At 42.1% G+C, this 57,671-nt stretch carries 57 protein-coding genes (2 of these 57 cut by a window edge); all 57 read left to right on the top strand.

Annotation, left to right across the window (positions count from 1 at the left end):
* Positions 1-71: the end of a flagellar type III secretion system pore protein FliP gene (gene fliP / locus K1I43_RS00565; RefSeq protein WP_019418427.1), read on the top strand. The gene continues 595 nt to the left of window position 1, outside the view; only the last 71 of its 666 coding nucleotides appear in the window; its start codon lies beyond the left edge, outside the window; it ends in the stop codon at positions 69-71.
* 14 nt (positions 72-85) lie between these two features.
* Positions 86-355: a flagellar biosynthesis protein FliQ gene (gene fliQ / locus K1I43_RS00560; protein WP_026011817.1), complete on the top strand. Its 270-nt coding sequence runs from the start codon at positions 86-88 to the stop codon at positions 353-355.
* On the top strand, positions 352-1,131 hold the full coding sequence (gene fliR / locus K1I43_RS00555) for a flagellar biosynthetic protein FliR (RefSeq protein ID WP_019418429.1): 780 nt from the start codon (positions 352-354) through the stop codon (positions 1,129-1,131). Before fliQ ends, fliR begins: the two co-directional genes overlap by 4 nt.
* Before the next feature lies 1 nt (position 1,132).
* Positions 1,133-2,215, top strand: coding sequence for a flagellar biosynthesis protein FlhB (gene flhB / locus K1I43_RS00550; RefSeq protein ID WP_019418430.1), 1,083 nt, complete (start codon positions 1,133-1,135; stop codon positions 2,213-2,215).
* 30 nt (positions 2,216-2,245) lie between these two features.
* Positions 2,246-4,282: a flagellar biosynthesis protein FlhA gene (flhA, locus tag K1I43_RS00545; protein ID WP_019418431.1), complete on the top strand. Its 2,037-nt coding sequence runs from the start codon at positions 2,246-2,248 to the stop codon at positions 4,280-4,282.
* The gene (locus K1I43_RS00540; protein ID WP_019418432.1) at positions 4,279-5,385 is read left to right on the top strand and encodes a flagellar biosynthesis protein FlhF; all 1,107 of its coding nucleotides are present in this window, start codon (positions 4,279-4,281) and stop codon (positions 5,383-5,385) included. The genes flhA and K1I43_RS00540 overlap by 4 nt, the downstream gene beginning before the upstream one ends.
* Positions 5,382-6,251, top strand: coding sequence for a MinD/ParA family protein (locus K1I43_RS00535; RefSeq protein ID WP_019418433.1), 870 nt, complete (start codon positions 5,382-5,384; stop codon positions 6,249-6,251). The genes K1I43_RS00540 and K1I43_RS00535 overlap by 4 nt, the downstream gene beginning before the upstream one ends.
* A 12-nt stretch (positions 6,252-6,263) precedes the next feature.
* Positions 6,264-7,334, top strand: coding sequence for a protein-glutamate methylesterase/protein-glutamine glutaminase (locus tag K1I43_RS00530; protein ID WP_019418434.1), 1,071 nt, complete (start codon positions 6,264-6,266; stop codon positions 7,332-7,334).
* Between the two features lie 14 nt (positions 7,335-7,348).
* A complete protein-coding gene (locus tag K1I43_RS00525; protein ID WP_026011818.1) occupies positions 7,349-9,343 on the top strand; it encodes a chemotaxis protein CheA in 1,995 nt (664 codons plus the stop codon).
* A gap of 44 nt (positions 9,344-9,387) precedes the next feature.
* Entirely contained in the window at positions 9,388-9,819 is a 432-nt protein-coding gene (locus tag K1I43_RS00520; RefSeq protein WP_019418436.1) for a chemotaxis protein CheW, read from the top strand.
* Positions 9,820-9,826: 7 nt separating this feature from the next.
* Positions 9,827-10,462 (top strand): chemotaxis protein CheC, encoded by a 636-nt coding sequence (locus K1I43_RS00515; RefSeq protein WP_019418437.1) that lies wholly within the window; start codon positions 9,827-9,829, stop codon positions 10,460-10,462.
* Complete coding sequence (locus tag K1I43_RS00510) at positions 10,455-10,955, top strand: chemotaxis protein CheD (RefSeq protein WP_026011819.1); 501 nt, start codon at positions 10,455-10,457, stop codon at positions 10,953-10,955. The genes K1I43_RS00515 and K1I43_RS00510 overlap by 8 nt, the downstream gene beginning before the upstream one ends.
* Positions 10,955-11,293 (top strand): hypothetical protein, encoded by a 339-nt coding sequence (locus K1I43_RS00505; protein WP_019418439.1) that lies wholly within the window; start codon positions 10,955-10,957, stop codon positions 11,291-11,293. The genes K1I43_RS00510 and K1I43_RS00505 overlap by 1 nt, the downstream gene beginning before the upstream one ends.
* A gap of 28 nt (positions 11,294-11,321) precedes the next feature.
* Positions 11,322-12,062, top strand: a complete 741-nt coding sequence (locus K1I43_RS00500) for a FliA/WhiG family RNA polymerase sigma factor (protein WP_019418440.1) — start codon at positions 11,322-11,324, stop codon at positions 12,060-12,062.
* 33 nt (positions 12,063-12,095) lie between these two features.
* Complete coding sequence (locus tag K1I43_RS00495; protein ID WP_009732913.1) at positions 12,096-12,353, top strand: hypothetical protein; 258 nt, start codon at positions 12,096-12,098, stop codon at positions 12,351-12,353.
* Positions 12,354-12,363: 10 nt separating this feature from the next.
* Positions 12,364-12,819 (top strand): hypothetical protein, encoded by a 456-nt coding sequence (locus K1I43_RS00490; RefSeq protein WP_019418441.1) that lies wholly within the window; start codon positions 12,364-12,366, stop codon positions 12,817-12,819.
* 139 nt (positions 12,820-12,958) lie between these two features.
* Complete coding sequence (gene rpsB, locus K1I43_RS00485; RefSeq protein WP_009732915.1) at positions 12,959-13,666, top strand: 30S ribosomal protein S2; 708 nt, start codon at positions 12,959-12,961, stop codon at positions 13,664-13,666.
* A 131-nt stretch (positions 13,667-13,797) separates the two neighbouring features.
* Entirely contained in the window at positions 13,798-14,679 is an 882-nt protein-coding gene (gene tsf / locus K1I43_RS00480) for a translation elongation factor Ts (RefSeq protein ID WP_009732916.1), read from the top strand.
* Between the two features lie 62 nt (positions 14,680-14,741).
* The gene (gene pyrH / locus K1I43_RS00475; RefSeq protein WP_009732917.1) at positions 14,742-15,464 is read left to right on the top strand and encodes a UMP kinase; all 723 of its coding nucleotides are present in this window, start codon (positions 14,742-14,744) and stop codon (positions 15,462-15,464) included.
* A gap of 1 nt (position 15,465) precedes the next feature.
* On the top strand, positions 15,466-16,017 hold the full coding sequence (gene frr / locus K1I43_RS00470; RefSeq protein WP_009732918.1) for a ribosome recycling factor: 552 nt from the start codon (positions 15,466-15,468) through the stop codon (positions 16,015-16,017).
* 93 nt (positions 16,018-16,110) lie between these two features.
* On the top strand, positions 16,111-16,875 hold the full coding sequence (locus tag K1I43_RS00465; RefSeq protein ID WP_019418443.1) for an undecaprenyl pyrophosphate synthase: 765 nt from the start codon (positions 16,111-16,113) through the stop codon (positions 16,873-16,875).
* A 6-nt stretch (positions 16,876-16,881) separates the two neighbouring features.
* A complete protein-coding gene (locus K1I43_RS00460; protein ID WP_019418444.1) occupies positions 16,882-17,649 on the top strand; it encodes a phosphatidate cytidylyltransferase in 768 nt (255 codons plus the stop codon).
* A 6-nt stretch (positions 17,650-17,655) separates the two neighbouring features.
* Entirely contained in the window at positions 17,656-18,810 is a 1,155-nt protein-coding gene (gene dxr / locus K1I43_RS00455; RefSeq protein ID WP_019418445.1) for a 1-deoxy-D-xylulose-5-phosphate reductoisomerase, read from the top strand.
* A 15-nt stretch (positions 18,811-18,825) separates the two neighbouring features.
* Positions 18,826-20,082: an RIP metalloprotease RseP gene (rseP, locus tag K1I43_RS00450; RefSeq protein WP_026011821.1), complete on the top strand. Its 1,257-nt coding sequence runs from the start codon at positions 18,826-18,828 to the stop codon at positions 20,080-20,082.
* A gap of 27 nt (positions 20,083-20,109) precedes the next feature.
* Positions 20,110-21,804, top strand: a complete 1,695-nt coding sequence (locus K1I43_RS00445) for a proline--tRNA ligase (protein ID WP_009732923.1) — start codon at positions 20,110-20,112, stop codon at positions 21,802-21,804.
* Positions 21,805-21,904: 100 nt separating this feature from the next.
* Entirely contained in the window at positions 21,905-26,194 is a 4,290-nt protein-coding gene (locus tag K1I43_RS00440; protein ID WP_019418448.1) for a PolC-type DNA polymerase III, read from the top strand.
* A gap of 149 nt (positions 26,195-26,343) precedes the next feature.
* On the top strand, positions 26,344-26,814 hold the full coding sequence (gene rimP / locus K1I43_RS00435; RefSeq protein WP_026011822.1) for a ribosome maturation factor RimP: 471 nt from the start codon (positions 26,344-26,346) through the stop codon (positions 26,812-26,814).
* Positions 26,815-26,841: 27 nt separating this feature from the next.
* A complete protein-coding gene (nusA, locus tag K1I43_RS00430) occupies positions 26,842-27,945 on the top strand; it encodes a transcription termination factor NusA (RefSeq protein WP_006322329.1) in 1,104 nt (367 codons plus the stop codon).
* Position 27,946: 1 nt separating this feature from the next.
* Positions 27,947-28,231 (top strand): RNase P modulator RnpM, encoded by a 285-nt coding sequence (gene rnpM, locus K1I43_RS00425; protein ID WP_009732926.1) that lies wholly within the window; start codon positions 27,947-27,949, stop codon positions 28,229-28,231.
* Positions 28,221-28,520 carry a YlxQ family RNA-binding protein gene (locus K1I43_RS00420; RefSeq protein WP_020424598.1) on the top strand — a complete coding sequence of 100 codons (300 nt, stop codon included), beginning with the start codon at positions 28,221-28,223 and terminating at the stop codon, positions 28,518-28,520. The genes rnpM and K1I43_RS00420 overlap by 11 nt, the downstream gene beginning before the upstream one ends.
* An 18-nt stretch (positions 28,521-28,538) precedes the next feature.
* Positions 28,539-30,722, top strand: a complete 2,184-nt coding sequence (gene infB, locus K1I43_RS00415) for a translation initiation factor IF-2 (protein ID WP_019418450.1) — start codon at positions 28,539-28,541, stop codon at positions 30,720-30,722.
* Positions 30,719-30,997 carry a DUF503 domain-containing protein gene (locus K1I43_RS00410; protein WP_009732929.1) on the top strand — a complete coding sequence of 93 codons (279 nt, stop codon included), beginning with the start codon at positions 30,719-30,721 and terminating at the stop codon, positions 30,995-30,997. Before infB ends, K1I43_RS00410 begins: the two co-directional genes overlap by 4 nt.
* 14 nt (positions 30,998-31,011) lie before the next feature.
* Entirely contained in the window at positions 31,012-31,371 is a 360-nt protein-coding gene (rbfA, locus tag K1I43_RS00405) for a 30S ribosome-binding factor RbfA (protein ID WP_003394813.1), read from the top strand.
* A 47-nt stretch (positions 31,372-31,418) separates the two neighbouring features.
* Positions 31,419-32,315, top strand: coding sequence for a tRNA pseudouridine(55) synthase TruB (truB, locus tag K1I43_RS00400; RefSeq protein ID WP_026011823.1), 897 nt, complete (start codon positions 31,419-31,421; stop codon positions 32,313-32,315).
* Positions 32,316-32,324: 9 nt separating this feature from the next.
* A complete protein-coding gene (gene ribF, locus K1I43_RS00395; RefSeq protein WP_026011824.1) occupies positions 32,325-33,296 on the top strand; it encodes a bifunctional riboflavin kinase/FAD synthetase in 972 nt (323 codons plus the stop codon).
* 82 nt (positions 33,297-33,378) lie between these two features.
* Positions 33,379-33,648: a 30S ribosomal protein S15 gene (gene rpsO, locus K1I43_RS00390; RefSeq protein WP_003394805.1), complete on the top strand. Its 270-nt coding sequence runs from the start codon at positions 33,379-33,381 to the stop codon at positions 33,646-33,648.
* A gap of 109 nt (positions 33,649-33,757) precedes the next feature.
* Entirely contained in the window at positions 33,758-35,866 is a 2,109-nt protein-coding gene (gene pnp, locus K1I43_RS00385) for a polyribonucleotide nucleotidyltransferase (protein ID WP_019418454.1), read from the top strand.
* Positions 35,867-36,022: 156 nt separating this feature from the next.
* On the top strand, positions 36,023-36,949 hold the full coding sequence (locus K1I43_RS00380) for a polysaccharide deacetylase family protein (protein WP_081957725.1): 927 nt from the start codon (positions 36,023-36,025) through the stop codon (positions 36,947-36,949).
* Positions 36,942-38,183, top strand: a complete 1,242-nt coding sequence (locus K1I43_RS00375; RefSeq protein ID WP_019418455.1) for a M16 family metallopeptidase — start codon at positions 36,942-36,944, stop codon at positions 38,181-38,183. Before K1I43_RS00380 ends, K1I43_RS00375 begins: the two co-directional genes overlap by 8 nt.
* 59 nt (positions 38,184-38,242) lie before the next feature.
* Entirely contained in the window at positions 38,243-38,479 is a 237-nt protein-coding gene (locus tag K1I43_RS00370) for a YlmC/YmxH family sporulation protein (RefSeq protein WP_003394797.1), read from the top strand.
* A 117-nt stretch (positions 38,480-38,596) separates the two neighbouring features.
* On the top strand, positions 38,597-39,499 hold the full coding sequence (dpaA, locus tag K1I43_RS00365; protein ID WP_021094168.1) for a dipicolinic acid synthetase subunit A: 903 nt from the start codon (positions 38,597-38,599) through the stop codon (positions 39,497-39,499).
* Positions 39,496-40,089 carry a dipicolinate synthase subunit B gene (gene dpaB, locus K1I43_RS00360; protein WP_009362530.1) on the top strand — a complete coding sequence of 198 codons (594 nt, stop codon included), beginning with the start codon at positions 39,496-39,498 and terminating at the stop codon, positions 40,087-40,089. Before dpaA ends, dpaB begins: the two co-directional genes overlap by 4 nt.
* A gap of 105 nt (positions 40,090-40,194) precedes the next feature.
* A complete protein-coding gene (asd, locus tag K1I43_RS00355) occupies positions 40,195-41,244 on the top strand; it encodes an aspartate-semialdehyde dehydrogenase (RefSeq protein ID WP_026011826.1) in 1,050 nt (349 codons plus the stop codon).
* 22 nt (positions 41,245-41,266) lie between these two features.
* A complete protein-coding gene (gene dapG, locus K1I43_RS00350) occupies positions 41,267-42,496 on the top strand; it encodes an aspartate kinase (RefSeq protein ID WP_009362532.1) in 1,230 nt (409 codons plus the stop codon).
* A 12-nt stretch (positions 42,497-42,508) separates the two neighbouring features.
* Positions 42,509-43,378 carry a 4-hydroxy-tetrahydrodipicolinate synthase gene (dapA, locus tag K1I43_RS00345; RefSeq protein WP_019418459.1) on the top strand — a complete coding sequence of 290 codons (870 nt, stop codon included), beginning with the start codon at positions 42,509-42,511 and terminating at the stop codon, positions 43,376-43,378.
* Between the two features lie 103 nt (positions 43,379-43,481).
* Entirely contained in the window at positions 43,482-45,143 is a 1,662-nt protein-coding gene (locus tag K1I43_RS00340) for a ribonuclease J (RefSeq protein ID WP_026011827.1), read from the top strand.
* A gap of 110 nt (positions 45,144-45,253) precedes the next feature.
* The gene (locus K1I43_RS00335) at positions 45,254-45,967 is read left to right on the top strand and encodes a ClpP family protease (RefSeq protein WP_019418460.1); all 714 of its coding nucleotides are present in this window, start codon (positions 45,254-45,256) and stop codon (positions 45,965-45,967) included.
* Complete coding sequence (locus K1I43_RS00330; protein ID WP_009362536.1) at positions 45,964-46,188, top strand: YlzJ-like family protein; 225 nt, start codon at positions 45,964-45,966, stop codon at positions 46,186-46,188. The genes K1I43_RS00335 and K1I43_RS00330 overlap by 4 nt, the downstream gene beginning before the upstream one ends.
* A gap of 64 nt (positions 46,189-46,252) precedes the next feature.
* Complete coding sequence (locus K1I43_RS00325; protein WP_026011828.1) at positions 46,253-48,493, top strand: DNA translocase FtsK; 2,241 nt, start codon at positions 46,253-46,255, stop codon at positions 48,491-48,493.
* Positions 48,494-48,695: 202 nt separating this feature from the next.
* Positions 48,696-49,421, top strand: coding sequence for a GntR family transcriptional regulator (locus tag K1I43_RS00320; RefSeq protein ID WP_009362538.1), 726 nt, complete (start codon positions 48,696-48,698; stop codon positions 49,419-49,421).
* Positions 49,422-49,536: 115 nt separating this feature from the next.
* Positions 49,537-50,610 (top strand): BMP family lipoprotein, encoded by a 1,074-nt coding sequence (locus tag K1I43_RS00315; RefSeq protein WP_019418462.1) that lies wholly within the window; start codon positions 49,537-49,539, stop codon positions 50,608-50,610.
* 119 nt (positions 50,611-50,729) lie between these two features.
* Positions 50,730-52,259, top strand: coding sequence for an ABC transporter ATP-binding protein (locus K1I43_RS00310; protein WP_019418463.1), 1,530 nt, complete (start codon positions 50,730-50,732; stop codon positions 52,257-52,259).
* Positions 52,256-53,302 (top strand): ABC transporter permease, encoded by a 1,047-nt coding sequence (locus K1I43_RS00305; protein ID WP_220382587.1) that lies wholly within the window; start codon positions 52,256-52,258, stop codon positions 53,300-53,302. The genes K1I43_RS00310 and K1I43_RS00305 overlap by 4 nt, the downstream gene beginning before the upstream one ends.
* Positions 53,303-54,256: an ABC transporter permease gene (locus tag K1I43_RS00300; protein ID WP_019418464.1), complete on the top strand. Its 954-nt coding sequence runs from the start codon at positions 53,303-53,305 to the stop codon at positions 54,254-54,256. It begins immediately after the preceding gene.
* Positions 54,257-54,337: 81 nt separating this feature from the next.
* Entirely contained in the window at positions 54,338-55,540 is a 1,203-nt protein-coding gene (locus K1I43_RS00295; protein ID WP_035065797.1) for a PucR family transcriptional regulator, read from the top strand.
* Between the two features lie 98 nt (positions 55,541-55,638).
* Complete coding sequence (gene pruA / locus K1I43_RS00290) at positions 55,639-57,186, top strand: L-glutamate gamma-semialdehyde dehydrogenase (protein ID WP_128713016.1); 1,548 nt, start codon at positions 55,639-55,641, stop codon at positions 57,184-57,186.
* Positions 57,187-57,200: 14 nt separating this feature from the next.
* Positions 57,201-57,671 carry the 5' portion of a proline dehydrogenase family protein gene (locus K1I43_RS00285; RefSeq protein WP_009362545.1) on the top strand. 444 nt of this gene lie beyond the right edge of the window, so the window shows 471 of its 915 coding nt (coding positions 1-471); it begins with the start codon at positions 57,201-57,203; its stop codon lies off the right edge, out of view.

The raw sequence follows: 57,671 nt of genomic DNA, 5'->3' as shown, positions 1-57,671 counted from the left end.
TTAAAATTTTATTATTTGTTCTTGTAGACGGTTGGTATTTAGTTGTGAAATCATTATTAGAAAGCTTTTAAAGTAGGTGGGAAAAATGAGTCCCGATTTTGTCATTCAAGTTGCAGAACGCGGCGTGTATATGGTGCTCATCATATGTGGTCCGCTCATGTTACTTGCGCTTGCGGTCGGATTGTTTGTCAGCATTTTGCAAGCAACAACGCAAATTCAAGAACAGACGCTAGCGTTTGTTCCAAAAATTGTTGCCGTTCTCATCGGTCTCGTTTTTTTTGGACCGTGGATGCTTTCGCGCATGATTTCGTATGCATACAATATTTTTAGTAACTTAAGTAAATTTGTAGGATGAAGAGTATGGAGTTATATACGTATGTACCAACGTTTTTGCTTATTTTTGCGCGCGTCGCTTCGTTTTTTGCGACAATGCCACTCTTCTCTTATCGAAACGTGCCAAACGTTCATAAAATCGGTTTTGCCTTTTTCATTAGTTGGATCATGTTTTTTTCACTTGATCCAAAACCAATTGATATTGACGGAACGTATATGATATTGCTAATAAAAGAAGTGCTTGTCGGGCTGTTGATTGGGCTTGTTGCGTTTATTGTTATGTCAGCGATTCAAATTGCAGGTGGATTCATTGATTTTCAAATGGGATTTGCAATTGCAAACGTCATCGATCCGCAAACAGGAGCACAAAGCCCATTAATGGGACAATATTTATATACGATTGTTTTGTTTTTTTTACTCTCCGTCAATGGACATCATTTGTTGTTAGACGGTATTTTTTATAGTTATCAGTTCATTCCACTCGAGCGCCTGATTTCTTTCGGAAATGGACAAATCGCAGAACAAGTCGTTCGTTTATTTCAAGCGATGTTTGTCATTGCGTTACAAATGGCTATTCCTATTGTCGGCTGTTTATTTTTAGTGGATGTAGCGCTTGGTATTGTCGCGCGCACAGTTCCGCAAATGAACATTTTTGTTATTGGATTACCCGTAAAAATCATCGTTAGTTTTGTTTTGTTTGTCATTGTATTTTCAAGCATGTTTGTCGTGACAAAACAATTGTTTGAATTCACTTTTACGTCGATGCGCGGCATGATGAAGCTGTTGGGGGGCGCGTAGCGTGAGTTGGTTGTCCGTTGATTTACAGTTTTTTGCTGGAGAAAAAACAGAAAAAGCAACGCCGAGAAAACGGCAAGAAGTGCGAAAAAAAGGACAAGTAGCGAAAAGTGCTGATGCGACTGCAGCTTTTTTAATGCTCGTCGTTTTTCTTACTCTCTCGTTTTCTTCAGGGATGTGGGGAGATGTGATTGTACGAATGTTTCGTCAATCTTTCCAACATTATTTTTTCATGGATGTAACGATTGATTCTGTGCAGCTTATTTTCGTTGACCTTCTTCGCCAGCTTGCGATGCTCGTTGGACCTATTTTTTTGGCCGCGATTGCCGCAGCGCTATTTGCAAATTTTGTGCAAGTTGGCTTTTTATTTACGACGGAACCGCTGCAAATGAAACTAAGTAAACTCGATCCGATTCAAGGGTTAAAGCGCATCTTTTCGCTCCGCTCACTTGTAGAATTGTTAAAGTCGATTTTAAAAGTGCTGTTTGTTGGCGTTGTGACCTTTTCAGTTTTATGGTTGCACATGGGTGATATTTTATCGCTATCCCATAAATCGATTGGTGCTAGCGCGATCACGCTTGGACGTTTAACGATTCAAATGGGACTCGTTGCTTCTGTTGCTCTACTATTTCTTTCGATGTTCGATTATTTGTATCAACGGTACGATTTTGAAAAAAATATTCGTATGTCAAAGCAAGATATTAAAGATGAATATAAAAAGACAGAAGGAGACCCGCTCATTAAATCGCGCATTAAGCAAAGACAGCGGGAAATGGCGATGCGTCGCATGATGCAAGAAGTGCCGAAAGCGGATGTTGTCATTACAAACCCAACGCATTTTGCTGTTGCGTTAAAGTATGATGAACAACAAGCGGATGCTCCGATCGTTGTTGCCAAAGGGGCGGACTATATGGCGCAAAAAATAAAAGATATTGCTAAAAAAAATGATGTGATGATTGTTGAAAATCGTCCGCTTGCGCGCGCACTATACGGTCAAACAGATATCGGCATGATCATTCCGGAAGCTTTTTTCAAAGCGGTAGCAGAAATTTTAGCGTACGTTTATAAAACGAAAAATAAACTTTAATTTTATGTATGTGAACAGGAGAGAACGTTTATGTCGGCAAGGGACTTATCTGTATTACTTATGGTTGTACTCATTGTAGCGATGCTCATCATTCCCCTACCATCATGGTTGCTTAGTGTCCTCATTATTATGAATATTTCTCTTGCGTTGCTCGTTCTCTTAACATCAATGAATATGCGCGAACCGCTCCAATTTTCGATCTTCCCTTCGCTTCTCCTTTTGCTCACATTATTTCGCCTTGGTTTGAACGTTTCAACGACTCGCTCGATTTTGAGCAGAGGAGAAGCAGGAGGAGTAGTTGAAACGTTTGGAACGTTCGTTATAGGCGGAAACGTTGTTGTTGGCTTTGTTGTCTTTTTAATTTTAATTATTATTCAATTTGTCGTCATTACAAAAGGAGCAGAGCGCGTATCAGAAGTTGCGGCACGCTTTACGCTCGATGCGATGCCGGGAAAACAAATGAGCATTGACGCTGATTTAAATGCCGGCATCATTTCTGAACAACAAGCGAGAGAACGACGTGAAAAAATTGCGCAAGAAGCAGATTTTTACGGTGCCATGGATGGAGCGAGTAAGTTCGTGAAAGGTGACGCGATCGCGGGAATTATTATTGTATTAATTAACATGTTATTTGGAATCGTCATCGGCATGGTGCAACAAGGGATGGACATTGGGGAAGCGGCAAGAAGATATACGCTATTAACCGTTGGGGACGGAATTGTTAGCCAAATTCCGGCGTTATTAATTTCAACGGCCACTGGTATTGTCGTTACTCGTGCGGCTTCTGATGATAATTTAGGTGCCGACATTATGCGACAGCTGTTTGCGTATCCGAAAATGTTATATGTCACAGCGGGGACCATTTTTTTACTCGGTTTGTTTACGCCAATTAATGATTTGTTAACGATTCCGGTTGCTTCTTTGCTTGCCTTCGGGGCATATCAATTAACAAAACAAGCTCATGTGTCAGAAATAACAACAGAAGAGACAGAAGAAGAAATTGAAGTGGACCAAATGAAAAGTCCAGAAAGTGTTGTTAGTTTATTAAGTGTCGATCCGATTGAATTTGAGTTTGGGTACGGACTTATTCCACTCGCTGACGCCAATCAAGGCGGAGATTTATTAGATCGCATCGTGATGATTCGTCGCCAACTTGCTTTAGAGCTCGGCATCGTCATTCCTGTTGTTCGCATTCGTGATAACATTCAACTGCAGCCGAATGAATATCGACTAAAAATTAAAGGAAATGAAGTCGCGCGTGGCGAGTTGTTGCTTGATCATTATTTAGCGATGAGCCCTGGCGTTGATGATGATTCCATTGAAGGAATCGATACGATTGAACCGGCATTCGGTTTGCCAGCAAAATGGATTTCTGAAGAAATGAAAGAGCGAGCCGAAATGTTTGGATATACAGTCGTTGATCCACCATCTGTCGTATCGACGCACATCACCGAACTGTTAAAAGCACATGCGCATGAGTTGCTCGGTCGTCAAGAAACGAAGCAGTTAATCGATCATGTCAAAGAATCGTATCCAATTTTAGTTGAAGAGGTGACGCCAAATCCGTTATCAGTCGGCGATATTCAAAAAGTGCTTGCGAACTTATTGCGTGAAAAAGTATCCATCCGCAATTTGCCGGTTATTTTTGAGACGCTTGCTGATTTTGGACGAATGACAACAGATCCGGATCTTTTAACAGAATATGTTCGTCAAGCGCTCGCACGTCAAATTACAAGCCAATATGTTATCGAAGGGCAGCCATTGCGTGTCATTACATTATCAGGAAAAGTTGAAAAAATGCTTGCTGAAGGTGTGCAACAAACGGAACATGGTAATTATTTAGCGCTTGATCCTGTTGTTTCACAAGCGATTATTGAAGCAATAGCCATGCAAATTGAACAATTTCCGTTTCAAGATCAATCGCCAATTTTACTGTGCTCTCCGGCTGTGCGCATGTATGTTAGACAATTAACCGAACGATATTTCCGTCATGTTCCGGTCTTGTCGTATAATGAACTTGAAGCAAATGTGGAAGTTCAAAGTGTTGGGGTGGTGAATGTGGAATGAAAGTAAAAAAGTTTGTTGCTTCGTCTATGCCAGAAGCGATGAAAATGATTCGCGCGGAACTTGGAAATGATGCCGTTATTTTAAACTCGAAAGTCGTACAAAAAAAAGGCTTTCTCGGTCTATTTTCCCGAAAAAATATTGAAGTGATTGCTGCCATTGATCCGAAGCCAACCACTCCGCCTGTTCAAAAAATGAAAGAAAAACGGAAAGAGCGCACAGAACCATTGCGTGATGAACAGCTATTAAAAGAAATTCATGAGTTAAAAGCGACGATCCGTCAGTTGTCACAAGGAGGGGGTGTTGAGCATTACCCTGCTCCGTTAAAAGCAATAGATGCTCATTTAATTGACCAAGAAATAAGCGATGATGTGCGAGCGATACTCATGTCTACTTTGTTACAACGATGGTATACATCAGGGGCGAACGGATCGCATGACGAAGTAAAGAAATGGTTTTATGAGGAAATTGTAAACACATTATCCCCTTTCTCGTTCGGTGGTATTTCTTTCCAAAAAAAATTCGTTAACGTTGTTGGACCAACGGGGGTTGGGAAAACGACGACACTGGCGAAAATGGCAGCCGATTGCGTCATTAAACATAGAAAAAAAGTGGCGTTTATTACGACGGATACGTATCGCATTGCGGCGATTGATCAGCTAAAAACATATGCAAAAATTTTAAATGTACCAATTGAAGTATGTTACAATCTTGAAGATTTTCGCCAAGCAAAAGAGAAGCTTACATCGTACGATATTGTTTTTATTGATACGGCCGGAAGAAATTTTCGCAACGTCCAATATGTGAATGATTTAAAAGAAATGATCGATTTTAATGAAGAAATGGAAACATTTCTCGTATTATCGTTAACAGCGAAATGGAGAGATATGAAAGAAATTTATACGCAGTTTTCGCTCATTCCGATTCATAAATTTATTTTCACGAAAATGGACGAAACGAGTCGGCATGGGGCGATGTTAAATATGATGGTTCAATGCGGTATCGGTACAGCGTATATGACGAACGGGCAAAACGTGCCTGACGATATCGTTGAAGCTACTCCACAACTTGTGGCAAATATGATTACTGGGGTCGAGCAACAATGATGAGAGATCAAGCGGAAAGCTTACGTTTACGTGTGAAAAAAATGCAACACGGTTCAGAAACGAAAGCGATTGCTGTGTTAAGTGGAAAAGGTGGCGTTGGAAAGTCGAACGTTTCGCTAAACTTTTCATTAGCGCTACGTCAACGAGGTAAACATGTATTGTTGTTTGATATGGATATTGGAATGGGGAATATTGACATTTTACTTGGACAAACGTCATCATATACGATTATCGATATTTTTCGTCCAAACGTGACTATTCATGATATTATAAAGACAGGACCGAATGAGTTGGCGTTTATTCCAGGGGGAACAGGATTCACAGAAATTTTTCATATGGACAAACAGCAAGTGGAATATTTTATTGAACAATTGCAATTCGTTTCTGAACAATATGATTACATCATTTTTGATATGGGAGCCGGGATGTCTGAAGATCGTCTTCAACTGTTAAAGGCAGTTGATGATATTTTCATCGTGACGACGCCTGAACCAACAGCTTTAACTGATGCATACGCGACGATGAAATACATTCATTTAGCGAGCCCACAACTTCCGATTTATGTGTTAGTGAATCGTGTTCGTTCGGACAAAGAAGGCATGGAAACGTTACAACGTTTAAAACAAGTAGTGAAACGTTTTTTAGGAAAAGAGCTACATGCCTTAGGATATGTGCCAGAAGATCGGACAGTAAGCACAGCCGTTATTCGCCAAACACCTTTTCTTTTGTTTGATCCGAGTGCTAAGGCAAGCAAGGCGCTCGTACAAATGACAGATCGCTATTTAGCAGATGAAGAGCATGAGGAGAAGGGGAAACGTCCGTTTCACTTTTTTGTCAAGCTCCGTCAATACTTTTTAGAAAGGTAGGTTATCATCGCCGTGAATAAAGCGAAAGTGCTTGTCGTTGATGACTCTGCTTTCATGCGAAAATTAATTAGCGACTTTTTGTCAGAACATCCGCGCTTGCACGTTGTCGGGACAGCACGTGACGGGCAAGAAGCGCTACAAAAAATTGAGCAATTACAACCGGATGTTGTTACTTTAGATGTTGAGATGCCTGTCATGAACGGGCTTGAAACGCTAAAGCATATTATGCAGAAACGACCGCTTCCTGTTGTTATGATTTCAAGCACGACGAAAGAAGGAGCGGAAAATACAATTTTAGCGTTGCAATACGGTGCCGTTGATTTTATTGCTAAACCATCAGGTGCCATCTCGCTAGATTTACATAAAATTAAAGATAAAATAATCGAAAAAGTGCTTTTAGCGAGCGAAGCAAATTTGCGAACGGTAAAGATAAAGAAAAAAATGTCTATGTTGCCACAAAAGCAATATAGTAAAATAGAGGTAAGCGAACGACAAAACGTGAGCGGGAAGAAAAAAATCATCGCGATCGGCACATCGACGGGTGGTCCGCGTGCGCTTCAGCACGTGTTAACGAAATTTCCAGCGATGATTGATGCACCTATTTTAGTTGTACAACATATGCCAAAAGGATTTACAAAATCGTTAGCGAACCGCCTCGATTCGTTATGCGATATTCGAGTGAAAGAAGCGGAAGACGGTGAAATCATTCAAAAAGGAACAGCATATATCGCACCAGGTGGAAAACATTTATATGTCAAACGTGTCGGCACATCGCTTGCCATTCATCTCGATGAAGCAGCACCGCGCAACGGACATCGGCCTTCTGTTGACGTCATGTTTGAGTCGTTAAGTGCTCTAACAGATTACGAAAAAATTGCGATCGTGATGACGGGAATGGGTTCAGACGGCACAGCAGGATTAAAACAGTTGAAAATGTCCGGCAAAACGTTTGTTATTGCAGAATCTGCTGAATCTTCAGTTGTATTCGGTATGCCAAAATCTGCGATTGCTGCCAATGTCGTTGATGAGATTGTTCATGTTGATGATATTGCTGAAGTGGTAATGAAGCACGTACAAGTTTGAGGGGGATAGGTACAATGGACATGAGTCAATACCTCGAAGTATTTATTGATGAAAGCAGAGAGCATTTGCAAACGATTAACGAACAATTGTTAGAGCTTGAAAAAAATCCAAATAACGTGTCGATCGTCAATGAAATTTTTCGTTCTGCCCATACGTTAAAAGGAATGTCAGCGACAATGGGGTTTGAGGACTTAGCCAATTTAACTCACCAAATGGAAAATGTACTCGATGCGATTCGCAACGGAAAAATTCCTGTGACAACTGAGTTGCTTGATGTCATTTTCCGTGCCGTTGACGATTTAGAAGCGATGGTTGTTTCCATTGCAGAAGGTGGAGATGGAAAGCGTGACGTTACAGAAGTTGTTGCGCAGTTAAAACAAATCGAAAAAGGGGAGGTTGTTACACTACAAAAAAGCGCCCCGATCCAAGAGCAAACATACGATGAATTTGAATACACTATTTTAAAACAGTCAGTTGAGCAAGGATTTCATAGCTATGAAGTGAACGTAAAATTGCATTCTGACTGCTTATTAAAGGCAGCTCGTGTATTTATGATTTTTGAAGTCATTGAACAAATCGGTGAAGTGATCAAATCTGTTCCTTCGGTAGAAATGCTTGAAGCAGAACAATTTGACGATCAATTCGTCGTGACGGTTGTGACAAAAGTATCGCAAGACGAGTTACAAAAGCGCATTATGAAAGTATCCGAGGTAGAAAAAGTAATTATTCAACCTGTTGACTTGCATAGATCTGTTGCAATGGAAAAAACGATAGAGCAAAAACAAGAGACAAAAACGGTTGAACAAACAGTCGAGAAAAAACAAGAAGTACAAGAAGAAAAGCAAAATGGAAAGCAAGTGAGCAATAAAACGATTCGCGTAAATATTGAGCGGCTTGATATATTAATGAATTTGTTCGAAGAGCTCGTCATTGATCGCGGTCGATTAGAACAAATTTCGCGTGAGTTAAACAACCCAGAATTACATGAAACGGTTGAACGCATGTCACGCATTTCAGGAGATTTGCAAAATATCATTTTAAATATGCGCATGGTGCCTGTTGAAACGGTATTTAACCGCTTCCCGCGCATGGTTCGCCAATTAGCTCGCGATTTAGGAAAGAAAATTAACCTTGAAATTATCGGAGCAGAAACGGAGCTTGACCGTACAGTGATTGATGAAATCGGTGATCCACTCGTTCACTTATTACGCAATGCGATTGACCATGGTATTGAAACGCCAGATGTGCGCCGTGCGAAAGGAAAGCCGGAAGAAGGGACAGTCAAGTTAAAAGCGTATCATAGCGGCAACCATGTATTTATTGAAATTGAAGATGACGGTGCAGGCATTAGCCGTGAAAAAGTGTTGAAAAAGGCGATTAGTAAAGGCATTATCTCCGAACAAAATGCGGCGAATTTAACGGATAAGCAAGTATATGAGCTTATTTTTGCTTCGGGCTTTTCGACAGCAGATAAAGTATCTGATATTTCTGGACGTGGCGTCGGGTTAGATGTTGTCAAAAGTACGATCGAATCGCTTGGTGGTTCGGTATCGATTGATTCAGAGGAAGGAGTCGGCTCCGTCTTTTCGATCCAACTACCGCTTACTCTATCTATTATTTCTGTCATGTTAGTTGAAATTCAAAAGGAAAAATACGCGATTCCATTATCATCTATTATCGAAACGGCTATTGTGAAGAAAGAAGATATTTTACATGCTCATAACCAAAAAGTCATTGATTTCCGTGGAAAAGTTGTTCCACTCTTATTCTTAAAAGATATTTTTGAAGTGCCAGTCATCAAGGAAGAAGACGATTTCTTATCGGTTGTCATGGTGCGGAAAGGTGAAAAAATAGCAGGACTTGTCGTTGATTCGTTTATTGGTCAACAAGAAGTGGTGTTAAAATCGCTTGGCAACTACTTAACGTCCGTGTTTGCGATTTCTGGAGCCACGATTTTAGGTGACGGACAAGTGGCACTCATTATTGACTGCAATGCTCTAATTAAGTAGGAACAAGCGAGTTAAGTAGGGACAAGCGAGAGGGGGAATATAATGTGGCTGAGCTGAAAGTGATTGTGTTTCAATTAAAAGACGAAGAATATGCCATTCCAGTTCAACAAGTGCGCTCAATTGAAAAAATTCAACATATTACGCGTGTTCCTCGTGTTCCGAAATATGTAAAAGGTGTCATCAATTTACGCGGTGTTGTGACACCGATTATAGACTTGCGCATGCGTTTCGGTTTAGAGGAAGCTGAGTTTTCTGATCATACACGCGTCATTATCGTTGCACTCGATGATATGGAAGTTGGTTTAATTGTTGATGCGGCAAACGATGTCATTGATATTTCAACAGAAGCGATTGAACCTCCACCAGAGATAGTGGATACAACAACAGCCGAATATATTAATGGTGTTATAAAAATTGGAAATCGCCTATTCATTTTATTAAACTTAGAAAAAGTATTAAAAACAGAGAAAGGATAAATTGTCCATGTCATATTTCGAACGGATGGATGCCGTCCATATGGACATACTAAAGGAGATTGGGAATATTGGTGCAGGGCACGCAGCAACAGCGTTATCAAAGCTGTTAAACAAAAAAATTGAAATGACGATTCCAGATGTGCGCATCATTTCATTTGATGAAATGATGGATATTGTTGGAGGAGCTGAAAATGTCGTCGCCGCTGTTTTCTTGCGCATTGAAGGAGATGCACCGGGCAATATGTTTTTCGTATTATCTATTGAACAAGCGGAACGATTTATTCAACAAATGATTGGCGATGAGCAGTTTAAACTAGAACAACATTGTTCGGAATTGTCGCTATCTGCGTTGCAAGAGCTAGGCAACATTTTAGCCGGTTCGTATTTATCGTCTTTATCAGATTTCACCCATTTGAATTTATATCCATCTGTTCCGGCGCTCAGCATTGATATGATCGGTGCGATTTTAAGCTATGGTTTAATTGAAATGTCGCGCGTCGGTGATCATGTCATTGTCGTTGATACAGCCATTCATGAAGAACATCAGCCTGATGATCGTGTAAATGGCCACTTTTTCCTACTTCCTGACCCTGAATCATTTCACATTATTTTTCGGGCTTTAGGTGTGGACAATGGTGAGTGAAATTGTTCAAGTCGTCAAAGTAGGAATTGCTGACATGAATGTAGTAAAGGCACCACATGTCATTCGTACGTGTGGACTTGGCTCTTGCGTCGGTGTCGTTGTGTACGATTTAGCAAAAGAAGTGGCAGGGATGGCGCATGTAATGCTACCTGATTCATCGTTAGCAAAATCCGAAAACATGAATATAGCGAAATATGCCGACACTGCGATTGAAGAGTTAATACGACAGGTCATTAGTTTAGGGGGAAGGAATGGTCATTTGAAAGCAAAAATGGCTGGCGGTGCGCAAATGTTTCAATTTCGTACAGGTACGACAGATATGATGCGCATCGGACCGCGCAACGTCGAAGCTGTTCGTGAGCAGCTTCAACGTTTTCGCATCCCAATCGTTGCTGAAGACGTCGGAGGGAATAGTGGACGGACGATAGAATTTCATCCGAAAACAGGCATATTGCTCATTCGCACAGTAAATCAAGGGGCACGGGAAATGTAATGGTTAGCACATGGAAATTTAATGTAATTTTTGCCTTATTTGGCTGTATCGTCGCTTTTTTTTCTTCATTATTGCAAAATAGTGTATCGACATCGATCATACGTGCGCTGATCGCATTTGTTATTTTCTTTGTTTTTGCATTTATCATTCGTTGGATGATGGCTTTTATCCAAAAAGATGTATCAACACAAAACATGAAAGATGTATCAACACAAAACATGTCGTTTACATCATCGGATGAAATCGAAGTGGAACAGATGGTTGAAAATTTAAACGAAGAAGAGCAACACAAAGTCGCAGAGTATATTCGACAACTATTGAATCAGGAAGAAAAGTAACTGAACGTTAACATTTAGGGGGGATGATATGATTGAGCAATGCTGGCAAAAGTGGATTGATGCTCGCGATCGCGAGGCTTGCGATCAACTGATTGAAAAATATATGCCACTTGTCGATTATCATGTGCAACGTATTGCTTCATCCCTTCCGAAAAGCGTGAAAAGAGAAGATTTAAAAAGTTTAGCGCTACTTGGCTTATATGATGCGCTAGAAAAGTTCGATCCTTCACGTGATTTAAAATTTGATACGTATGCTTCCTTTCGCATTCGTGGCGCGATTTTAGACGGATTGCGCAAAGAAGATTGGCTCCCACGCAGCGTGCGAGAGAAAGCAAAAAAAATTGAAACGACAATCGAGCAGTTGCAACAAACATATATGCGTGACGTTAGCGCCAAAGAAGTGGCGGAAGCATTAAACATTTCAGAAGATGAAGTGTATGCGGTCATGAGCGAACAGTTTTTCGCCCATGTTTTATCACTCGATGAGCGGCCGTTTGACGAGGAAGATGACCAACCAACGTTTACGATTCGTGATGACCGATCTCCGTCACCAGAAGAACATATGTTGCGTGAAGAACAAATTGCGCAACTAGCGAATATCATTCAACAGCTAAATGAAAAAGAACAGCTAGTCATTAGTTTGTTTTATAAAGAGGAATTGACGTTTACAGAAATCGGGCATATTATGGGACTGTCTACGTCACGAATTTCCCAAATTCATGCAAAAGCTTTGTTTAAAATGCGCAAACTGATTGAGCAAGCGATATGACAGTTCTTCATCACTTTTGAAGGAAGTGAGAACATGAGTTTAAAATTAGTCGAGTTACAAGTGGCGTTGCCGAAAACGCATGAACTCGGAAAATGGCAAGAACATTTGCAACAGTACGGACAGCTTGCTCAGCAACAGCTTGCAACAGAAATGAAAAAACAAGATGAGCGCATTCGGCAACAAGTGACGAAAGCGGAACAAAGCGAACGCACGAAATGGAAAAAAGAGTCTGAGAAAAAAGAAAAAAGTAAACATCCTTACAAAGGAACACACATTGATTTTATCGGATAAGAGGGATCATATGACGACGTTTTTATGGTTGATCAGCTTCGTTTTGCATGGTGTTTCGCTGTTTCTCATTATTCTTTTATCGTTAAAATGGGCGAAAATTAAAGAGACGGAAAGAGAGCAAGCGGAGCTGATTCGCGAAATGGAAACGATGATGACGACATATTTAATGCAGTTTAAAGAGGAAAACGAACGATTTGTTAAACAAATGACATCATCGACCGTTCGTCAAAAGAAAAAAGAATCCCCCCCTTTGCTTCGAGACGAACAAGTGCGACTTCCAGTTGAAGACGTTGTTGACCGAATAGAGCTATCGTCAACGACGCCGCAGGAAGAGCTCGCCCTTGAGTCGCTCATTTCAGAAGCGTTAAAGCTTCAACAACAAGGAAAAACAATAGATGAAATCGCGAAGGTGTTAAAGCGGGGGAAGACAGAAATAGAGCTTTTGCTTAAATTTCACCAAAAGTAGTTGAATGTGTTTTTTAATTATGATATAGTTCTATTTGGTGTGAATACACACGCTCATTGATTTAAGCAAAGGTGCTGCTTTGCAGTCTTGCTTAAAAATGACGTGAGCGGAGGAAAAAAACCATCTAGGAGGATGAAAGATGTCTGTTATTTCAATGAAACAGTTGCTTGAAGCAGGGGTTCACTTCGGGCATCAAACACGTCGTTGGAACCCAAAAATGAAAAAATACATTTTCACTGAGCGCAATGGAATTTACATCATTGACTTGCAAAAAACAGTGAAAAAAGTAGAAGAAGCGTACAACTTCGTTAAAGAACTTGCAGAAAACGGCGGCAAAATTTTATTCGTTGGTACGAAAAAACAAGCGCAAGATTCTGTGAAAGAAGAAGCAGAACGTTCTGGCATGTTCTATGTCAACCAACGTTGGTTAGGTGGAACGTTAACAAACTTCGCAACGATCCAAAAACGTATTAAACGTTTAAAAGAGATCGAAAGAATGGCTGAAGACGGCACATTTGATGTATTGCCTAAAAAAGAAGTGGTAAAACTAAAGAAAGAATTAGAGCGTCTTGAAAAGTTTTTAGGCGGTATTAAAGAAATGAAAGAATTGCCAGATGCGTTATTTGTTATCGACCCACGCAAAGAGCGCATTGCCGTTGCAGAAGCTCGTAAATTAAACATTCCGATCATCGGAATCGTGGATACAAACTGCGATCCAGACGAAATCGACTACGTCATTCCTGCGAACGACGATGCGATTCGCGCTGTGAAACTTCTTACAGCTAAAATTGCGGATGCGATTTTAGAAGCAAAACAAGGCGAAGAGGCCGTTGTCACAGCTGAGTAAACATGTGAAAGGTGATAAGAGGGGGAAGCCTTTTATCACCTTTTTTTAAGAAAAATCGGGCATACTAAGCATACAAACCGTTTTGGTTTGTGTACATACGATTTTGCACATAAAAAAGGAGGATGTTTCATATGGCAATTACTGCTCAAATGGTAAAAGAATTGCGCGAAAAAACAGGCGCAGGAATGATGGACTGCAAAAAGGCATTAACAGAAACAAACGGTGATATGGAAAAAGCGATCGACTGGCTTCGTGAAAAAGGAATGGCGAAAGCAGCGAAAAAAGCGGATCGTATCGCAGCGGAAGGAACAACGTTAATTGAAGTAGATGGAAATACAGCAGTGATTTTAGAAGTAAACTCTGAAACAGACTTCGTTGCGAAAAACGAAGGATTTAAAACATTAGTAAAAGAATTAGCTGACCATTTATTAAAGCATAAACCTGCAACAGTCGAAGAAGCATTACAACAAAAAATGGATAACGGTGCGACAGTAGAAGAACATATCAATGCAGCGATCGCTAAAATTGGTGAAAAAATTACGTTACGTCGCTTTGCGGTTGTTGAAAAAGGAGACAACGCTGTATTCGGTGCATATTTACACATGGGCGGCCGCATCGGCGTATTAACTGTATTAGAAGGTACAACAAATAGTGACATTGCAAAAGATGTAGCGATGCACATTGCTGCAATTAATCCAAAATACGTGTCTCGCGATGAAGTATCTGCAGATGAAATCGCTCGTGAGCGCGAAGTATTAAAACAACAAGCATTAAATGAAGGAAAACCTGAAAACATCGTTGAAAAAATGGTTGAAGGCCGTTTAGGTAAATTCTTTGAAGACATTTGCTTACTTGAGCAAAGTTTCGTGAAAAACCCAGATGTGAAAGTACGTCAATTTGTAGAGTCTAATGGCGCGACTGTGAAAAGCTTCATCCGTTACGAAGTAGGCGAAGGTATTGAAAAACGTCAAGATAACTTCGCTGAAGAAGTTATGAGCCAAGTTCGTAAGTAATGAAGACAAATAGGGAACACATATGTGTTCCCTATTTTTAAAGAACGGTATGGAGGTTTGCAATGGAAAGCCCAAAATATAAACGTGTCGTTTTAAAATTAAGCGGTGAAGCGTTAGCTGGAGATCAAGGATTTGGAATTAATCCGTCTGTCATTAAATCGATCGCTCAACAAGTAAAAGAAGTAGCTGAACTAGGAGTTGAAGTAGCGGTTGTTGTTGGAGGCGGAAACATTTGGCGCGGAAAAATTGGTAGCGAAATGGGAATGGATCGCGCCACAGCGGATTACATGGGGATGTTAGCAACGGTGATGAACTCGCTCGCGCTACAAGATAGCTTAGAGCAGCTCGGTGTACAAACGCGTGTGCAAACGTCGATTGAAATGCGCCAAGTAGCTGAACCGTACATTCGAAGAAGAGCCATTCGTCATTTAGAGAAAAAACGCGTCGTCATTTTTGCGGCAGGAACAGGAAACCCATATTTCTCAACAGATACGACAGCCGCGCTTCGTGCAGCAGAAATTGAAGCGGACGTCATTTTAATGGCGAAAAACAATGTAGACGGTGTATATAGCGCCGATCCGAAAGTGGACAAAAACGCAGTCAAATATGATGAACTATCTTATTTAGACGTCATTAAACAAGGATTAGGTGTGATGGATTCCACAGCTTCGTCGTTATGTATGGATAACGATATTCCGCTCATTGTTTTCTCCATTATGGAAGAAGGAAATATTAAACGTGCTGTATTAGGTGAAAATATTGGAACAATCGTAAGGGGGAAATAACATGCAAGTATTAACAAACGCAAAAGAAAAGATGGATAAAGCCGTTCAAGCTTTTTCACGTGAACTTGCAACGATTCGTGCAGGTCGTGCGAACCCTGCATTATTAGAAAAAATTACAGTCGATTATTACGGCATGCCAACGCCAATTATTCAATTAGCGGGCATTCAAGTGCCAGAGGCGCGCCTTCTTGTCATTCAACCATATGACAAGTCCGTATTGAAAGAAATTGAAAAGGCGATTTTAGCATCAGATTTAGGTTTAACGCCTTCAAACGACGGTTCAGTGATTCGCATCGCCATTCCGCCGCTTACTGAAGAGCGTCGTCGCGAACTCGTTAAGCTTGTGAAAAAATATGCGGAAGAAGCAAAAGTGGCTGTGCGCAACATTCGTCGCGACGCAAACGACGAGTTGAAAAAGCTAGAGAAAAATGGCGAAATTACTGAAGATGAATTGCGCGGTTACACAGAAGATATCCAAAAGCTAACAGACGATCATATCGCAAAAATCGATGCGATTACGAAAGAAAAAGAGAAAGAAGTAATGGAAGTATAAGTCCCTCTATGTTTATAGAGGGTTTTTTGCTATAATTACGAAATAGGGCGCACAGCCTAATTACGATCGATCGAAGCTGGAGGACATGCGCTTATGTTTGAAAAGATGAAAAGATGGAAAAACAAAGAAGAAGTATATTCAAAAGAAACCGTTTCACAAGGACCGGTTCCTGCGCATGTGGCGATCATTATGGACGGAAACGGACGATGGGCGAAAAAACGGGCATTGCCACGGATGGCTGGGCATTATGAAGGCATGCAAACGGTTCGGAAAATTACGCGCTTTGCCAACGAACTCGGTGTGAAAGTGTTAACGTTATATGCGTTTTCAACAGAAAATTGGAAACGGCCGAAAACAGAAGTCGATTATTTAATGCAGCTTCCTGAACAGTTTTTAACGACGTTTTTGCCTGAGTTAATCGCAGAAAATGTGCAAGTGCGCGTCATGGGACATAAAGATCAACTACCTTTACATACGTTACGTGCAGTCGATCAGGCGATCGAACAGACGAAACAAAATACCGGTTTAATTTTAAACTTCGCCTTAAACTACGGAGGTCGCGCAGAAATTGTACATGCGGTTCAAAAGCTTGTTAATGATGTACAAAACGGAACGATTGAAGCAAACGATGTCGATGAACAGCTGTTTCATTCCTATTTAATGACAAATGATTTACCTGATCCTGATTTGCTGATTCGCACGAGCGGAGAAATTCGTTTAAGTAACTTTATGCTTTGGCAATTAGCGTATACAGAATTTTGGTTTACGGATGTATTATGGCCAGACTTCACAGAACAACATTTTTTACAGGCGGTACATGAATTTCAACAACGTAGCCGCCGATTTGGAGGCGTATAATTTCATATGAAACAAAGAATTGTGACGGCAATTATTGCAGCTTCAGTCTTTTTACCGATCGTCATATATGGCCGATGGCCATTTTTAGTCTTAACGTATATACTCGCTACGGTTGGTTTATTTGAACTTATTCGCATGAAAAAAATGTCGCTTTTTTCGTTTCCGAGCATCGTTAGTTTTCTTGGATTATGGCTCTTTTTATATCCGTATGAACATATGATAAACATATGGATTCTCATCATCGGGCTCTTTTTGTTGCTCATTTATACGGTCATATCGAAAAACGCGTTTACGTTTGATGATGTAGGATTTATGATTGCTTCTTTGCTTTACGTAGGCGTTGGGTTTTATTCGTTCTTTCAAGTGCGTGAAGCAGGATTGTCATACATTTTTTATGCGCTCTTTTTAATTTGGGCAACGGATAGCGGAGCGTACTTTATTGGCCGAGCGTTCGGAAAGCGAAAATTATGGGAGCATATTAGCCCGAATAAAACGGTTGAAGGGGCTATTGGAGGCATTTTATGTGCGCTTCTTGTCGTCAGTGTTTATGAGTGGCTATCGCCATTTGCTCCATCTTTTCCAATGTTACTCATTGCAACAGTCATTTTATCCGTTTTCGGCCAGCTCGGTGACTTAGTGGAATCCGCGTTCAAACGTCATTATGGAGTAAAAGATTCAGGCGCTATTTTGCCGGGACATGGCGGCATTTTAGATCGCTTTGACAGTTTGCTATTTATTTTACCAATTTTACATTTGTTTTACCTTATTGCTTAAAAAGGAGTGGACAGTTTGCGAGCAATTAGTTTATTAGGAGCGACGGGCTCGATCGGGAGGCAAACATTAGACGTCATTCGTGCTCATCGCGATGCGTTCCGTCTCGTTGCTTTTTCAGCTGGACGAAATATCGAACAGGCACGGATCATTATTGAACAATTTTCACCGAAAGTGGTATGTGTTGCGCAAAATGAAGATGCAGACACGTTACAAAGCGAATATATTGGACGAGTGCGCATCGTTTCAGGTGAAGATGGGCTCATTGAAGTAGCGACAATGCAAGAAGCCGACATTGTCGTCAATGCGGTAGTAGGAAGCGTTGGATTAGTGCCGACGTTGAAAGCGATTGAGGCAAAAAAAACAATTGCGTTGGCGAATAAAGAAACGTTAGTTACCGCAGGCCATCTTGTTATGACGCACGCGGCCGATTACGGTGTACCGATTTTGCCTGTGGATAGTGAACATTCCGCTATTTTTCAATGTTTACAAGGAGAGCAACAAAAAAATATCGAATGCATTATTTTGACGGCATCCGGCGGTAGTTTTCGCGATCGTACGCGCGAGCAGTTAGAACATGTCACGGTGGAAGAAGCGCTAAAACATCCGAATTGGTCTATGGGAGCAAAAATTACGATCGACTCCGCAACGATGATGAATAAAGGGCTTGAAGTGATCGAAGCACATTGGTTGTTCCATCTACCGTACGAACAAATTGACGTCCTTTTACATAAAGAAAGCATCATTCATTCCATGGTGCAATTTCATGACGGAAGCATCATTGCTCAGCTCGGAACGCCAGATATGCGCGTACCGATTCAATATGCGCTAACGTATCCTGATCGTTTTCCGCTACATATCGAACGACTGAACTTGGCTCAAGTAGCCACGTTGCATTTTCAAAAAGTGGACATGAACCGGTTCCGTTGTTTACAATTTGCTTATGAGGCAGGAAACATAGGTGGAACGATGCCGACCGTATTAAATGCAGCAAATGAAGAAGCGGTTGCAGCCTTTTTAAATGGGCAAATATCGTTTTTAGCGATTGAACAATGCATTGAACAAGCGATGGAACGGCACGTGCCGATTGCCCATCCAGATCTTGAGACGATTCGTGCAGTCGATCGTGAAACGAGACAATATGTAAAATCACTACACATGTAAAAGGTGGTTGAAACGTTGGAAACGGTTATTGCTTTTATTGTCATTTTTGGTGCGCTTGTGTTTTTTCATGAATTAGGGCACTTCATTTTCGCGAAACGGGCAGGCATTTTATGTCGAGAATTTGCGATTGGATTCGGTCCGAAAGTATTTTCAATGAAAAAAGGAGAAACGACATATACGATTCGTTTGCTCCCGCTTGGCGGTTTTGTGCGCATGGCCGGCGAAGATCCAGAAATGATTGACGTGAAGCGTGGTCAAGTTGTCGGCTTATTGTTTCATTCAGACGGGAAAGTGAAAAAAGTGATCGTCAATCATAAAGACGAATATCCCGATGCGAAAATCATTGAAGTGGAACGCGCTGATTTTGAACATGAGTTATATATTGAAGGATATGAAGGCGATGATGAGCGTTTGCAACGCTTTGAATTAAGCGATCCAGCTTATATCGTCATCGATCGAGAAAAAGTGCAAATTGCGCCGTACGATCGTCAATTTGGTTCGAAAACGCTCGGACAGCGCGCGATGGCTATTTTTGCTGGTCCGTTAATGAATTTTATTTTAGCGCTTGTCATTTTCATTCTTATTGGACTGCTGCAAGGTTATCCAGTGGATAAACCAGTCATTGGTGAATTGACTGAGGATGGCGCTGCACGTCAAGCTGGGTTACAACAAGGGGATATTGTCATTTCCATTGATGGCCAGACGATGTCTTCTTGGACGGATGTTGTGACGGTGATTCGAAAAAGCCCAGAAAAACCGCTCCAATTTCAAGTGAATCGCAACGGTCAAATGATTGATCTCACCGTCACACCAGAAAAGAAAACGATCGAAGGCGAGACGATCGGTTTGATCGGTGTATATGGACCGATGGAAAAGTCGTTTGTCGGAGCGATCAAACAAGGAGCGTTAGAAACGTACTATTGGACAAAAGAAATTATCGTTGGATTAGGACATTTATTAACAGGAAAATTTTCATTTGATATGTTATCTGGACCTGTTGGCATTGCCGTTTCGACTCATAAAGTTGCCCAATCCGGCGTGTATTACTTAATGAAATGGGGAGCGATTTTAAGCATTAACTTAGGGATTATTAACTTGCTTCCACTTCCGGCGCTCGATGGGGGACGGTTAACGTTTTTTGCGATTGAAGCGTTGCGCGGAAAACCGATTGATCGCCAAAAAGAAGGTATCGTACACTTTATTGGTTTTGCTCTTCTTATGTTGCTTATGCTTGTTGTTACATGGAATGACATTCAAAAATTTTTCTTATAATTCATGAAGTAAGAGGTGCTAAAAAAGATGAAACAAAGTATGTCGTTTATTCCTACATTACGTGAAGTGCCGGCAGATGCGGAAATTAAAAGCCATCAACTGCTGCTTCGTGCCGGCTTTATTCGCCAAAATGCAAGCGGAGTATATAGCTTCTTGCCACTTGGTAAGCGCGTGCTACAAAAAATTGAAGCGATCATTCGTGAAGAAATGGAACGGGCAGGTGCTATTGAACTGTTGATGCCAGCGCTTCAACAGGCAGAATTATGGCAAGAATCAGGTCGTTGGTATTCATACGGACCAGAATTAATGCGTTTAAAAGATCGCCACGATCGCGACTTTGCGCTCGGTGCGACACATGAAGAAGTCATTACGGCGCTCGTTCGTGATGAAGTGAAATCGTATAAACGGTTACCGCTTACGCTTTATCAAATTCAAACGAAGTTTCGCGACGAAAAACGTCCGCGCTTCGGGTTGCTTCGTGGTCGCGAATTTATTATGAAAGATGCGTATTCATTTCACGCTTCACAAGAAAGTTTAGACGAAGTGTACAATAAAATGTACGAAGCATATGCAAACGTGTTCCGGCGCTGCGGATTAAATTTCCGTGCCGTCATTGCGGATTCTGGTGCAATGGGTGGAAAAGATACGCATGAATTTATGGTTTTATCCGATGTCGGTGAAGATACGATTGCATATTCAGATTCCTCTGATTATGCAGCGAACATTGAAATGGCGCCGGTGATTACGACTTATGAGCGAAGTGATGAACCGCATGCACCGCTTGAAAAAGTGCATACACCAGAACAACGTTCCATTGAAGAGGTAAGCCAATTTCTTCAAGTACCAAAAGAAAAATGCATTAAGTCGTTATTATTTAAAGTAGACGATCGTTACGTGCTCGTTCTTGTGCGCGGGGATCATGAAGTGAATGATGTCAAAGTAAAAAATATACTAGAAGCAACTGTCGTGGAATTAGCAACGCCAGAAGAAACGAAGCAAGTGATGAACTGTGAAATTGGTTCACTTGGTCCGATTGGTGTTCGCGATGGTATAATCGTTTTAGCTGACCATGCGGTAAAAGCGATTGTCAATGGCGTGTGCGGAGCGAATGAAGCGCACTATCATTACAAGGGGGTCAATCCAGATCGTGACTTTGCTGCGCAATATGCGGATGTGCGTTTCATTCAAGAAGGAGATCCGTCACCAGATGGAAAAGGAACGATTCGTTTTGCGCGCGGAATTGAAGTTGGACACGTATTTAAACTCGGAACGCGTTATAGCGAAGCGATGAATGCCACGTATTTAGATGAAAACGGACGTACGCAGCCGATGATTATGGGTTGTTATGGTATCGGTGTATCGCGCACACTTGCTGCGATTGCTGAGCAATATAACGATGAGCATGGACTCATATGGCCAACTGCGGTGGCTCCTTTCCACATTCATTTAATTTCTGTCAATCCAAAAGTGGACGAGCAACGGGAGCTTGCCGATGAATGGTATGCACGTTTGCAACAAGAAGGGTTTGAAGTGTTATATGACGATCGTGCCGAGCGTCCAGGAGTCAAATTTGCCGACAGTGATTTAATTGGGTTACCTGTGCGTGTAACAGTCGGAAAGCGTGCAAACGAAGGAATTGTGGAAGTAAAAGTACGAAAAACAGGTGAAACAGAAGAAGTACACGTGTCGCAATTAGTTGAAACGTTGCGCCGCTACTTATAGGCAGAGAGGGGGTTTCCCCCTCTTTCTGTCGTCTATCGCTCCCAAACGATGTATAAAAAAGAAAGGGAGGTGTACCGTTACATTTTTGTAACGAACAACGATGAGGGAAGAACAAAAAGAACGATTTTCGATTTTATTACAACAACTACAACTTTCTTCGCATATGGCAGATGACTTATTGCATGGACAAATTGAAAAAGTAGTTGTTGATAAACGAATGAAATGTTGGCACTTTTATTTTCGATTTCCTACGATCTTACGGGCGCACGTATATGCCGAGTTTCGTAAACGACTCATCGAACAATTTCGCCATATTGCCGATGTACAATGCACGATAGAAGTAGAGGACCAAACGTTTACTGCTGAAGATGTTGTGTCGTACTGGCCAATATTTGTTGACACGATTCAACAAGCATCGCCGCTTTTTTCACTACTGACACAACAGCAACCGGAAGTAAAAGGAACGAAAGTCACTGTCCAAGCGCGCAATGAGGCAGAAGCGATTGCGTTAAAAAAGCGATTTGCGGAAATGTTCGCTACGACGTATGTTTCTTTCGGATTTCCACACTTGCAGTTAGAAGCGAGTGTAAAACACGATGAGCAGCAGTTTGAACAATTTTTAGCGCAAAAACAAAAAGAAGATGAAGAACGAGCGCTAGCCGCGTTTATAGAGGCGATGCCGAAGCAAGAAGAGCCTACTGTAAGTGAAGCAAGCGGTTCGCTTGTGATCGGCTACCAAATTAAAGATGAGGAGCATATTCGTCCGCTCGATCAAATTGTAGAGGAAGAGCGTCGCGTCGTGGTGCAAGGATACATTTTTGATGCTGAAGCAAAAGAACTAAAAAGTGGACGTACGTTATTGACGTTAAAAATGACGGACTACACAAATTCCATTCTTGTCAAAATGTTCTCGCGCGACAAAGAAGATGCCGAGCTTATGCAGCGTGTAAAAAAAGGAATGTGGGTAAAAGTGCGCGGCAGCGTCCAAAATGACACATTCGTGCGCGATCTTGTGCTTATTGCGAACGATTTAAATGAAGTGAAACCGAACGAACGTCAAGATACAGCGGAAGAAAAACGGGTAGAATTGCACGTTCATACACAAATGAGCCAAATGGATGCGGTTGCATCGATCACAAAGCTTGTCGAACAGGCGAAAAAATGGGGACATGAAGCGATTGCTGTCACGGATCATGCCGTCGTTCAATCGTTTCCGGAAGCATATAGCGCGGGAAAAAAATATGGCGTAAAAATTTTATATGGATTAGAGGCAAATATTGTCGATGATGGGGTACCGATCGCTTATAATGAAGCTCATCGACGGCTAATGGACGATACGTTTGTCGTATTTGACGTAGAAACGACAGGGCTTTCTGCTGTATATGACACGATTATTGAATTAGCAGCGGTAAAAGTAAAAAACGGGGAAATTATCGACCGTTTTGAGTCGTTTGCAAATCCGCATCATCCGCTTTCCGCAACGACAATCGAATTAACGAAAATTACAGATGACATGTTAAAAGATGCGCCAGATGTCGAAGAAGTGTTAGAAAAGTTTTATCATTGGATCGATGATTGTGTGCTCGTTGCTCATAATGCGACGTTTGATATCGGTTTTTTAAATGCAGGATTTAAAAAAATTCATCGTGGTAAAGTCAAAAACCCGGTCATTGACACACTTGAACTGGCTCGTTACTTATATCCAGAGTTAAAAAATCATCGTTTAAATACGCTTTGTAAAAAATTTAATATTGAATTAACCCAGCATCATCGCGCCATTTATGACGCAGAAGCGACAGGATATTTACTTATTCATTTGTTAAAAGAACTTGATGAAAAAGGAATTCAATATCTCGATCAATTAAATGAAGCATCGAAAGAACAAGGGGCGTTCCAACGTTCCAGACCGTTTCATGCAACGTTACTTGTACAAAATGAAGTCGGGTTAAAAAATTTATTTAAACTCGTTTCGTTTTCACATGTAAATTATTTTTATCGCGTTCCACGCATTCCACGTTCCGTATTACAACAACATCGCGAAGGGATTTTAGTCGGATCAGGTTGCGATAAAGGCGAACTGTTTGAAGCAATGATGCAAAAAGGAATCGAAGAAGCGGAGGCGATTGCACCGTTTTATGACTTTCTTGAAGTGCATCCGCCAGAAGTATATGCGCCGCTTATTGAGATGGAATATGTACGCGATGAAGAAGCGCTCAAAGAAATTATTACAAACATTGTGCAGCTTGGTGAACGGCTCGGCATTCCGGTTGTCGCGACAGGAAATGTACATTATATCAATCGAGAAGATAAAATATATCGCAAAATTTTAATTCATTCACAATCTGGTGGCAATCCGTTGAATCGTCATGAATTGCCGAACGTTCATTTTCGTACGACAAACGAAATGTTAGAAGCATTTTCGTTTCTTGGTGAACAAAAGGCGAAAGAAATTGTTGTGACAAATACGAAAAAAATTGCCCATTCTATCGAAGAAGTGAAGCCGATTAAAGATGAATTGTACACACCGAAAATTGAAGGGGCGGACGAAGAAATTCGTCGGATGAGTTATGAACGCGCGAAAAGTATTTATGGTGATCCGCTGCCAGACATCGTTGAAAAACGATTAGAAAAAGAATTAAAAAGCATTATTGGCCACGGGTTTGCGGTCATTTATTTAATTTCTCATAAACTTGTAAAGAAATCGCTCGATGATGGATATCTCGTCGGTTCACGCGGTTCGGTCGGCTCATCATTTGTCGCAACGATGACAGAGATTACGGAAGTGAACCCGCTTCCACCGCACTATGTTTGTCCGAACTGTAAACATTCCGAGTTTTTTGATGACGGTTCAGTCGGTTCTGGCTTTGACTTGCCAGATAAAAACTGTCCGCAATGTGGCGCGCGGTACAATAAAGATGGTCACGATATTCCGTTCGAGACGTTTTTAGGGTTTAAAGGAGATAAAGTGCCAGACATTGATTTGAACTTTTCAGGTGAATATCAACCGCGAGCGCATAACTATACGAAAGTGTTATTCGGTGAAGATAACGTATATCGTGCAGGAACGATCGGTACCGTCGCGGACAAAACAGCATACGGATTTGTCAAAGGGTATATAAACGATCAAAACCTTCATGTGCGCGGGGCAGAAATTGATCGCTTAGCAGCAGGATGTACAGGAGTGAAGCGAACGACTGGACAACATCCAGGGGGGATTATCGTCGTTCCAGATTACATGGATATTTATGACTTTACGCCGATTCAATATCCAGCCGACGATACAAGTGCGGAATGGCGCACGACGCATTTTGACTTCCACTCGATTCATGATAACTTATTAAAACTCGATATTCTCGGACACGATGATCCAACGGTCATTCGGATGTTGCAAGATTTAAGTGGAATTGATCCAAAGACAATACCGACAGACGATCCGGAAGTGATGAAAATTTTTAGTAGTACACAATCGCTTGGCGTGACGCCGGAACAAATTATGTGTAACACCGGAACGCTCGGCATCCCAGAGTTCGGTACAAGATTTGTTCGTCAAATGTTAGAAGAAACAAAACCGAAAACATTTTCAGAGCTTGTACAAATTTCTGGACTATCGCACGGAACGGACGTTTGGCTCGGCAATGCACAAGAGCTCATTCAAAATGGGACATGTACGTTATCAGAAGTGATTGGATGTCGCGACGACATTATGGTGTATTTAATTTATCGTGGGTTAGAGCCGTCGTTAGCGTTTAAAATTATGGAGTCCGTTCGAAAAGGAAAAGGATTAACGCCAGAGTTTGAAGAAGAAATGCGCAAACATGATGTGCCAGAATGGTACATTGAGTCATGTAAAAAAATTAAATATATGTTCCCGAAAGCGCATGCCGCTGCTTACGTGCTTATGGCTGTTCGCATTGCATACTTTAAAGTCCATCATCCGCTTCTTTATTACGCATCGTATTTTACCGTGCGTGCGGAAGATTTTGATTTAGATGCGATGATTCAAGGGTCTGCTGCGATACGTAGACGAATTGAAGAAATTCAAGCAAAAGGGCTTGATGCGTCTGCGAAAGAAAAAAGCTTGTTGACTGTGCTTGAAATTGCCCTTGAAATGTGTGAACGAGGATTTTCATTTAAAAATATTGATTTGTATCGTTCGCAAGCCACAGAGTTTGTTATTGACGGAAATTCGCTTATTCCGCCGTTTAATGCGATTCCTGGGCTAGGGACAAACGTCGCGCAAAGCATTGTACGCGCTCGCGAAGAAGGGGAATTTTTATCGAAAGAAGATTTGCAACAACGCGGCAAAGTATCGAAAACGATTTTAGAATATCTCGAAAGTCGTGGATGTTTGCAGTCGCTACCAGATCACAATCAATTATCACTATTTTGAATGAGTTGCAATTTTTTTGCCAATATGTTATAGTTCTAGTGGAAATGGTAAAGATAATGGACAAAAAGAGTGGGGAAACCCACTCTTTCGTATTGATTCGAGATTCCTTGCCAGCCGCAAGGGATTTTCTTGCAGTTAGGAGGACCAACATGAAAAAAGTGACGCACATCGTTGAGGAGCTCGTCACCCCGATCGTGACAGATATGGGGTTAGAACTTGTCGACATTGAATATGTGAAAGAAGGAAAGAACTGGTTTTTGCGCGTCTTTATTGATTCACCAACTGGAATTGATATCGATCAATGCGGTGTCGTAAGCGAGCGATTAAGTGAAAAGCTTGATGAAATCGATCCGATTCCGCACAATTACTTTTTAGAAGTATCGTCACCAGGGGCGGAACGTCCGCTTAAAAAGGCAAAAGATTTTGAACGTGCCGTTGGGAAAAACGTTTATGTGAAAACGTATGAGCCAATTGATGGTCAAAAAGAATTTGAAGGACGGTTAACTGCATTTGATGGTCAAACGGTGACCGTAGAAGTAAAAGTCAAAACAAAGAAAAAAATGGTGACGATTCCATACGAAAAAGTAGCTAGTGCACGGCTAGCTGTCATTTTCTCTTAATTCACATTAAAGGGGGACGACCGGTTCATGAATACAGAATTGTTAGATGCCTTAACAGCGCTTGAGCGCGATAAAGGCATTAGTAAAGAAGTGCTAATTGAAGCGATTGAAGCGGCCATTGTATCCGCTTATAAACGCAATTTTAATCAAGCGCAAAACGTTCGTGTCGATTTTAATCAAGAGACAGGGACAATTCGTGTATTTGCTCGCAAAGAAGTAGTCGATGAAGTGTACGATTCACGCTTAGAAATTTCACTTGATGAAGCAAAGCGAATAAACCCGAATTATCAAGTAGGCGATGTCGTTGAAATTGAAGTGACGCCGAAAAACTTCGGACGCATCGCTGCGCAAACAGCAAAGCAAGTCGTCACGCAACGCGTTCGCGAAGCAGAGCGTGGAGTCATTTATGCCGAATTTGTTGACCGAGAAGAAGATATTATGACAGGTATTGTTCAGCGGACGGATTCGAAATTTATTTACGTCAGCCTCGGCAAAATTGAGGCGTTGCTTCCGGTGAGCGAACAAATGCCGAATGAAACGTATAAGCCACATGATCGCATTAAAGTGTACATTACAAAAGTCGAAAAAACGACAAAAGGTCCACAAATTTACGTATCGCGCACGCATCCAGGTTTATTAAAGCGATTGTTTGAATTAGAAGTACCAGAAATTTATGACGGTACGGTAGAAATTAAATCGGTTGCACGCGAAGCAGGAGATCGCTCAAAAATTTCTGTTCATTCCGATAACCCAGAAGTCGATCCGGTTGGTGCATGTGTTGGACCTAAAGGACAACGGGTGCAAGCGATCGTAAACGAGTTAAAAGGCGAAAAAATCGACATCGTTCGTTGGTCAGCGGATCCTGTTGAATTTGTCGCTAATGCGTTAAGCCCATCCAAAGTGCTTGACGTCATCGTCAATGAAGAAGAAAAAGCGACAACGGTCATCGTACCAGATTATCAACTTTCACTTGCTATTGGGAAACGTGGACAAAACGCTCGTTTAGCAGCGAAATTAACAAATTGGAAAATTGATATTAAAAGTCAGTCTGAAGCGGAGCAATTAGGTATTTACCCTCGTTCTTCATCATCGTTCCAAGTTGACGAAGAGGAGATTAGTGAGGTGGAATAATATGCCAAAAAAAATTCCGATGCGCAAATGTGTTGTCACAGGGGAAATGAAGCCGAAAAAAGAGCTCATTCGCATCGTTCGTTCAAAAGAAGGCGACGTATCGATTGACCCGACAGGAAAAAAAGCGGGACGAGGTGCATACATTACGCTAAGTAAAGAATGCATTTTGCTTGCGAAAAAGAAAAATACGCTTGCGCATCATTTGAAAGCGACTATTGACGATTCGATTTACGAACAGCTATTACAGCTCGCCGAGAAGGAGAATGGAGAAACAAATGAATCATAAACCGTGGGCTTCTTTTCTCGGATTAGCGAATCGGGCGCGCAAAGTCATTTCGGGAGAAGAGCTCGTTGTGAAAGAAATTCAGCGTAAGCGCGTGAAGCTTGTCATTTTATCGGAAGATGCGTCAGAAAATACGAGAAAAAAAATTTCCGATAAATGTGTGTTTTATCGCGTTCCGCTTTGTTATGTAGACAATCGCTATGAATTAGGTGGAGCGATTGGCAAAGGAGCACGGGTCGTTGTAGCAATTACGGATGAAGGATTCGCACAAAAGCTAAAAACGATGCTCTAACATTTTGGGGGTGAATGTATGTCAAAAATGCGTGTATACGAATATGCCAAAAAACATGACGTGTCAAGTAAAGATGTCATCCATAAATTAAAAGAAATGAACATCGACGTATCGAACCATATGACGATGATTGAAGCGGATGTTGTCGAACAACTCGATCGTTCGTTCAAAAAAGAACAAAAGCAAGAGCAAAAACAAGAAACGAAAAAAGAAGAAAAGAAAGCACCTGTAAAAAAACCTGTTTTAGAACAGTTTGAAGAAGATGACGATGAAGTCATTCAAACGAAAGTGCCGATCAAAAAAGCAGTAGTAAAAAATCGCGAAGGGAAAAAACACGACTTGCAAATTCAACAAAAAGAAAAGAAAATTTTCAATAACAAAAAAAATAAAAAACAAAAACCTCAACAAGCTCCACAACAAGAAGTGCAAAAGAAAAAAGAAAAAGAGCTTCCGAAAAAAATTACATTTGAAGGTTCTTTAACGGTCGCGGAGTTAGCAAAAAAATTAGGCAAAGAGCCTTCTGAAATTATTAAAAAGCTATTTATGCTTGGCATCATTGCAACAATTAACAAAGATTTGGACAAAGATGCGATCGAGCTCATTTGCTCTGACTACGGTGTAGAAGTAGAAGAAAAGGTAACGATTGACGAAACAGAATTTGAAACGATTGAAATCGTTGATCATCCAGAAGATTTAGTTGAACGTCCGCCTGTTGTCACAATTATGGGACACGTTGACCACGGAAAAACAACGTTGCTTGACTCGATTCGCCATACGAAAGTAACGGAGCAAGAAGCTGGCGGTATTACACAACATATCGGTGCGTATCAAGTTGTTGTAAACGGCAAAAAAATCACATTTTTAGATACACCTGGTCACGAAGCGTTCACAACGATGCGTGCACGCGGTGCACAAGTGACAGATATCGTCATTCTTGTTGTCGCAGCAGATGACGGAGTGATGCCGCAAACCGTTGAAGCGATTAACCATGCGAAAGCGGCAAAGGTTCCAATTATCGTCGCGGTCAATAAAATCGATAAGCCTACAGCGAATCCAGATCGCGTCATGCAAGAGCTAATGGAATATGAGCTCGTTCCAGAAGAATGGGGCGGCGATACAATTTATTGTAAGCTATCTGCGTTAACAGGCGAAGGGATTGACAACTTGCTTGAAATGATTTTGCTTGTAAGCGAAATGGAAGAGTTAAAAGCGAATCCAAACCGTCGTGCGACGGGAACGGTCATTGAAGCGAAGCTCGATAAAGGTCGCGGTCCAGTGGCAACGCTTCTCGTTCAATCAGGTACGTTGCGCGTTGGTGATCCGATCGTTGTCGGTTATACGTACGGACGTGTACGGGCGATGACGAACGATCTAGGACGCCGTGTAAAAGAAGCGGGTCCATCGACACCGGTTGAAATTACCGGATTAAACGAGGTGCCGCAAGCAGGCGATCGCTTCATGGTGTTTGAGGACGAGAAAAAAGCACGTCAAATTGGCGAAGCTCGCGCCCAAAAGCAAATTGTGCAACAACGAAGCGTAAAAGCGCGCGTTAGCTTAGACGACTTGTTTGAAAAAATTAAGCAAGGCGAAATGAAAGAATTAAATATTATTGTCAAAGCCGACGTACAAGGTTCTGTAGAAGCGCTCGTTGCGGCATTGCAAAAAATCGAAGTCGAAGGCGTACGCGTGAAAATTATTCACTCCGGTGTAGGTGCGGTGACGGAATACGATATTATGCTTGCATCTGCATCAAATGCGATTGTCATCGGCTTTAACGTTCGTCCAGATGCGAACGCAAAACGTGTCGCGGAAGCAGAAAAAGTCGATATTCGTCTCCATCGCATCATTTACAAAGTCATCGAAGAAATTGAAGCAGCGATGAAAGGGATGCTTGATCCAGAGTACGAAGAAAAAGTGATCGGTCAGGCGGAAGTGCGTCAAACGTTCAAAGTATCAAAAGTTGGTACCATTGCAGGATGCTATGTGACAGATGGAAAAATTACGCGCGATAGCAGCGTCCGTCTCATTCGTCAAGGCATCGTCGTTTACGAAGGACAAATTGATACGTTAAAACGTTACAAAGACGATGTAAAAGAAGTCGCACAAGGATACGAGTGCGGGATAACGATTAAAAACTTTAATGACATTAAAGAAGGAGACGTCATTGAAGCATATATTATGCAAGAAGTGGAGCGCAAATGATCGGATACGTCGAATGTGAATGCATCATTTACGACGTCCAATCATTAAAAGAAAAACGAGCCGTGTTGCAACGCATTGTCACACGGCTTAAACAAAAATATAATATATCAGTAGCCGAAGTAGATTACCAAAACGTATGGCAACGAACGAAGCTAGGGATTGTAGCGATTACAGCCGAGCGAACAGCGACGGAACAAGAGCTACATCGGGCGTTACAATTTATCGATTCGTTTCCAGAAATCGAACGAACGGTTACAACATTCGAGTGGTTTTAATCGAGGTGATGACAATGAGTTTGCGAGCCACACGTGTAGGCGAACAAATGAAAAAAGAATTAAGCGATATTATCGGACGCAAACTAAAAGACCCGCGCATCGGTTTCGTTACCGTAACAGATGTTCGTGTAACGGGTGATTTGCAACAAGCAAAAGTGTATATTTCTGTTCTTGGTGATGAAGAACAAAAGAAAAATACGCTAAAAGGGTTAGCGAAAGCGACGGGCTTTATCCGTTCAGAAATTGGCCAGCGTATTCGTTTGCGCAAAACACCTGAAATTTACTTTGAAATTGATGAAACGATCGATTACGGTCAACGAATTGAAAGCTTAATTAAACAAATTTCCGAAGAAAAAGAACATAAAGAAGAATAATGGATAGACGTGCGTCTATCCATTTCCGCTATTTTAGAGGTGAAGCGATGGACGGAGTGTTATTGTTACATAAACCTGCAGGCATGACGTCACACGACTGCGTCATGCGCATTCGTAAATTATTTCAAACGAAAAAAGTTGGTCATACCGGAACGCTTGATCCTGACGTAAGTGGTGTATTGCCCATTTGCATCGGCAAAGCAACAAAAATCGTTGAACTACTAACAGCGGAGAGAAAAACTTATGAAGGAGAAGTGACGTTAGGCATAGCGACGACAACAGAAGATGCATCAGGTGACATCGTTTCAGAGAAGCCGATTGAACAGCCGATTTTTCGTCATGACATTGAACGAGTATTCGCTAATCTCACTGGGGACATTGAACAAGTTCCACCGATGTATTCTGCAGTAAAAGTAAATGGAAAAAAACTGTATGAGTATGCACGCGCAGGTATTGACGTAGAACGACCGAAACGAAACGTCCACATTTTTGAACTGCTCCTTCTTGATGACAGACAAGTATTTACAGGTGAACGGATATCGTTTCGTTTTCGCGTGACATGTAGTAAAGGGACATACGTGCGTACACTCGCTGTTCAAATCGGCGAGCGACTTGGGTATCCGGCGCACATGTCACATCTTGTTCGCACAGCGTCAGGACCGTTTACGCTCGATCAATGCGTGTCGTTTGCTGACATCGAACAGCATGTCGTAGCTGGTACAGCGCATACGTTACTTTTACCGATTAAACGAGCGCTAGCTCATTTCCCAACGTATGTCATGAGTAAGGAAGAAGAGGAAAAAGTAAAACATGGGGGGCTTTTACCTATTCTACCTTCTATGCCAGAGCGTCTGTTAATGGTTAATGAACAAGGTGAAGCGTTAGCGATTTATATGCCTCATCCGACAAAGCAAAGCTATATGAAACCTTTAAAAGTATTGTAGGTGAAAAAGATGAAAACCATTTGGCTGTCCCATCCGTTAAACAAAAAAAATGATGCTCCGCTTGTTATGGCGCTCGGTTATTTTGACGGCGTTCATCTTGGGCATCAAAAAGTCATTCAAACGGCAAAACAAATCGCTGATCAATATGGATACAAAAGCGCGGTCATGACGTTCCATCCGCATCCGTCGGTCGTGCTCGGACGCTCACAACAACATGTTCGATTTATTACACCATTAAAGGAAAAAGAAAAACAAATTGCAAAACTTGGCGTCGATTATTTATACGTTGTTGAATTTACGCCTGAATTTGCTTATTTGTTGCCGCAACAATTTGTCGATGAATACATCATTGGTCTTGGTGTGAAGCATGTCGTGGCAGGATTTGATTTTACGTACGGCCGCTTAGGAAAAGGGACGATGGAAACATTGCCATTTCATTCTCGTGAACAATTTACGCAAACCGTCATTCCAAAACAGACGTTTGGGGAAGAAAAAATTAGCTCCACATATATTCGGCAACGGTTAGCTGAAGGGGACGTGGAACAGCTACCTTATTTGCTCGGAAGATGGTATGAAGTAACAGGCACAGTCATTCATGGGGATAAACGCGGACGGACGATTGGATTTCCAACGGCAAACGTTGCGCTTGACGATGACTATATAATCCCGCGCATTGGTGTATATGCTGTCACGGTAACGATAGATGGCAACACGTGGACGGGAGTATGCAACGTCGGGTATAAGCCGACGTTCCACGCCCAACAACAAAAAGATCCAACGATTGAAGTGCATTTGTTTGACTTTTCAGCAGACATTTACGGTGCGCATGTATGTATTCAATGGCATAAACGATTGCGTGATGAACGAGCATTTTCTTCCGTTCACGAGCTCGTTGAACAAATTCATCGCGATGCTCAAGCGGCACGCGAATATTTTCAAAATCCCCTTGCATTTTATCGGAAAAACATGTATTCTATTTAATGTATGTTAACCATTGCTGGGCAAGACGAGTCACCGCCGTTTGCTCGGTAACTGGGGTTGAAAAAAGAGGAGGTGAACAAGGATGGCATTAACACAAGAGCGTAAAAACGAGATCATCAACCAGTTCAAAATTCACGAAACTGACACAGGTTCTCCAGAAGTACAAGTTGCTATCCTTACAGAGCAAATTAACAACTTGAACGAACATTTACGTGTTCATCGTAAGGACCATCATTCTCGTCGTGGTCTTTTGAAAATGGTTGGTCGTCGTCGTAACTTACTTACGTATTTACGTAACAAAGACATCAACCGTTATCGTGAATTGATTAACAAACTCGGATTACGCCGATAAGTAAAAAGCGGGAGCATTCCCGCTTTTTATTAGTATTTGCGCCGATATTTGCTTATACTAAAACAAATATGATTTTTTATTTGTACATAGAGAGGGGTACTCGGTTTATATGGAACAAGAAAAACATGTGTTTTCGATCGACTGGGCAGGTCGGCCGTTGACCGTTGAAATTGGCGAATTAGCCAAACAAGCAAACGGCGCTGTATTAGTGCGATACGGCGATACGGTTGTATTAAGTACAGCGACAGCATCGAAAGAACCAAAGAGCGTCGACTTTTTCCCATTAACAGTCAATTACGAAGAACGTTTATACGCTGTTGGTAAAATTCCAGGGGGATTTATTAAGCGTGAAGGACGTCCAAGTGAAAAAGCCATTTTAGCTAGCCGTCTCATCGACCGTCCGATTCGGCCATTATTTGCTGAAGGATTTCGAAATGAAGTGCAAGTTGTCAGCATGGTGATGAGCGTTGATCAAGACTGCTCACCAGAAATGGCGGCAATGTTTGGCTCTTCGCTTGCGTTAACGACTTCTGATATCCCGTTTGAAGGACCGATCGCTGGGGTGACAGTTGGCCGTGTGAACGGTGAATTTGTGATTAACCCGTCTGTCGCACAAATGGAACAAAGCGATATGCATCTTGTCGTTGCTGGAACGAAAGATGCGATTAACATGGTGGAAGCAGGGGCGAATGAAGTACCAGAAGAAGTTATGCTTGAAGCAATTATGTTTGGGCATGAAGAAATTAAGCGGCTCATCGCATTCCAAGAGGACATTGCCGCAAAAGTTGGCAAAGAGAAGATGGAAGTCGTTCTGTATGAACTCGATGCCCAGCTTGAAGCAGACATTCGTGCTCGTGTGGAAGGTGAAGTGAAACGCGCGGTTCAAGTACCTGAAAAATTAGCGCGCGAAGCAGCCATTGAACAATTGAAAGCAGAAGTTGTAGCGGCGTACGAACAACAAGAAGCAGATGAAGAAACAATAAAGCAAGTGAAAGAAATTTTACATAAACTTGTTAAAGAAGAAGTACGACGCTTAATTACGGAAGAAAAAGTGCGTCCAGACGGACGAAAAGTAGATGAAATTCGTCCGCTTTCATCAGCCGTTGGACTTTTACCACGCACGCACGGATCAGGCTTGTTTACACGAGGACAAACACAAGCGCTTAGCGTATGTACACTCGGTGCACTTGGTGATGTGCAAATTTTAGATGGACTTGGTATTGAAGAAACAAAACGGTTTATGCACCATTATAACTTCCCGCCATTCTCAGTCGGAGAAACAGGAGCGATGCGTGGACCAGGACGTCGCGAAATTGGTCACGGAGCGCTTGGCGAGCGCGCACTTGAGCCGGTTATTCCATCTGAAAAAGAGTTTCCGTACACGATTCGCCTCGTATCAGAAGTGTTAGAATCAAACGGTTCGACATCTCAAGCGAGCATTTGTGCGAGCACATTGGCGATGATGGATGCGGGTGTGCCGATTAAAGCGCCAGTAGCTGGTATTGCGATGGGGCTTGTGAAAAGCGGTGAACACTATACGATTTTAACAGATATTCAAGGCATGGAAGATCATCTCGGTGATATGGACTTTAAAGTAGCAGGGACAGAAAAAGGGGTCACTGCTTTACAGATGGATATTAAAATTAAAGGTTTATCGCGTGAAATTTTAGAAGAAGCGTTGCAACAAGCGCGCAAAGGTCGCCTTGAAATTTTAAAACATATGATGCAAACGATTAGCGAACCGCGCAAAGAGCTATCTAAATATGCACCGAAAATTTTAACGATGCAAATTAATCCAGATAAAATTCGTGACGTCATCGGTCCAAGCGGAAAACAAATTAACAAAATTATTGAAGAAACGGGCGTAAAAATTGATATTGAACAAGATGGAACAATCTTCATTTCATCTGTAAACGAAGATATGAATCAAAAGGCGAAAAAGATTATTGAAGATATCGTTCGTGAAGTGGAAGTTGGACAAGTGTACTTAGGAAAAGTAAAACGAATTGAAAAATTTGGTGCATTTGTCGAATTGTTTAGCGGAAAAGACGGTCTCGTACACATTTCAGAATTGGCGGAGGAACGCGTCGGAAAAGTGGAAGATGTCGTTTCGATCGGCGATGAAATTTTAGTGAAAGTAACGGAAATCGATAAACAAGGCCGTGTAAATTTATCGCGGAAAGCGGTATTGCGCGATCAAAAAGAAGCCGAGCAATAAAAACGGAGCCTTGGGTTCACATCCCCTTGGCTTCTTTGCTGTGTGTAAAATTTTTTGGCGCTCGTTCTACCTTGTCCCTCTTGCACATACCCTCTTTATTAGAAAAGGAGGGGACGAAGTGTGCAGCGAGCGTTCTTTTTAGTCATGATCATATGTATGGCGGCAATCATCGTGCAAAATCCGTGGACGACGACGTATATCCACGAATTACGGCATATAACAGCAGCGAAACAAAGCGATCCGTTATACATTCAAATTATGGAACGGGCAAAACAATACAATATTCCTGCGCAAAACGCAAAAGTCGATCGCGTTTGGAAGGCGATTCCTGGCTACAACGGATTAGAAGTAGACGTTGAGGCATCATATAAACAAATGAAACGGAACGGAACATTTTCCGAACAACAGCTTGTATACAAACAAGTATCACCGACTATTCACTTGCATGATTTGCCACCGTCACCGATTTATCGGGGGCATCCAGATAAGCCGATGGTTTCTTTTTTAATTAATGTCGCATGGGGAAGTGAACATATCCCAAACATGTTACATATTCTTGAAAAATACAACGTTCGTGCCACATTTTTTTTAGAAGGTCGCTGGGTAAAAGAACATCCCCAACTTGCAAAAATGATTGCAGATGCCGGTCATGAAATTGGCAATCATTCATACAACCATCCAGATTTAAAAACGATGAGTAAACAAGCAATTCGTGAACAAATCGTCAAAACAAACGATGCCATTGAAGCAGCGACGGGAGTGAAACCTCGCTTATTTGCTCCGCCAAGCGGTAGCTATCGCGACGATGTCGTGCATATTGCCCATGAGATGGGGATGTACACGATTTTATGGACGGTCGATACAATTGATTGGCAAAAACCATCCCCGTCTGTTATAGTGGAACGAGTAACATCAAAAGTGCATAACGGGGCGATGATTTTAATGCATCCAACCGTATCGATGGTACAGGCGTTAGAGCCGTTAATTCAATCATTACAAAAACGAGAATACGCCATAAGTAATGTGTCCACATTATTAAGTGAGGAAAGAATTGTAAAAAGTAGGAGGAAGGGACTTGATTAAAACATATACATGTCAAAATGGGGTAAGAGTTGTACTCGAGCATATTCCAACGGTTCGATCTGTGGCGATCGGAATTTGGATCGGCATCGGATCACGAAACGAAAACGAACGAAACAATGGCATTTCACACTTTCTTGAACATATGTTTTTCAAAGGAACGAAAACGCGTACAGCGCGAGATATTGCGGAATCGTTTGATCGCATCGGCGGTCAAGTGAACGCATTTACATCGAAGGAGTATACGTGCTATTACGCGAAAGTGTTAGATACGCATGCGTCATTTGCGTTAGATATATTGGCGGACATGTTTTTCCATTCAACGTTTGTAGATGAAGAATTACAAAAAGAAAAAAATGTTGTATTTGAAGAAATTAAAATGTATGAAGATACACCAGATGACCTCGTTCACGACTTGTTGAGCAAAGCAAGTTATGGCAATCATCCGCTCGGTTATCCAATTTTAGGAACGGAGCAAACGTTAGCGACATTTACAGGCGAGACGTTGCGACAATATATGCATGAAACGTATACGCCAGATCGAGTTGTCATTTCAGTTGCCGGCAATGTTGACGATTCGTTTATTCAACAAGTAGAAGCTTATTTCGGATCATTTACAAGACAAAAAGGCGACGATGCCCATATCACACCAACGTTTTATCCAAATAAAATCGCACGCAAAAAAGAGACCGAGCAAGCACACTTATGTATCGGATTTAACGGATTGCCAATTGGTCACGAAGATGTGTATAGCTTAATTATTTTAAACAACATTTTAGGCGGAAGCATGAGCAGTCGCCTTTTCCAAGAAGTACGTGAGCAACGTGGATTAGCTTATTCTATTTTCTCTTACCATTCTGCATATCGTGACGGAGGAATGGTAACGATTTACGGGGGCACAGGAAGCCAACAGCTCGATCTTCTATTCGATACGATTCAACAAACGATTGAACAATTAAAACAAGATGGCATTACCGAAAAAGAGCTAGAAAATAGCAAGGAACAAATGAAAGGAAACTTAATGTTAAGTTTAGAAAGTACAAATAGCCGCATGAGCCGGAACGGAAAAAATGAGTTGTTGTTAGGGCGGCATCGCTCGCTTGATGAAATCATTGAAAGCATCGATCGCGTGACGAAAGAAAGCGTTGATCGGATGGCGCAAACGATTTTTACAGACAACTTCTCCGTTGCGCTTATCAGTCCAGAAGGAACATTGCCAAAAAGCCTGCAACAATAAACTTGCAGGCATTTTTTTATGCCTTTTTTTCTACAATGATAAAGAAAGGGGGGGAACATGTGCGACTAAGTGAACTGAGCGGAAAAGAAATTGTCGATATGAAAAGAGCAGAGCGGCTCGGCATTTTAGGACAGACAGATTTAGAAATTCATGAGCGAACGGGGCAAATTCAAGCGCTTCTTATTCCAACAACAAAATGGTTTGGGTTTCGAAAAGAAGGAACAGATATACGTGTACCGTGGAGCCGCGTAAAAAAAATCGGCTCGGATATGATTTTAATTGATGTCGATGATTAGACACCTCAAGCAGGGGTGTCTTTTTTCATTTTACGCTCACCGTTTGATGACCGGCATCATAAGATGTGAAAGTAACGATGGGCAAAAAACTAGATGTATAAGAGGGTGAATGAACTCATGCTGACAGGAATGCACGTTGCGATCATCGGTGGGGACGCTCGGCAGCTTGAAGTCATTCGGAAATTGATGGAACTTGACGCGAAATTGTCACTCGTTGGCTTCGATCAATTAGACCATGGCTTTGCTGGAGTAACAAAAATGAAAATTCATGAAGTAGATTTCCATGATGTAGACGCCATTGTTTTACCTGTCCACGGAACGAACATGGACGGTGAAATTCAAACGGTGTTTTCAAATGAAAAAATGATATTTACGGAAGAGTTACTTCGTCAAACACCGACGCATTGCACCGTTTATTCAGGGATTACAAATGACTATTTAGACCGTGTCGTCAAGTCGGTTGGGCGAAAACATGTTCAACTATTTGAACGGGATGATGTGGCGATTTATAACTCGATTCCAACGGCAGAGGGAACGGTTATGATGGTTATTCAACATACAGATGTGACGATTCATGGATCGCGCATTGCTGTTTTAGGATTAGGACGTGTAGGCATGACAGTCGCGCGGACGTTTGCCGCTTTAGGTGCACGAGTAAAAGTAGGGGCTCGCCGCTCCGAACATTTAGCGCGCATTGCAGAGATGGCGCTAGAGCCGTTTCATTTAAACGATTTAGAACAACACGTAAAAGATATTGATGTTTGCATTAATACGATTCCTCATCCCGTTGTGACCGCCAGTGTCATTGCGAAAATGCCCGCACACACATTAATTATTGATTTAGCTTCAAAACCGGGCGGTACCGACTTTCGCTATGCTGAAAAACGGGGCATTCAAGCGTTATTAGCGCCAGGGCTTCCTGGCATTGTTGCTCCGAAAACGGCGGGGCAAATTGTCGCGAACGTATTGTCGCAACTTCTTTCTGCAGATTTGAAAAAACGAAAGGAGAATAAAAAATGAACGTACAAGGAAAGCGGATTGGCTTCGGCTTAACAGGCTCACATTGCACATATGAGGCGGTGATGCCGGAAATTGAAAAATTAATTGCCAAAGGGGCGGACGTCATACCGATCGTTTCGTATACGGTGCAGTCGACAAACACGCGGTTTGGCAAAGGGGAAGAATGGGTGAAAAAGCTTGAAGAGATGACAGGCCATCAAGTCATTGATACAATTGTAAAGGCGGAGCCATTAGGACCGAAATTACCGCTTGATTGTATGGTCATTGCACCGTTAACGGGAAATTCGATGAGCAAATTAGCGAATGCGATGACAGATTCCCCTGTATTAATGGCCGCGAAAGCGACGATGCGCAATCATCGTCCGGTTGTTGTCGGCATTTCGACAAACGACGCGCTCGGTTTAAATGGGGTAAATTTAATGCGATTAATGGCCGCGAAAAATATTTACTTTATTCCGTTCGGTCAAGACGATCCATTTAAAAAGCCAAATTCAATGGTCGCTCACATGCCATTGTTGCTTGATACGGTAGAAGCCGCGCTAGAAGGTCGGCAAATTCAACCGGTCATCGTCGAATATCGCCGTTCATAAATAAACAGTTGAAAGAAAATTTATAAAAAACGTCTCTCCTTTATGAATGAATGTGCTAAAATAAATGATATTAAAATTGTCTATGAGTTGGAAGGAGAAGGAGAAATGGAGCAAAAAGGATTACATGTCGCAGTTGTCGGCGCAACGGGAGCTGTCGGACAACAAATGATTCAAACGTTAGAAAAAAGAAATTTCCCGATTGCTAAACTATCTTTACTTTCATCGGAACGTTCAGCAGGGAAAAAAGTCATGTTTAAAGGCGAAGAAATTGAAGTGCAAGCAGCAAAGCCAGAAAGCTTTGAAGGGGTGCATATCGCGCTATTTAGCGCAGGGGGAGCAGTATCTAAACAACTCGCTCCGGAAGCGGTGAAACGCGGAGCCATTGTTGTTGATAATACGAGCGCGTTTCGTATGGACGAAAACGTGCCGCTCGTTGTTCCTGAAGTGAATGAAGCAGATTTACATGGGCATAACGGAATTATCGCAAATCCAAACTGCTCAACGATTCAAATGGTCGCTGCGCTTGAACCGATTCGTCAAGCGTTCGGATTAAAGCGCGTCATCGTCTCAACATACCAAGCGGTGTCAGGAGCAGGAGCGCAAGCGGTAGAAGAGTTAAAAACACAAACGGCGAACATGTTAAATGGTGAGGAAGTCACACCGGAAATTTTACCGGTTAAATCGGATCGTAAACATTATCCGATCGCATTTAACGCCATTCCACAAATCGATAAATTTCAAGATAACGGATTTACATTTGAAGAAATGAAAATGATTAATGAAACGAAAAAAATTATGCATATGCCCGATTTAGAAGTAGCAGCAACGTGCGTGCGCATTCCGGTCATGACGGGACATTCTGAATCTGTGTATATTGAAATCGAGCAAGAGGGCGTAACAGTTGATGAGTTGAAAGCATTATTAAAAGAAGCGCCAGGCGTCGTATTGCAAGATGATCCGAGCGAACAGCTATATCCGATGCCGCTATATGCAACGGGACAAAACGATGTATTTGTCGGCCGCATTCGTAAAGATTTAAATCGCGACACAGGGTTCCATTTATGGATCGTTTCTGATAACTTGTTAAAGGGAGCGGCGTGGAACTCTGTTCAAATCGCTGAAAGTCTTTTAAAATTAGGGCTTGTAAAAGCGTAAAATCATCATCGAGGTGTTGACGTTGAAAATAATCGTTCAAAAGTTTGGCGGCACGTCCGTTCGAGATGAACACGGCCGAAATTTAGCGCGCAAACATATTGAAAAAGCGCTGCAAGACGGTTATAAAGTGGTTGTCGTCGTTTCAGCCATGGGGCGAAAAGGAGATCCGTATGCAACGGATACGCTCCTTAGCCTCATTGACGGGGCGAATGCGCATGTGACAAACCGTGAAAAAGATTTGTTGATGGCGTGTGGGGAAATTATTTCAAGCGTCGTGTTTACAAACATGTTGAATAAGTGTGGGATAAAAGCGACAGCCTTTACCGGAGGGCAAGCAGGCTTTCGCACGAACAACGATCATACGAACGCAAAAATTATTGATATGCGTTGCGATCGTTTGTTGCGTGCTTTAAAAGAGAACGATGTTGTCGTTGTTGCAGGCTTTCAAGGTGTCGCTGAAAACGGAGATGTGACAACGATTGGGCGTGGAGGAAGCGACACGTCTGCGGCTGCGCTCGGTGCCGCGCTCGGTGCGGAATGGATCGACATTTTTACCGATGTGGAAGGCGTGATGACTGCAGACCCGCGCATTGTAGAAAACGCACGACCGCTTGATGTCGTCACATATACAGAAATTTGCAATATGGCGTATCAAGGAGCGAAAGTGATCCATCCGCGTGCCGTCGAGATTGCGATGCAAGCAAAAGTACCGATTCGCATTCGCTCCACGTATTCGGATGCGCCAGGGACGCTTGTCACATCGATTGCGAAAAAAGGAAGCGATGTAAAAGAACGATTAGTGACAGGAATTGCCCATGTTTCAAATATTACGCAAATTAAAGTGCCAGCAAAAGAGGGACATTACGATTTACAAGCAGAAGTATTTAAAGCGATGGCGAATGAAGGAATTAGTGTCGACTTCATTAACATTTCGCCAAATGGTGTCGTATATACGGTATCGAGTGACGTGGCAGATCGAGCGATTGCTACGTTAAAAAGGCTCGGTTATGAACCGACCGTCACGCGCGGTTGCGCAAAAGTGTCGACTGTTGGTGCGGGGATCGCTGGCGTCCCGGGTGTGACAGCAAAAATTGTTACAGCATTATCGGAGCGTGGCATTCAAATTTTGCAATCGGCTGATAGCCATACAACGATTTGGGTGCTAGTGAAGGAAGAACATTTAAAAGAGGCGGTCAATGCATTGCATGATGCGTTTCAACTTGCGGAACAGAAACAATACGACTTGAGTTAGGAGTGAAAAATTGTGGTTCAATTTGGTCAAATTGCCACAGCGATGGTCACCCCTTTTGACAATAAAGGGAATATCGATTTTGCGAAAACGACGCAATTAGTGAACTATTTAATTGAAAACGGCACGGATTCTCTTGTTGTCGCTGGAACGACTGGAGAATCTCCGACGTTAACGACGGAAGAAAAATTGGCGCTTTTTCGCCACGTGGTCGAAGTCGTTGACGGACGTGTACCAGTCATTGCTGGAACGGGAAGCAATAATACCCGCGCATCGATTGAATTGACGAAAAAGGCAGAAGAAATAGGTGTCGATGCAGTTATGATCGTCGCACCTTATTACAATAAGCCAAATCAAGAAGGAATTTATCAACATTATAAAGCCATTGCAGAGAGTACGTCGTTGCCTGTGATGGTGTATAACATTCCGGGACGGGCGGTTGTAAATATTTCTGTTGAAACGATTGTGCGTCTGTCACAAATTCCGAACGTTGTCGCTGTGAAAGATGCAAGCGGCAACTTAGACGCGATGACAGAAATTATCGCAAAAACGCGCGATGATTTTATGTTGTATAGCGGAGATGACGGATTGACACTTCCTGTATTATCTATTGGCGGAAGCGGTGTCGTTTCCGTTGCCTCGCATATTATTGGAAACGAAATGAAGGAAATGATTCAAGCGTTTATGCGTGGAGACAATAAGGAAGCAGCGAAGTTGCATCAGCGTCTATTGCCGATCATGAAAGCATTATTTGCCGCTCCAAGCCCTGTCCCAGTCAAAACGGCTCTACAAATAAAAGGGTTAGATGTCGGTTCTGTCCGCCTTCCGCTTGTGCCACTTACGGAGCAAGAACGTTTGCAGCTCATGAATGTGTTACAAGGTTAAAAGAAAGGGAATTCATCCCTTTCTTTTTTATTGTTGAATCAGTTATAATGGATGTAAGTGACTTTGAGCGGGTGAGTTTGTTTGACTGTAGGAGGATTTTAGGATGAAACAAGCAGAGAAAATTCGTGTATTTGCCCTCGGCGGCGTTGGAGAGGTAGGAAAAAATATGTATGTCGTCGAGGTGGATGAAGACATTTTTGTCTTAGATGCAGGACTCATGTTTCCAGAGGATGAAATGTTCGGCATTGATATGGTCATTCCTGATATTACGTATTTAGTGGAGCAACAAGAACGCATTCGAGGCATTTTTTTAACGCACGGTCATGACGATCATATTGGGGCGATCGCGTATGTACTGCGGAAAATTACTGTCCCTGTGTACGGGGCGAAATTAACGCTCGCGCTCATGGAAGAAAAATTAAAAGAGCAAGGAATTACATCGAAAGCAAAGCGCATCGAAATAAACGCGAATAGCGAAATTGTATTCGATAAGGCTGTCGTATCGTTTTTTCAAACAAATCATAGCATTCCAGATTGTCTCGGCGTGAGCATTCATACGTCCCAAGGCGCCATTGTATATACGAGCGATTTTAAATTTGATCAAACGCCTGTTGGCATATGTCGTACGGATTTTGGTAAAATGGCGCAAATCGGAGCGCAAGGAGTGCTTTGCTTACTATCCGATAGCACGAATGCGGAAAAACCGGGATATACGGGTTCTGAAGCGATTGTCGGACAAGAAATTTCCGATGTCATTTACAATGCGAACGGACGCATTATTGTTGCTTGCTTTGCATCAAACATTACGCGCATTCAACAAGTGTTAAATGCTGCACGCGATCATAGACGAAAAGTCGTCATTATGAGCCGTCATATGCATAAAGTAATTGATATTGCCGTGCGTCTTGGATATTTAAAATTCGATGAAAATATGATCATTCCGATGAGCGAAGTAGATCGTTACGATGATCGGGATTTAGTCATTTTAACGACAGGCAACCAAGGAGAACCAATGGCGGCGCTTGCACGCATGGCCAAACAGGCGCACAAATACATCAATATTAAAGAAGGAGACACAGTGATTGTCGCTTCTTCTCCAATGCCGGGACATGAGTTATTTATTGCTCGTACAATTGATGCTTTATATCGTGCAGGAGCGAATGTCGTGTACGGTCAACGTCAAGTACATGTGTCTGGACACGGATATCAAGAAGAATTGAAGTTAATGATTAATTTCATGAAGCCGAAATATTTCATTCCGGTACATGGAGAGTTTCGCATGCAAAAGGCGCACGGGAAAATTGCCCAAGCGGTCGGCATTCGCCAAGATGCGATCTTCTTAATTGAAAAAGGAGAAGTGATCGAATTCCGTAACGGTCACGCCCGTTTTGGCGGCAAAGTGCCAAGCGGTCAAATTTTAATTGACGGATTAGGCGTTGGCGATGTAGGAAATATCGTATTGCGCGATCGCCGCTTACTTTCACAAGATGGAATTATGATTGTTGTTGTTACATTAAGTAAACAGCAAAAACGCATTGTTGCCGGTCCAGAAATGATTTCTCGCGGTTTTGTATATGTGCGTGAATCGGAAACGCTTTTTGAAGAATCCGTTAAAATTGTGAAAGAAATTGTTGAAAAAAGCATGGAAGACTACGTTATGGAATGGTCTTCATTAAAAACAAATATTCGTGACGCACTAAGCCAATATTTATTTGAAAAAACAAAACGAAAGCCGATGATTTTACCAATTATTATGGAAGTGTAAAACAACATGCTCAAAGTCAAGAAAACACCTGCATTTCGCAGGTGTTTTTTGTATGAACAAGACGATGTTCACGTATACTAACGACATCATGTAACAGAAAGGGGATTATGATGGAAGAACGAGATGTACCTCAAGAGGAAACGAAGCCGTCTCCGGCAGAAAATATTGTTCAGCTCGGTCAAACAAATGTCCCGCAGCTTTCTTCCGATTCAACGATCCATTGTTTAACGATCGTCGGACAAATTGAAGGGCATATTCAATTACCTCCGCAAAACAAAACGACAAAATATGAGCATATTATTCCGCAAATTGTAGCAATTGAACAAAATCCAAATATTGAAGGATTGCTTGTCGTATTAAATACAGTTGGAGGAGATGTGGAAGCGGGGCTAGCCATTGCGGAAATGTTAGCATCGATGTCCAAACCGACTGTTTCTATTGTGCTTGGTGGAGGACATTCAATCGGAGTGCCAATTGCTGTGTCGTGTGACTATTCGTTTATTGCAGAAACGGCGACGATGACGATTCATCCGATTCGTTTGACGGGTCTTGTCATCGGTGTCCCACAAACGTTTGAGTATTTAGATAAAATGCAAGAGCGCGTCGTCAATTTTGTTGTGAAGCATTCAAACATTAGCGAAGAAAAGTTTAAAGAACTCATGTTTTCTAAAGGAAATTTAACACGTGATATCGGAACGAATGTGGTGGGAACAGATGCGGTAAAGTACGGTTTAATTGACGAGGTCGGAGGGCTATCGCAGGCGATGCGCAAATTGCGGGAATTAATCGATCATTCTAATCAACGAGGGGCGATGTTACAATGATTTTACATACCATCGTTCCGGAATTTATCGTTTTTCAAACGAATGAGGCGGAGTATAAAAAACAACGCATCGTTCAATATAACGGGGTGTCTTTACTTGTGCAGCAAACAGAAACGAATGAGTATGAAATTGTGCGGGTGCTAAGCAGCGATCCACAACATTATTTAACGTATGAACCGGGCACAAAACTTTATGCGACATCACTACAATTTATGGTATAATAAGAACAAGCAGCCACGCTTTACTGTTGGCTGCTTTTTCACCTTATATGTTGGAGTGGGCGAAATGGGAAAGAAAAATAAGCGTCGCACAAACAAACAAGATCAATGGAAAAAAACATTGCGCTTTGAATTCATCGGATTGACGATGCTAGCATGTACAGTCATCGCGATGGCAAACGTCGGAGCTGTCGGGCGTTCACTCGTTTTTGCTACTCGCTTTTTTATGGGAGAGTGGTATATCGTTGCGTTATTAGGGGCGCTTGCTATATCGCTATACGTGATTTGGAAGAGGGCATGGCCTCCGTTTTTTCAACGTGTTCTTGTTGGATTGTACTTGATCGTTCTTTCATTATTGTTGTTTAGTCACGAAGCGCTATTTCATATTTTATCGAGAAATGGAAAATTAATAAACCCGAGCATTATTCGAACGACGTGGGAGTTGTTTTGGAAAGATGTGCGCGGGGAGAGCGGTTCTTTTTCTGATTTAGGTGGTGGTATGCTCGGCGCTTTATTGTACACAATTAGCTATTATTTATTTGATCAATTAGGAACAAAATGGATTGCTTCCCTATTGATGATACTTGGCGTGTTGCTTTTAACAGGAAAAACGTTGCGTGATACAGCAGGAAAAGGAATTGAATGGTTTGTTTCATTTATGCGGACGCAAACGAAAGCAGTTATCGCCGATATTCGTTCGTTTTTCAATCGTCCGAAAAAAGAAAAACAACCGCAGACACATATTGAAGTTGTGACAGCGCTAGAGGAAAAAGAGAAAGAGGAAGACGAAGACGAAACGATCGTCGTGGAAGGTCCTGTCATTTCCAACTTCAATGAAGGAGCGGAAGAAGAAAAGCCGATTGTATTTACGCAAACACATGAAACAGATTACGCGTTGCCGCCAATTGATTTGCTTTCTCCTCCGAAGGCGGTTGATCAATCGCGGGAAAAAGAAAGTATTTATGAAAATGCCCGCAAGCTTGAAAAAACGTTTCAAAGCTTTGGTGTAAAGGCAAAGGTAACAAAAGTGCATATCGGTCCAGCTGTCACAAGATACGAAGTATATCCGGATGTCGGTGTGAAAGTAAGTAAAATCGTTAGTTTAAGTGACGATTTAGCGCTCGCTCTAGCGGCAAAAGACATTCGCATTGAAGCACCGATTCCCGGAAAATCAGCGATTGGTATTGAAGTACCAAATGAAGAAATTGCGATGGTTTCTTTACGCGAAGTATTAGAAGCGAAAGAAGCCGATAAACGAGAGGCGAAACTGTTGATCGGACTTGGGCGCGATATATCGGGACAAGCCGTGCTTGCTGAATTAAATAAAATGCCACATTTACTCGTTGCTGGTGCGACAGGTAGTGGAAAAAGTGTATGTATTAATGCCATTATCGTTAGCTTGCTTATGCGAACGAAACCGCACGAAGTGAAAATGATGATGATTGATCCGAAAATGGTTGAGCTAAGTGTATATAATGGCATTCCGCATTTGCTTTCCCCGGTCGTAACTGATCCGAAAAAAGCGTCCCAAGCATTAAAAAAAGTAGTAAGTGAAATGGAACGGCGATATGAGCTCTTTTCACATACGGGCACGCGCAATATTGAAGGATATAACGAATATATCGAGCGTCATAATGAAACAGCAGAAGTCAAGCAACCGCTTTTACCTTACATTGTCGTCATCGTTGACGAACTAGCCGATTTAATGATGGTTGCTTCAAGCGATGTAGAAGATTCTATCACTCGCCTTGCCCAAATGGCCCGCGCAGCAGGCATTCATTTAATTATTGCCACGCAGCGTCCATCTGTTGATGTCATTACGGGCGTCATTAAAGCAAACATCCCGTCTCGCATCGCATTTAGTGTATCATCACAGACGGACTCGCGAACGATTTTAGACATGGGTGGAGCTGAAAAATTGCTTGGGCGCGGTGATATGCTCTTTTTACCTGTCGGTGCGTCTAAACCTGTTCGTGTCCAAGGAGCTTTTGTGTCCGATCAAGAAGTAGAAAATGTCGTACAATATGTCATTTCACAGCAAAAAGCACAATACGAAGAAACGATGATCGCGCAAGATGATGAGCCGACAGAAGCGTTTGATGATGAGTTGTTTGATGAAGCGGTTCAGCTCGTCATTGATATGCAAAGCGCATCTGTTTCGATGTTGCAGCGGCGATTTCGTATCGGCTACAACCGAGCGGCACGTTTAATTGATGCGATGGAAGCTCGCGGCATTGTCGGACCTTATGAAGGAAGTAAACCGCGCGCTGTGCTTGTATCGTCAAACGATCAAGCAAAAACGTCATGAAAGAGGCTGAAAAACAAGCCTCTTTTTTGTATAAATGGGGCATAATAATGATATATTATTAAAATCGCTTACATATGATTTCATACGACTTTTTTCGACATTTTTTTTATTCGCTATTTATTTATGAACGAAAAAATGTTATATTATTAGTAAGAAATTTGTCTAACATCAGATGTCTGATATCTAAGGTGGGGGATGGTGAATGTCTGTTAAATCTGATCATCGACACTTATATTTACAAGTGATTGATCGTATTAAAAAAGATATTGAACAAGGGGTATATAAGGAAAAAGAAAAACTCCCTTCTGAGTTTGAATTGGCAAAACAATTAGGAGTAAGCCGAGCGACATTGCGGGAAGCATTACGAGTATTAGAAGAAGAAAATGTCATCATCCGCCGCCACGGTGTCGGGACGTTCGTTAGCTCTCGCCCGATGTTCACTTCAGGTATTGAACAACTAAGTAGCGTGACGGAGATGATTCGCCAAGCGGGGCGTAAACCAGGGACGATTTTTTTATCTTCTTCCATTCAGAAACCGACTGAAGATGATATAAAGCGCTTTCAATGTCATAAAGAGGAAGATTTACTCGTTGTTGAGCGGGTGCGAACAGCGAATAACGAACCGGTCGTATATTGTATTGATAAAGTGCCTTGTAAATATTTACCTAAAGGAATTGCTTATGAAAATGAGTCATTATTAGAAATATTACATAATGAAGCGAATCGGTATATCGCCTATGCTGTTACACACATTGAACCGCTCGGCTATCACGAAAAAGTGTCACCGATTTTACAATGCGAGCCGGAAACAGCGCTTTTAGTTTTAAAGCAAATGCATTTTGACGAAAACGACGAGCCGATTTTATATTCGATCGACTACTTCAAATCAGATAAGTTTAGTTTCCACGTGTTAAGAAAACGCGTGTAGCTTATTCAAGCGCTTATCCTGTTAAGGAGGTGACATGGGCGGGAGAAGGATATGTATACATCTCACATTTCACTTTTTTACTAATCCATACTTTAATTTAAGGGGGTAATGATTGATGAAGAAAAAGCGTTTTGGATTATCGATGTCTTTATTATTGACTGCCGGCATGCTTCTTGGCGGCTGCGGACAGGCGAAAGAAGAGCCGAAAAAAGAAGAAGGAAAAGCGTCTGAATTTAGCGTAGCGATGGTTACGGACGTTGGTGGAATTGACGATAAGTCGTTCAACCAATCAGCATGGGAAGGATTACAAAAATTCGGTGAAGAAAACGGATTGAAAAAAGGAAAAGGTGGCTATGACTATTTACAGTCACAAAGCGATGCGGATTACGCAACAAACTTAAATAAACTTGTACGTAACGACTTTGACCTCATCTACGGTATCGGTTTCTTAATGACAGATGCCATTACAGAAATTGCGGACCAAAAACCAGACAATAAGTTTGCGATCGTCGACAGCGTTGTTGAAAAACCGAATGTCGCAAGCATTACATTTAAAGAGCATGAAGGTTCATTCCTTGTCGGTGTTGTCGCTGGTTTAATGACAAAAACGAACAAAATCGGTTTCGTTGGCGGTATGGAAATTCCGTTAATTGAAAAATTCGAAAGCGGCTTCATTGCAGGGGTAAAAGCGGTAAACCCAAATGCGACAGTTGAAGTGCAATATGCAGGTGCGTTTGATAAAGCGGATAAAGGAAAAGCCATTGCTTCAAGCATGTACGCTTCTGGTATTGACGTGATTTATCATGCAGCTGGTGCGACAGGAAACGGTGTATTTTCTGAAGCGATCGACTTGAAAAAACAAGATCCGAACAAAGAAATTTGGGTCATCGGTGTTGACCGCGACCAATACGAAGAAGGAAAAGTGCCTGGAACAGATAAAAGCGTAACATTAACATCCATGGTAAAACGTGTTGACGTTGCGGTATACGACTTAGCGACAAAAACGAAAAACGGCAACTTCCCTGGCGGTCAAGCAGTTGAGTACGGCTTAAAAGAAGATGGTGTAGGCATTGCACCAACAACGAAAAACAACGTTCCTGAAGACGTATTGAAAAAAGTGGATGAGTGGAAACAAAAAATTATTAACGGTGAAGTGAAAGTACCTACAACTCGCGCTGAGTTGAAATAAATAAACGGCTGTTCTCCGAAGAACGTGTTTCTTCGGAGAACCACTAAATGAAGGGTTGCAACATGTTGCAGCTTTTCATTTAGTGATTTTAACAAGCTCACATAAGGAGTGGATCACGTTTGGAATACGTAATTGAAATGCTAAATATCCGCAAAGTTTTTGGGAATTTTGTGGCAAACGATAACATTACGTTGCAATTGAAAAAAGGGGAAATTCATGCGTTATTAGGTGAAAACGGCGCAGGAAAATCGACGTTAATGAACGTGCTATTCGGTTTATATCAGCCGGATGGTGGGGAAATTCGTGTAAAAGGAAAAAAAGTAAATATCGCCAATCCGAACGTCGCTAACGACTTAGGAATTGGAATGGTGCATCAACACTTTATGCTCGTTGATACATTTACAGTAACGGAAAACATTATTTTAGGAAGTGAACCGACAAAAGGCGGGCAAATCGATATTGAGCGTGCAGAAAAAGAAGTGCGCGAACTATCAGAGCGTTACGGTTTGGCGGTGGATCCGAAAGCAAAAATTGCAGACATTTCTGTCGGAATGCAACAACGTGTAGAAATTTTAAAAACGTTATATCGCGGGGCAGATATTTTAATTTTTGACGAACCGACGGCGGTCTTAACCCCACAAGAAATTCAAGAGCTTATCCAAATTATGAAAGCGCTTGTACGCGAAGGCAAATCGATTATTTTAATTACGCACAAATTAAAAGAAATTATGGAAGTGTGCGATCGCGTGACCGTCATTCGACGAGGAAAAGGCATCGGTACATTAAACGTATCAGAAACAAACCCGAACGAACTCGCTGCACTCATGGTTGGGCGTGAAGTGCATTTCAAAACGGAAAAACAACCTCCGAAAGTCGGAAAACCTGTCCTTGAAATTGAAGATTTAGTCGTGAAAGACTCACGTGGCATTACAGCAGTCGACCATCTCCATTTAACCGTCCATGCAGGAGAAATTGTCGGAATCGCAGGGGTAGACGGAAATGGACAGACAGAGTTAATTGAAGCGATTACTGGTTTAATGAAGTCGGAATCGGGTTCTATTCGTTTAAATGGAAAAGAGATTCGCAATTTGACACCTAGACAAATTACGGAAACGGGTGTAGGCCATATTCCACAAGATCGCCATAAACATGGTCTTATCCTTGACTTCCCAATCGGGGAGAACATGGTGCTGCAAACGTATTATAAAGAGCCATACTCGAAACGCGGCATTTTAAACTTTAAAGCGATTTACGATAAAGCACGTCAGCTTATTCAAGAATTTGACGTTCGTACGCCAGATGAATATACGAAAGCGCGGGCTTTATCTGGGGGGAACCAACAAAAAGCCATCATTGGCCGTGAGGTAGACCGTGACCCAGATTTACTCATCGCTGCGCAACCGACACGCGGACTTGATGTGGGAGCGATCGAATTCATTCATAAACGTCTTATTGAACAGCGTGATAAAGGGAAAGCGGTATTGCTCGTTTCATTCGAATTAGATGAAATTATGAACGTCAGCGATCGCATTGCCGTAATTTATGAAGGAAAAATTGTAGCTATTGTCGATCCGAAAGAAACGACAGAACAAGAGCTTGGCTTGTTGATGGCAGGAAGCAAACGGAAGGAAGCGGGTGTATCATCATGAGTGAAAATCGTTTAACGAACATTCTCGTCCCTGTTTTTGCAGTTATTCTTGGAATTATTGTGGGCGCAATTGTCATGATCGTGAGCGGTTATGACCCAGTGGCCGGATATTCTGCTTTATTGTACGGGGCTTTTGGTGATCGATATTATATTGGGGAAACGATTCGTCAAGTGACGCCATATATTTTAGCGGGGTTAGCGGTTGCCTTTGCGTTTCGTACAGGGCTATTTAACATCGGTGTAGAAGGACAACTCATCGTCGGTTGGCTTGCAGCCGTTTGGGTCGGCGTTGCCTTTGAGCTTCCAAAAGTGATTCACTTGCCACTTGCAATTGTTGCGGCAGCACTTGCAGGTGCGCCTTGGGGATTTATTCCCGGGTTTTTAAAAGCGCGCTTCCGCGTTCATGAAGTTATCGTGACGATTATGATGAACTATATTGCGCTATACGTATCGAATGCGGTCATTCGTTCCGTTTTATCAGATCAAGGCTTTAAATCGGAAAAAATTCATCCGTCAGCATCATTACGTTCAGAGTTTTTACAGTCTTTAACTGATTACTCCACGCTTCATTACGGCATTATTATTTCATTAATTGCGGCTGTTGTCATGTGGTTCTTGCTTGAGAAAACGACGACAGGATATGAACTTCGTGCCGTCGGTTTTAACCAACATGCATCGCATTATGCAGGGATGAACGTCAACCGCAATATTATATTAGCGATGGTCATTTCAGGGGCATTTGCAGGTATTGCCGGAGCGATGGAAGGGCTAGGAACGTTTGAAAACGTCTCGGTCAAGGCTGGATTTACCGGAGTCGGATTCGATGGAATTGCGGTTGCCCTCCTTGGTGGAAATAACGCATTCGGAATTATTTTAGCAGCGATCTTATTTGGAGCGTTAAAAGTTGGAGCGCTTGAAATGCCATCAGCAGCCGACGTGCCAACAGAACTTGTTGACATCGTCATTGCGTTGATTATTTTCTTCGTTGCTTCAAGCTACTTAATTCGTCTTGTGCTTACGCGCTTCAAAAAGGAGGGAAAATAAATGTTACACATCCTTGAAATTATTATTCCTTCCGCGATTTTCTTTGCGGCACCTCTTATTTTTACGGCGCTTGGTGGCGTATTTAGTGAACGTTCCGGCGTTGTCAATATCGGATTAGAAGGATTGATGGTCATCGGTGCATTTACCGGTGTCGTGTTTAACTTAACGTTTGCCGATCAATTCGGTGAATGGACACCATGGCTTGCGATGCTTGTGGCGATGGTTGTTGCTTCGATTTTCTCGCTTATGCATGCGGTCGCGGCGATTTCGCTTCGCGCGGACCAAGTCGTTAGCGGGGTGGCGATCAACTTTTTAGCATTAGGATTATCGTTGTTCCTTGTGAAAATGTGGTATGGAAAAGGTCAAACAGACCAAGTGCAAGTTGGTTTTGATAAAATTGACATTCCAATTTTAAGCAAAATTCCGATTCTCGGTCCGATTTTATTTTCAAACGGATATATTCCATCTTACTTAGCGATTGTATTAGCATTTGTCGTATGGTATGTCATTTACAAAACGCCGTTTGGACTTCGTCTTCGCGCGGTTGGGGAACATCCGATGGCGGCAGATACGATGGGAATTAACGTGGCAAAGATGCGTTACATCGCAGTCATGTTAAGCGGTGCCCTTGCAGGAATTGGCGGTTCAGTTTATGCGACAATCATCTCGCGCGACTTTAGCCACGCGACAATTTCCGGGCAAGGATTTATGGCGCTTGCTGCAATGATTTTCGGAAAATGGCACCCGCTTGGCGCGATGGGAGCAGCGCTTTTCTTCGGATTTGCGCAAAGTTTAAGCATCGTCGGACAGGCGATTCCGTTTTTGAAAAACGTACCGACTGTTTATTTGCTTATTTTGCCGTATGCTTTAACGATTTTAGCGTTAACTGGATTTATCGGACGTGCGGATGCGCCAAAAGCGCTCGGTACGCCGTACGTAAAAGGAAAACGTTAATAGGGAAAAGACTTCGGGACAGCCCGAAGTCTTTTTTTCACGCTTTTGATCACGCATAATAAAAGTAAGGAGGGGATTTCATTGCATAAATTAGTTGATCAATTATTTTTTGAACTGCAACATCCCGTAACGATTGAATCGCGCGATTTTGAATTGCTTGCATATAGCGGTCATCACGATGAAACGGATGAAGTGCGCATGCGCACCATTTTAAGCAAGCGAGCATCCGCTCATGTGTTCCATTATTTACATGAACACGGATGGATGAAAAAAATTGAACAAGCAGACAGAGTCGTTAGCATTCCTCCACTCCCTGAGATTGATCTTGGTGCACGCGCTGTCGTTTGTTTAAAACATGCTGGGAAAGTGTACGGCTATCTTTGGGTGCAGGTAGCACTCCACGATTTGACAGACGAACAACGGAGACGTATCGAAGAAGTAGCAAAAGAGGCTGCTCAAATATTACACGAACAAATGGGGAAAAGATACAAACGGCAAGAAGAAGTTCATGACCTTTTTCTGCGCTTTATTCAATATCGTGATATGAGCGAACGAGACGTTCAAATGGAACTACAGTTGCTTGGGGTAACGTTTCCTTCGCGATTTGCTGTTGTCGTTTTTCATGTCGAACATCATGAGAGCATAGATGACGTTCGCCAATATGTAACATGGGTGTCAAAAACGACACATGCCCCAATCTTTTTTATTCATCACCATCATCCGTTTTTGCTTATTGTCGGGGAAACACCGACGCAACGCCCGATCGATGTAGTGAACATGATGATCACAAAATTGCAACAAGATTTTCATTGTCGAATCGATCACGATGTTCTCGTTGGCATTGGCAATGAATATAACGGGCTGCAAAAACTGCGCGACAGCTATAAAGAGGCGATGGAAGTCATTCATTTGAAAAAGCATATGGATGAGCCGTTACCGCATGCTTATCGTGATTTAGGTATTTATCGCATCGTTCCATTTATATACGAACAGTATAAACAGCGTCGCTATAAAAACGAAGCAATTATGAAACTAAAAAAGCACGATGAACAACATGGAACCGATTTTTTACATACGCTTCGTGCGTACATTCAACACGACTGCAACATGAAACAAACAGCTGAAAGTTTATACATTCATCCGAATACGTTACATTATCGACTAAAGCGCATGCAGTCGATTACAACGCTTCCGCTGCACGATTTTGAACAACGAATGATGTTATATATCGATCTCCTTTTATACAAATATAAGGAAAGTGTTGTGGATGAGCAACAAAAATAAGTAGAAATGATTATATATTGACGACAAACAATTTTCAGAAAGTATAAATTATAATGAATCGTAGAATATGTGACAAAATCGTGAAAGGATCGATGCATGTGACTGTACCATACAAACATGAACCGTTTACAAACTTTACAATTGAGCAAGAAGCAGCTGCGTTTCGTCAAGCGCTTGCTTATGTTGAAACACAACTAGGACAAGTGTATCCAATCATTATTGGAGGGAAACGAATCGTTACGGAAGAAAAAGTGGTGTCGACGAACCCTGCGAATAAACAGCAAGAGGTTGGGGTCGTATCAAAAGCGACGAAAGCGCTTGCTGATGAAGCGATGGAAGCGGCACTTTCTGCATTTGAAACGTGGAAACGTGTATCGCCAAAGGCGCGCGCCGATGTGTTGCTGCGCGCAGCAGCGATGTTAAGAAGAAGAAAACATGAATTTTCCGCATGGTTAGTGAAAGAAGTCGGTAAGCCGTGGAAAGAAGCAGATGCGGATACAGCGGAAGCGATTGACTTTTTAGAATATTACGCTAGACAAATGATTTCCCTTGCAGAAGGTGTGCCTGTGCTTAGTCGTTCAGGAGAGTCCAATCGATTTTTTTATGTGCCGCTTGGCGTCGGATTAATTATTTCACCGTTTAATTTCCCGCTTGCGATTATGGCTGGAACGACGGTTGCGGCGATTGTGACAGGAAATACGGTCATTTTACGACCATCCGATCGTGCTCCAATTGTTGCTGCAAAGTTTGTTGAACTGATGGAAGAGGCCGGTCTTCCTCAAGGAGTATTAAACTATTTGCCGGGAGGAGAAGCAGAAGTTGGAGAATATATTGTCGAACATCCGCAAACGCGCTTCATTTCTTTTACAGGATCGCGTGCCGTTGGATGTCGCATTTATGAACGGGCAGCTATCGTTCAACCAGGACAAAAATGGTTGAAGCGTGTCATCGCAGAAATGGGTGGAAAAGATGCGATCATCGTTGATCGGGATGCGGATCTTGAATTAGCCGCACAATCGATCGTTGCTTCCGCATTCGGTTTTTCAGGGCAAAAATGCTCGGCATGCTCGCGTGCCATCGTTCTTGAAGATGTATATGACGAAGTGCTTAGTCGCGTCGTTGAGTTAACAAAGCAATTAAAGGTCGGCAATCCACAAGAGCAAAGCACTTTTATGGGACCTGTCATTGATCAAGTATCGTACGATAAAATTATGAGCTATATCGAAATTGGCAAGCAAGAAGGGAAGCTTATGACAGGAGGCGAAGGAGACGATACGACAGGATTTTTTATTCAGCCAACTGTGTTTGCAGATGTTGCCCCAACTGCGCGAATCATGCAAGAAGAAATTTTTGGTCCGGTCGTTGCGTTTACGAAAGTGCGTACGTTTGATGAAGCGCTTGAAGTGGCGAACAATACAGATTACGGATTAACAGGGGCGGTCATTTCAAACAATCGTGCTCATTTAGAAAAAGCGCGCGAAGAGTTTCATGTTGGAAACTTATATTTTAATCGCGGTTGTACCGGAGCGATTGTCGGCTATCATCCGTTTGGCGGGTTTAACATGTCAGGAACAGATTCTAAAGCAGGTGGTCCAGACTATTTATTGCTCCATATGCAAGCAAAAACAGTCAGTGAAATGTTTTAAAAGGGGGAATGGCCATGCTTGCACAACTATCGAAAAATATTTTTTTATATGCTTCACAAAGCAAAATGTTAAATCAAGCGGCGAAAAAATGGGGGCTCCGTTTCGGAGCTTCCCAAGTTGTTGCAGGGGAAACGATTGAAAGCGCTATCAAAAAAGTTCGTGAACTAAATGAAAAAGGGCTCGTTTGTACGCTCGATCATTTAGGAGAGTTCGTTTCAAGTCGCGAAGAAGCCATTGAAGCGACACAATATAACATCCGCACGTTAGAAGCCATTCATCGTGCAGGCGTTCAAAGCAACTTGTCCGTCAAATTGACGCAGCTTGGGCTTGATATTGACTTTGATTTTTGCTTAAACAATATGCGTCAAATTGTTGAAACGGCGAAACGATACAACAACTTCGTGCGCATCGATATGGAAGATTCAGCGCATTGCCAAGCGACGCTCGATTTATTACACGAACTACGCCGCACGTACGACAACGTT

Origin of the sequence: Anoxybacillus sp. ST70 (genome assembly GCF_019553625.1) — a bacterium.
In the GTDB taxonomy this organism is placed as follows: domain Bacteria; phylum Bacillota; class Bacilli; order Bacillales; family Anoxybacillaceae; genus Anoxybacillus; species Anoxybacillus gonensis.
The sequence above is the reverse complement of the archived record's forward strand: the minus strand, read 5'-3'. Positions and strand labels throughout refer to the sequence as shown.

Bases quoted from the DNA above. Each gene is read 5' to 3' on its own strand.
- fliQ (WP_026011817.1), top strand. From the start codon at position 86: ATGAGTCCCGATTTTGTCATTCAAGTTGCAGAACGCGGCGTGTATATG.
- fliR (WP_019418429.1), top strand. From the start codon at position 352: ATGAAGAGTATGGAGTTATATACGTATGTACCAACGTTTTTGCTTATT.
- flhA (WP_019418431.1), top strand. From the start codon at position 2,246: ATGTCGGCAAGGGACTTATCTGTATTACTTATGGTTGTACTCATTGTA.
- K1I43_RS00540 (WP_019418432.1), top strand. From the start codon at position 4,279: ATGAAAGTAAAAAAGTTTGTTGCTTCGTCTATGCCAGAAGCGATGAAA.
- K1I43_RS00535 (WP_019418433.1), top strand. From the start codon at position 5,382: ATGATGAGAGATCAAGCGGAAAGCTTACGTTTACGTGTGAAAAAAATG.
- K1I43_RS00525 (WP_026011818.1), top strand. From the start codon at position 7,349: ATGGACATGAGTCAATACCTCGAAGTATTTATTGATGAAAGCAGAGAG.
- K1I43_RS00515 (WP_019418437.1), top strand. From the start codon at position 9,827: ATGTCATATTTCGAACGGATGGATGCCGTCCATATGGACATACTAAAG.
- K1I43_RS00505 (WP_019418439.1), top strand. From the start codon at position 10,955: ATGGTTAGCACATGGAAATTTAATGTAATTTTTGCCTTATTTGGCTGT.
- K1I43_RS00500 (WP_019418440.1), top strand. From the start codon at position 11,322: ATGATTGAGCAATGCTGGCAAAAGTGGATTGATGCTCGCGATCGCGAG.
- K1I43_RS00495 (WP_009732913.1), top strand. From the start codon at position 12,096: ATGAGTTTAAAATTAGTCGAGTTACAAGTGGCGTTGCCGAAAACGCAT.
- K1I43_RS00490 (WP_019418441.1), top strand. From the start codon at position 12,364: ATGACGACGTTTTTATGGTTGATCAGCTTCGTTTTGCATGGTGTTTCG.
- rpsB (WP_009732915.1), top strand. From the start codon at position 12,959: ATGTCTGTTATTTCAATGAAACAGTTGCTTGAAGCAGGGGTTCACTTC.
- tsf (WP_009732916.1), top strand. From the start codon at position 13,798: ATGGCAATTACTGCTCAAATGGTAAAAGAATTGCGCGAAAAAACAGGC.
- pyrH (WP_009732917.1), top strand. From the start codon at position 14,742: ATGGAAAGCCCAAAATATAAACGTGTCGTTTTAAAATTAAGCGGTGAA.
- frr (WP_009732918.1), top strand. From the start codon at position 15,466: ATGCAAGTATTAACAAACGCAAAAGAAAAGATGGATAAAGCCGTTCAA.
- K1I43_RS00465 (WP_019418443.1), top strand. From the start codon at position 16,111: ATGTTTGAAAAGATGAAAAGATGGAAAAACAAAGAAGAAGTATATTCA.
- K1I43_RS00460 (WP_019418444.1), top strand. From the start codon at position 16,882: ATGAAACAAAGAATTGTGACGGCAATTATTGCAGCTTCAGTCTTTTTA.
- K1I43_RS00445 (WP_009732923.1), top strand. From the start codon at position 20,110: ATGAAACAAAGTATGTCGTTTATTCCTACATTACGTGAAGTGCCGGCA.
- K1I43_RS00440 (WP_019418448.1), top strand. From the start codon at position 21,905: ATGAGGGAAGAACAAAAAGAACGATTTTCGATTTTATTACAACAACTA.
- rimP (WP_026011822.1), top strand. From the start codon at position 26,344: ATGAAAAAAGTGACGCACATCGTTGAGGAGCTCGTCACCCCGATCGTG.
- nusA (WP_006322329.1), top strand. From the start codon at position 26,842: ATGAATACAGAATTGTTAGATGCCTTAACAGCGCTTGAGCGCGATAAA.
- rnpM (WP_009732926.1), top strand. From the start codon at position 27,947: ATGCCAAAAAAAATTCCGATGCGCAAATGTGTTGTCACAGGGGAAATG.
- K1I43_RS00420 (WP_020424598.1), top strand. From the start codon at position 28,221: ATGAATCATAAACCGTGGGCTTCTTTTCTCGGATTAGCGAATCGGGCG.
- infB (WP_019418450.1), top strand. From the start codon at position 28,539: ATGTCAAAAATGCGTGTATACGAATATGCCAAAAAACATGACGTGTCA.
- K1I43_RS00410 (WP_009732929.1), top strand. From the start codon at position 30,719: ATGATCGGATACGTCGAATGTGAATGCATCATTTACGACGTCCAATCA.
- rbfA (WP_003394813.1), top strand. From the start codon at position 31,012: ATGAGTTTGCGAGCCACACGTGTAGGCGAACAAATGAAAAAAGAATTA.
- truB (WP_026011823.1), top strand. From the start codon at position 31,419: ATGGACGGAGTGTTATTGTTACATAAACCTGCAGGCATGACGTCACAC.
- ribF (WP_026011824.1), top strand. From the start codon at position 32,325: ATGAAAACCATTTGGCTGTCCCATCCGTTAAACAAAAAAAATGATGCT.
- rpsO (WP_003394805.1), top strand. From the start codon at position 33,379: ATGGCATTAACACAAGAGCGTAAAAACGAGATCATCAACCAGTTCAAA.
- pnp (WP_019418454.1), top strand. From the start codon at position 33,758: ATGGAACAAGAAAAACATGTGTTTTCGATCGACTGGGCAGGTCGGCCG.
- K1I43_RS00380 (WP_081957725.1), top strand. From the start codon at position 36,023: ATGGCGGCAATCATCGTGCAAAATCCGTGGACGACGACGTATATCCAC.
- dpaA (WP_021094168.1), top strand. From the start codon at position 38,597: ATGCTGACAGGAATGCACGTTGCGATCATCGGTGGGGACGCTCGGCAG.
- dpaB (WP_009362530.1), top strand. From the start codon at position 39,496: ATGAACGTACAAGGAAAGCGGATTGGCTTCGGCTTAACAGGCTCACAT.
- asd (WP_026011826.1), top strand. From the start codon at position 40,195: ATGGAGCAAAAAGGATTACATGTCGCAGTTGTCGGCGCAACGGGAGCT.
- K1I43_RS00340 (WP_026011827.1), top strand. From the start codon at position 43,482: ATGAAACAAGCAGAGAAAATTCGTGTATTTGCCCTCGGCGGCGTTGGA.
- K1I43_RS00335 (WP_019418460.1), top strand. From the start codon at position 45,254: ATGGAAGAACGAGATGTACCTCAAGAGGAAACGAAGCCGTCTCCGGCA.
- K1I43_RS00330 (WP_009362536.1), top strand. From the start codon at position 45,964: ATGATTTTACATACCATCGTTCCGGAATTTATCGTTTTTCAAACGAAT.
- K1I43_RS00325 (WP_026011828.1), top strand. From the start codon at position 46,253: ATGGGAAAGAAAAATAAGCGTCGCACAAACAAACAAGATCAATGGAAA.
- K1I43_RS00320 (WP_009362538.1), top strand. From the start codon at position 48,696: ATGTCTGTTAAATCTGATCATCGACACTTATATTTACAAGTGATTGAT.
- K1I43_RS00315 (WP_019418462.1), top strand. From the start codon at position 49,537: ATGAAGAAAAAGCGTTTTGGATTATCGATGTCTTTATTATTGACTGCC.
- K1I43_RS00305 (WP_220382587.1), top strand. From the start codon at position 52,256: ATGAGTGAAAATCGTTTAACGAACATTCTCGTCCCTGTTTTTGCAGTT.
- K1I43_RS00300 (WP_019418464.1), top strand. From the start codon at position 53,303: ATGTTACACATCCTTGAAATTATTATTCCTTCCGCGATTTTCTTTGCG.